Raw genomic sequence first — 56,391 nt, forward strand, 5'->3', positions numbered from 1 at the left:
AGGGGGTAATCCAGCAGGACCAGCTTGGCCCCGCGGAGGTTGTCCAGCGCCTTGAAGCGGGCCAGCAGCCGGTCACAGTCATAGTTGCCGTACAGGCAGGCCACGCAGAACCCGGTGCCGGCCACCCGGGAGCCGAAGTCGGCGATGGGATGCTGGGGGGTGCGGGCCCCTTCGCTGTGATCCCGCTCCACCACGCGGTAGAGCTCGGTGCTGCCGTTGTTCACCCGGACGGAGGAGACCTGGATGTTGGTCCAGCCCAGGCAGGTCAGCAGCCGGTGGATGCGCTCGGGGGTGGCGCTGCTGTCGTTGGAGGGCCAGTTTTCGATGAGGGGACGGGCGCCCCGGCGGTCCTGGGACGCATTGCCCCGCAGCAGGATGGAGCGCAGGGGCAGGGCCACGTCCCGCACCAGGCGGAAGTTGTCCTCAAATTCCTGCCAGAACTGCTGCAGGTAGCCGATGGCCTCGCTGGATTCAAACCGCACGTCGAAGTCGCCCCGGCGCACCCGGTTCATCCAGTCTTCGGCCACCGTGTAGTTCTGGACCTCGATGAGCTTGCCGATCTCCCCTTCCACTTCCGGGGACGCCGCAAAGAAGGCCGGGTTGTTGGCCACCAGGGCGGTGAGCTGGTCCTTGAGCTGGACCCCGTACTGGGCGGCCACCTGGTGGATCTGGGCATAGCACTGCTCCACCAGCTTGAACCAGAACCCATAGTTGCCGGTCTCCCCGCAGGTCAGGTACCAGCGGCGGACGGTCTCCTCCATGCTCATGAGGAAGGGGTCGCTCTGGATGATCTGCCCCCGGCTGAGGGCCAGGATGTAATCTTCCCGGAAGCGGCCCAGGTTCTGCTGGGCACGCAGGGCCGTCTGCTCCATATAGGGCGCCGGGTCGGCGGGCAGGGCTTCGGGCAGGTCGGCCCCGGTCATGACCAGATAGCTGCGGATCAGCTCGGCGGAACCGTAGTCGTTGTTCTTGGGGTCGGCGGAATAGATGTCCACCAGCCGCTCTTCCAGGGCGGGGTGGTCGGTCTCGCAGTGGCAGCGGATGCGGGCCAGGACGTTGTACCCGCCCAGGGCGCAGAAGGTGGCCCGGGTGTCGGGGAGGTAGTCCTCGTCCAGCAGCAGGCAGTCGCTGCGCAGGAAGTCCACATACAGATACCGGCGGGCGTCCTCGCTCCAGCTGCCCTCCAGCCGGTCATACAGGTCCCGGGCGGTGGTTTCCAGCAGGTAGAGGCCGCAGTCCTGTTCCGCGCCGGCGCCCCGGCGCAGGCGGTCGCAGTCCGCCCCCAGGGTGCGCAGCCGCTCCATGAGCTGGCCCCGGATGCGGCGGTATTCCGCCCGGGCGGGGCTTTCCGCCGGCTGGGCGGTGACCCCCTGGCTGCTCAGGTCGTACCAGTCACAGATGACCGCAAGGATGTTCTGCAGGCTGCTGCGCAGGTTGTTGCGCCGGTTGCCCTGCAGGCGGGCAGCCCGGTGCTTGATGTCCATGTTCTCCCCGGCCCGGTTCCAGCATTCGTTGATGTAGGCGTCGATGCTCTCGGCGGAGATGGAGGCGGCGGTCAGGGGTTTGCCGGCGGTGATCCACCGGTCCCGGAAGTCATCCCGGCAGGCGGCCATGGCTTCGGTGTCGTCCTCAATGATCTGCTTGAGCAGCACGGCGGGCATGCCGTCCCGGGCAAAGGCGATCTTTTTGGTCTCCACGTTGCGGGCAAAGCTGGCGTCCTCCCGCGGGGGGGTGAGCACAAACTGCTGGTAGAGGTTGCGGGCCCGGTGCAGGGTCTGTTCCAGCTTCTTCTTCTGGCCGTTCATGTCCAGGTTGTGGTAGTCGGCCAGACCGTCCACCGCACAGTTGGTCCATTTGTTGAACTGGCACAGCAGCTCATAGATCTCATTCAGGCTGGGGATCTCGTTGAAGGCGTCGATGCTGTCGTGCAGGGAGCCGATGTTGTAGCCGTAGACGCTGCCGTTGGTGAACGCCGCCCGCAGGCAGGCCGCCGCCATGCAGTAATTGTTCAGCACGGGGTAGTCGCTGTCGCCGCCGGCCAGCAGTTCCAGCAGGTGGCCCACGCTGTAATCGCAGTCAAAGGCGGGGTTGTCCGCCGCCAGACTGACCACCCGGTAGACCGGCAGCAGGGCTTCGGGGTTCAGTTCCGCCCCGGCTTTCAGGTAGGCCAGCATCCGGGGCAGGCGGTATTCCCCCTTGAGACCCAGGGCATAGTCGATGACCTGCTGGCGGCTCAGGTTCAGCTTGGCCCAGCCGTCCGGGTCGGTGTAGGGGGCGGGTTCCGGCTCCTCCGGCTCTTCCGCCGCTTCCTCCTCCATCTCTTCCGCCGTCTGCTCCGGTTCCTCCTCCGGACGGTCCGTTTCCTCCGCCTGGGCAGCGGGGAGTTCCTCCACCACCGGGACCTCCTCGGCCTTGACGGCATGCTTTTCCTCCAGGGCCTTGACCTGGACCATGATGGCGGTGTAGACCTCCTGGGTCACGCAGTCCTCATGCAGCTGGGGCAGCAGCGCCCGGACGCTTTCGGGGTCGTCCTCAGCGCAGGCGTGCTGCAGCAGGTTGACCACGCACTCCCCGTTCACCGAGCGCTGCAGGTTCATGTTGCCCCGCAGCTCCCCGTGACTGGTCACGAACTGCCGGAACTGGCGGCTCTTGTGGGCCAGCCGTTCCAGCCAGGGAAGTTCGCCGGTGGTGTCGTACTGCTTTTTCAGGATGCTCATTTCCCGCTGCAGGATGGTGGGATAGGATTTGGATTCATTGCACCGCTTTTCCGCATCCTCCAGGGTGGACAGAGCCTGCCCGATCTCCCCCAGATTGCGCCAGACCTGGGCCAGGGAAGCGTAGGCCTGCCAGGTCTGGGGCATGTCGTCCCGGTGGACGCGGCACAGCTCCGCCGCCCGCTGCAGCGGTTCGGTCAGACCGGTGGCGTTGTACTGGGTCAGCGCCGTGGTCAGCGCCAGGTCCAGGGCTTCGGGCCGGGCCCGGGTGTTCAGGGCCTTCTCCACCCAGTACCAGGTCCGCTCAAAGCGTTTCCTGTCATTGCTTTCGGCCAGGGCGTTCCGGGCCAGGTCCGGGGCACCGGGCTGCACCGCCACCGCCTGCCCGCCCCGCAGCCGGAAGCAGACGCTGATGAACTTGCCGCCCATGTCGGCGCACTGCTGGGTGCGGATCCTGCTTTTCAGGGTGATGTTGATGATGTCCTCATAGGAGAAGGTCACCGTGCCCTGGTCGTACTCGATGGTGCCCCGTTCCCCCACCCAGCTCAGCCGGATGATGGTGCCGCAGAGCAGGTCCTGCTGTTCCTGGGGGATCAGGGGTTCCTCCTCTTCCTCGGGGGGTGTCTCGGGTTCGGCGGCCTGCTTTTCGGCGTCGGCCAGTTCCCCGCTGCGCCGGCGCAGGCAGTCCAGCACGCCGGAACCGGGATAATGGCTTTCCAGCAGCCGCACCGCATAGCTCAGGGCGCTGCCCTTGGGCAGCGGCACCCCGGCCACCGCCGCCAGATGGGCCGCCAGTTCGTCCAGATACCCGGCAGGCAGGTCCCCGGCGTGTTCGGACAGCCAGACCACCACCTGCAGGTCTCCGGCGGCCACACAGGCTTCGTCCAGCAGGGTGAACAGCTGGTTCAGCTCCTCGCCCCGGGCGCCGGCGCAGATGCCCATGGCCGCGTAGGCGCCGGCTTCCTCATACCGGTTGGCGTTCCGGGCGCTGAAGGCGGCTTCCCGATAGGCCCGCCCCCGGGCAAAGACCTCCTCCGGGTCCTCCCCGGTGCGGCGTATCAGACAGCCGCAGAAAAGGGCGGTGCGGTACTCACCGGCCACGGCGGGGTTTTCCTGCAGGATGCCCCGGATCTGCATGGCCGCCCGACGGGTCTTGTAGGCGTCGTTGTTGCGCATGCCGAACAGCAGGCTGTTGTACTGCCCCACCAGCAGGGATTTGGTGGACTTGGGCAGGGCGTCAAAGGCCTGTTTCAGTTCGTCGTCCCGCAGCTGGGGCCATTCCAGGGACGTCTGATAAAAAGGCCGGAAATCCCGCACCGGGGCCGGCTGACTGTCCGCCGGTTTTTCCACGGCCGGCGGCGCCGGCGGGGCCGGGGTCTCGGCCGCGGGGGCCGCGGGGGCTGCGGGGGCTGCGCCTGCTTCCGTCTGCCGGAAGAACAGCACTTCCCCATAAGACAGGCAGATCACTTCGCCGTCGTCCGCGGTCAGTTCCAGTCCTTCTTCATGATCGGTATCTGTGATGATGCCGGTAAGTCTTCGTTCTCTGTCGCCATCGTTGAATTTCAGTTCCACCCGTGTGCCGGGTTCCAGTTTGGCCAACTTCTTTTCCATGAGTTTTGACATGGTGATTTCCGTCCTTTCTATTTTGATTTTCAGGCCGTCCGGCGGCCCGTTCCGGCGATCAGTGGTATTCCACCAGGCGGATCTCCGCCTCAGGTTCCTGGAAATTTTCCAGCGTGCCGTACAGCACGCCGTCCTCCTCCCGCAGGGGCAGCACCAGGCAGCCCCCGTCCCGGGTGTACACCTCCGCCCGGGCCTGCAGGCCCGGGTGCTGCTGCAGGCTCAGCTGCACCGTCAGGGTATGCCGGCGGGTGTCGTAGGCGATCATATCCTCCTCGGTCTCGGTGCCGTCCACCCGCACCACGGGGTCCGGGCCGGCCGCACCGCGGGCACCGGCCGGGACCGGCGCTGCGGGAATGAAAAAGCCGATGCGCGCCGCGGCATCCTCCACCCGGCGGAAGGCGGCCCGCAGCCCTTCCCCGGTCCGGTCCAGGTGCAGCTCCACCGCTGCCAGGACCGGGGACGGCTCCCCCGTGCCCACCAGATCAAAGAGCTGAGCCAGCACGGCATACCGCCGGTAGCAATATTCGCAGCTGCGGATATGGTCCAGATATTCTTCATCCTGCGGGGTCGCTTGCTCCCCGCGCATGGCCCGACGGGTCAGGTCATACAGCGTTTTGTCGTTGATATGGCTCATCGATTGTCTCCTTTGTCAAGAAACTTTTTGGCGGAGGTAGGCAGATTCAGGCAGCAGTAATCCGACAGCGCCTCGTTCTTCATGATCCGCTTGTAGGCGCCGGACAGCATCTGGGGATGGACCGACCCGCACCAGGTACGGACCTGCTCCAGGGTATACAGCCGGCCGTACGGCACCTCCGCCAGCCGGCAGGATACACCGTCCAGCTGCACGGTCTTGTTCAGATTCCGCCGGAACGCCCACCCCCAGCGCACCGGCATCCGGAAATACCAGGAAAATTCCTGCTGGCTTTCCTCGCACAGGGTTCCCAGTGTCTTGTCCTTCATATGGGCCATGGCCCAGACGGCGGAACAGGAATCGGAGGGCTGGGGGAATTTCAGCTGGCCTTCCCGCACCGGCGGGCGGACCTGTGCCCGCCCCCGGTCCCGGGGGTCCCAGCGCTGGGCGGCGGGCAGGCCGAATTCGGGGTCGAACCGGCCGGTCAGCTGGTACAGGATGCGGCCGTAACACAGGGCCAGCCCCTTGCCCGCCATCCCCCTGTAGCTCAGCAGGGCCCGGACGTAACACAGCAGGACCTGGTCGTGGCATTGCAGTTCCAGCCTGTGTTCCAGTTCGTTCAGGATGTTGTCCTCATCGCTCTGAAAAAGGCCCTCGTCCAGCTGAAAGCCGGACTCATCCCGGATGTAGGGGTCCGCCAGACGGATCTTCTGGACCGGGTCGCCCCGCTTTTTTTCCTCCCCGGGCGCCGGTTCCCCGGGGGCGTTGTAGTCGCTGCGGCGCCGGGGGCCCATCTCGTATTTGCTGCCGGGATGAAGCAGCTTGAGATAGTCGGAGGCCTGGTTGCGGCACAGCCGGGTGGCCAGCCCCGCATAATGACAGACCGGGATCTGTTTTTTCCTGTGGACGCACAGGTCGGCCATGATCTTGAGAAAGGCGTCCTGGAAGACGGTCACGGTTTCGGTGGGAAGTTCACTGGGCCACAGGCCCCCTTTTGTAAGCCTTGCCTTGATCTTTTTCCTGCAGTAGGCATAGGTGGCACGGTACAGTTTTTCCACCGCCTCTTCCTTGGCCGGTGTGTCCCACCATTGCCGCGGGGTGCAGGCCTTTCCGGGGGGCAGAAGCCGGATGTATTCCAGATACACCTGCTGCAGTCTGTCCGCCGGGGTGCCCGGTTCGGGCGGGCGTCTTTCCCGCTCCTTTTTCAGGTCTTCCTTTTCCCCTTCCTCCAGGTCCTCCTCTGCCGGGAGGTCCATGCTCTCTTTTTCATAAAAATCCTGGGTATTGGCCGGCTTTGGCCGCTCTTCCGCGGCCGATGAAACTGATCGGCGCATATGATCTGCACGCTCCTTTTTTCACGGAATTCCGGGCTGTCTGTGCGCACAGCCCCGCGCGCCGGCGGGGCCATTTCCCCGCCGTTACTCATAGGGAACGACTCCCGGAGAAAATGTTGAAGTGAAAAAACGGATTTTTTTGAAATTTTTTCCGGGGCGGCTCAGCGGCAGCGGTGGCAGACAAATCCGCCCCAGTAATGTTCATCGGCAAAGGGGCGGAAGCTGTCCGCCCGTTCCAGGCGCAGGTCCAGCACCGCCCGCATGGCGGCGGAGGTTTCGGGGTCCCGGCGCAGGGCGTCCCACCCGGCCTGTTTCAGCTGGGCCACGGTGGCCTGTGCCAGGGAGGCCTTGGCTTCCCGCAGGGCGTCGGGCACCGGGCGGTCCTGCTGCAGCAGCCGGTAAAACCGGCGCATGAGTTCGGCGGCGGCAAAGTCGTCCGCCTCCCACAGGGAGGTCACCACATACCCCACCCCCGCGGCCGCAAAGGCGGACACCAGCCCCTGCACGCTGCCCGCGGTGTTTGCCTCCCCCATTCCGGTGAAGCAGGCGGACAGCACCGCCAGCCCGGTGCCGTGCAGGTCCATACGGCTGATCTCGTCGGCGGTCAGGATGCCGTTGCCGCAGCGCTCGTCCTCCCGCCCGGTATCCAGAAAGGTCTGGGCTCCGGCCAGATAGATGCGGGCGCTGAACAGGGCGTTGCTCTCCCCGGTCTGGTCGAAATCCCCGTGGGCGGCGATGTGCAGGATGCCGTACCGACCCGCCTGCCGCAGCAGTTCCTGTTTGGTGGCCCGGTCCCCGGTCAGGCAGCGGCCGCCGGTGCACCGGGCCACCATGCGGGCTTCCAGCCCGCTGAAGGGCAGCGGCTGCAGGGACTGGCCATGGCGGAGGGTATCCGCCCCGGGAAAGCGGTCCCGGCTGCCCGCCCGGTAGTCCGGGTCCCCCACCACAAACGCCCCGTCCTGGGGGGCGGCCGCGGTGGCAAAGAGGATGTCCCGGCCGCAGATCAGTTCGGTCACGGTGAACCGCTTGTCCAGGGTATGGGCCCCGTCCGGCCCCAGCAGGCCGTAGGGAATGTTGCGCAGCAGCTCTTCGGGCGCGATGTACAGGGCACGGACCCCCGCCAGCAGGTCCTCCACCGGAGCGATCAGGGTGCGGTAGAGGGTGCTGCGCAGGGCATTCTTCCGGGCCCGGGCTTTCCGGTCGGCACCGCCGGCGTCCCGGCAGCAGGCGCGGAAATCCCCGCACAGCTGCTGCAGGCTGTCCATATCCGCCCCGGGCAGGGTGCGCCGGTACAGGCGGACGGTCCCTTCCTGCTGCCGCAGCAGGTATACATCCAGCCATTGTTCCCCCGTGCCGTCCTCCTGGCCCAGGAAATTCTGCCGGGTGGTCTCGAAGGCCCAGTAGTATTCCACCAGGGCACTGCCTTCGGGCAGTTTTTCTGCCAGGGCCCGGGGGGTGATGGGGGTGAAGTGCCGGATATCCGGCATGGCGCTTTCGATCCGGGCCGAAAGGCGGGCCACCTCCCGCTCCGTCTCCTCCAGAGAGGGCCCGCCCGGGTCCTCCATGGCATACAGGGCGGTCTGCCGGTTCTGCAGCCGGCGCAGCCGGTCCAGGGCACGGCGGGTCTCCTCGTCCCCCAGGCCCATGAGGATGCGGTTGCGCTCCCGTCCGGCCAGGGCGGCCAGGGCCTTGCCCCGCAGCACCAGCCCGAACATCTGCTCTTCGCTGCGCACGGGGCGCAGGATGCAGTAGGCGTTGGCGAACACCGCCCGGGCATTGACCAGGGACACGGTGAGGGCGGTATCGTCCAGGGTACAGACGTTGTTTTTCCATTGCCGGTCCAGCTCTTCCAGCTGGGCAACGGCACCGGGGACGGCCGCCCCGGGCCCGCCGTACTGCCTGCGGATCAGGTTGATGACGATATGGCAGGAGGACCGGATGCGGTCCTGCAGCAGGGTGTCCCGGAGCAGGGCTTCGCAGGGGTCGGCCAGACGGGCACATTCCGGGTCGTTCTGCATCCACAGGAACAGCATCAGCTGGTACAGCAGCACCGTGTACGCGGGGCGGTAGAGGGGGTCGTCCCGCAGCCGGTCCAGGGAGGTGCGCACCAGCAGCACCGCGTCCGGCAGGTCCTGCGGCCGCAGCATCCCGTTGCTGCACAGCATTTCCAGCATGGCGCTGTAGGGGACCAGTTCCAGCTTTCCTCCCGACGGCGGGGCCGACGGGTCCTGCCGCAGGGCCGCGGCCCTGCGCTTCACCCGCTGCCGCAGCTGTTCCGCTTTCTCCTCCCCCAGCTCGTCCACGATCTGCCGGCAGGAATAGCAGACCATCACCGCCTGCTGGTAGATCTCCTCGCTGCGGGGATCCCCCGCTTCTTCCATCTGTCGGATCAGCCGGTCCAGGCGGTCCAGGCCTTCGGCCACATGCCCCTGCACACAGTACAGGTATCCGGCGTTGTAATCCAGGGTGGCGTCATCCACATGGGCGACGCCGTCCATGCCCGGGGCGAAGGGGACTTCCCGGGCGCGCAGGGTGTCTTCCAGCGCCCGGTTGTAGCTGCCCCGGGCGCAGTCCAGCACCCCCGCCAGGGTGTAGGCGTACCGACGGCGGTAGTAGCTCTGCCCGGGGTCGCCGTCAAAGGCCTCGCAGGCGGCGCGGTACCGGTCCAGCAGCCCGTCCAGACCGTCGCACACCCCCATGCGGGGCAGCCGGCCCAGCACCCCGAACACCACCGGACCCAGAAGCTGCAGCTGCTGCCCGTAAGGCAGATCCCCGTACCCGTGGCCCAGCATTTTTTCCAGAAATTCCACCAGGAACCGCACGCCCGCCCCGTCCCAGTCCCGGCGGCGGATCACCAGCCGCACATACCAGAAGTAGGCCCGGGGCACGCAGGTCAGCAGATGCCCGGGGCCCAGCGCCCCTTCCCGCAGCGCCATGCACTGCCGGAAGGCTTCCTGGGCTTCCTCATACCGTTGCGTATTGTGCAGGGCGATGCCGTACATCCAGAAGAAATCACTTTTTCCCAGGGTGTCCGGCCGGCGCTGCACCCCGGGCAGGGCCGCATCCCCGCAGGCGGCGGCCAGGGCGGAGCCTCCCTGGTCGATGCAGTCCAGCAGCACCTGGACATACAGGTTCCAGGCGGTCTCCTCCCCGAAGGTCCGGCACGCATCCGCCAGACACATCTGCATCACCCGGCAGCCCTCCTGCTGCAGTCCGTAGGCGGCACAGCCCCCGGCCATGGCCCGGAGCAGTTCCCACTGGTTCATCAGCGCCCGCTCGTCCTCCTCATCGGAGTCCTCCCAGGTCTGCAGGAGTTCCAGTTCCCGGGCGGGGATGCAGTCCAGCAGGATGTCCCACTGCCGGTCGGTGTCGGCACAGCTTTGCAGCAGCAGCCCCGCCCCCAGAAGGTGGTCCTGTTCCGGCCAGGGGACCTCCACCGCCTGCCCCGCGCTGCGGAAGACCTCCGCCACGCAGCGGGTCAGGGATTCCCGGGAGGCGGACGCCGGCTGGGCGCAGAGCAGCAGCTCCGCCCGCACCTGCAGCAGGCACAGTGCCAGCAGGGCACCGCCGCCCCGGATCTCCTGCGCCCGGTCGGCGCCGGTATGGGCGTCCTCCGGCCCGATCACCAGGCGGGCCAGCCGGTCCACCGCCTCCTCCCGCAGCCGTTCCCGCAGCTTTTCCGCCGCGGCCCGCAGGGCATCCCGCTCTTCCCGCAGATGCCGTTCTTCCATCCTCCTCACCCCCGCCTTTTCGAGATATATTCTCATGATACTACAAAAATATGGCAGGAACAAGGCGTGTTTTTCGGTCGTTTTGCCGAAATTTGCTTTTCTTTTGCGCCGGCGGCCCGGGCCACTTCAAATTTTTTGCCCTGCCTCGTCCAATATGACACAAAGGAGGGAGAACCCATGACGAACTGTTCGATGCCCCCTCTGTGGGAAGAGAAGGACGCGGTCTTTCTGGTGACCGGCATGACCGAGAACGAACGCTTTGTGCGGGACCTGGCCGGCACGCCGGCCATCCGCCGGTATACCGTTTCCGAGGATATGGACAACCTGGTGTATTACAAACTGGCGTACACGCCCCCTTATGAAAGCTTTGAGGGGCTGCGCCGGCTGTACCTGCTGCTGATGGACGCCGCCGGCCTGCAGGCCCAGTACCGGGGGGTGCTGGCGCTGGATCTGAGCGAGTGGCTGGACCACCCCCGGGAGGACTACCTGCACATCGCCTTCAAGTACCTGCACGACCACCGCCGGGACTGGAAGCTGCTGTTTGTGGCGGGGGCGGCGGACACCGGACAGCTGCAGCCCCTTGTGCAGACCGCCGCCCTGTACCTGCGCCCCCAGCTGTGGCAGCTCTGCCTGTTCCGGGACCTGCCGGTGCTGGAACACTACATTGCCGCCCGCCTGTCCATCACCCCGGAAGCCTGCACCGCGCTGACCGGTCTGTGCAGCCGGCTGACCCCGCTGCACAGCTGCGCCGTGCTGGAACAGGTACTGCAGGAACTGCAGGACCTGGCGGGGGAACGGGTGACCCGCCGCATCCTGCAGCGCTATCTGAAGGAGGAGACCAGTCTGGTGGCCATTCTCAACGGCGGTCCGATAGAGGCCGCCGTACCCGGAAACAAGGAGGAAGAAAACCATGCCCCCATTTGATATCCGCTACGATTACGAATCCGACTGGCGGCCGTATGTGTTCCCGGAGCCTTCGGCCCGACTGGCCACCATGAACGAGATCCGGCGGGACTACCCGCCGGTGGAACTTTCCCACAAACCGCTGAAAGCCGGCGGCATGCCGGTGTGGAGCGACGGCAGCACCGTCTGCCTGAACACCCGGGACGAGATGACCCTGGGGGTGGGCTTTACCGGCGCCGGCAAGAGCCGCCGGGGGGTGGGCCCCACCATCGCCATGCTGGCCAAGGGCGGGGAGAACATCGTGGCCATTGATGTGAAAGGGGAGCTGACCACCGGCTCCCTGGCCCGCTACATCCGGGGCGTCCTGGACGAAAACGACTACAAGACGGTATTTTTTGACCTGCGCGGTTTCCGGGGAGACGGGTTCAATCCCCTGCTGCTGCCCTACCGGATGTACCGGGAGGGCAAGCCGGGGGAAGCCCTGCGCCTGCTGCATGAACAGTTCAACAACCTGTCCCATGTGTACAACGGCTCCACCGCCGACCCGTTCTGGACGCTGGAAGGGGTGCTGTGCCTGATGGGGTTCTGCTGCGGCATGTTCGCCTGCATTGATGACCCCGACTGCATCCACATGCTCTCCCTGGCCATGCTGCTCAACGACGAAGGCTGCAACGCCATGCACACCATCCGGGAGCGGTGCCGTCTGCCGGACATCGTCTCCTCCACCCTGGATTCCATCCTGTCCATGCCCGAGCGCACCCGCATGTCGGTCATTGCCACCGCCTACAGCATGCTGCAGCCCTTTGTGGTCAATGACCAGCTGATGCGGATGACCAGCTGCACCACCTTCGATTTTGCGGAGCTGGCAAAGCGCAAATGCGCCGTGTTCATCATCGTGCCCGACGAGGTGGACAGCTACGACCCCTTTGTGGGCATCCTGCTGGACCAGCTGTCCAGCACCCTGGTGGGGCTGGCCTACCGCTGCGGGGGCAGCCTGCCCATCCGCACCAACTTTGTGTGTGACGAATTCACCCAGTATTTCATCCAGAACATGAGCCGCAACATCAGCGCCCACCGTTCCCGCAACATCCGGTGGTACATCTGGTGCCAGGGGCTGGAACAGCTCAAGACGGCCTATCCCAAGGACGCCCCCGTCATCCTGGAAAACTGCGCCAACCTGTATTTCATGAACAGCCCCGAGCTGAGCCTGCTGCAATATCTGTCCGAGCGGTCCGGCCAGGTCATGGGCACCGCCGGCAGCGTGCGGCCCCTGCTGCGGGTGCAGGACCTGCAGACCCTGAAAAAGACCGCCGAATACACCGAGACCTATTTCAGCGCCCCGGGGGTGCAGTTCGTGGGGCGGCTGCCGGACATCAGCCGGTATGCCTGCCTGCAGTTTCCCCCCAAGACCTACACCATCCCCTGCCACCTGTCCGACCGGAAGGTGCCTACCATGGATATCAAACACATGCTGCGCCGTCCCGACTCCATCTTTTTGTGAGCGCCGGACTGCCCCAGCCAGAAAGGAGACCGTTCCATGATCCAGATTCCCATTGCCGACCGCCAGGGGCTGCGCTCCGGCGATCTGGTCAGCTGTTTTGCCTGCCGTTACCGCACGGTGCTGCTGTGCGGCGAGATCACCGAGGCCCTGGCCTGCGACGTGGTGCTGCAGATCGAATACCTCTCTCTGGAAAGCACGGCGGACATCCTGCTGTACATCCAGAGCCCCGGGGGCAGCGTGAGCGCGGGGCTGGCCATCTATGACGCCATGCAGCGCTCCCGCTGCGACATTGCCACCGTCTGCCTGGGCACGGCGTCCAGCATGGCGGCGGTGCTGGTGGCCGCCGGCACCCCGGGCAAGCGCTACTGCACCCCCCACGGGGAACTGATGATCCACCAGGTGCTGGGCGGCATGCAGGGACAGGCCAGCGACATCGAGATCGCCGCCGCCCACCTGCGCAGCCGCCGGGACCTGCTGGACACCATTCTGGCCCGGGCCTGCGGCAAGCCGGCGGCCCGGGTCCACCAGGACTGCGACCGCGACCACTTCATGACCGCGGAGGAGGCCATCCGCTACGGTCTGGTGGACCATCTGTACCAGGCACCCCTGCAGGCCTGATTCCGGACCGGACAGCAGACAGGGACCGGCAATTGCCGGTCCCTGTTTTTTCTGCCGCCTGTCAGGCGGCGCTCTCCTGGGTCATGTACATATGGAGCTTCATGACATACCACTGTACCCGCTCTTCGGCGTAATCCCGGGCGTCGCTTTCACAGGCCTGGGTGTAGTAGGCCTCGAAGTCCTCCTCCCCGCTCTCGTAGTCCCGGAACTCCTTCTCATACTGTTCCACCGACCGGAAGACCTGCAGGCTGCGGGACTGTTCCGGGGCAGCGGTGTACAGATCCAGCAGCCGGTACTGGTAGGCATGGTACGCCTCATGGCAGATCGCTTCCAGCATGTAGCCCCCCGAACGGGTCTCCAGGTCATCCGCACTGATGGTGATGGTCAGGGACCTGTCATTGTAGGAGGCAATGACATCCCCCTCCACCCGGGCCACCCGGGCCGTCAGGGCATAGGGCAGGCCCAGGGAGGATTGTTCCAGGTCGATCACCGTCTGCAGCACATCCAGCTTCTGCTGCAGCGTCAGGGTCTGCCAGGTATCCTCTTCCAGCTGCACCAGGGTCGGCATGCAGTCCTCCACCTGCTGCTGGACGGCCTGGGTGTCCTCCGGGGCACCGGCCGCCAGCGGTCCGCTGAACAGCGTGGGCACAAGGCAGGCAAGCATCATCCCGCCCAGGCCCATCGCCAGGGTCCGGTGCACCGCCGACAGGGATTGCCGGTGCCGGAATTCCCGGATCCGGCAGTGGCGGGCATAGGTGTCCGCCCGCACGGGCTGGCTCTGGATCAGGAAGATACACACCATGATCAGGAGGGCGGTCCCGATGAGGAACAGATAAATGAGCACCGGGTGCATCTGCCGGTAGGAAAGGACGGTGTACAGACCGAAGGCGATGGCCAGGTCCCCCTGGACGCCGCCGAAGCTGGTGCGGCGCTCCCGCCGCCACCAGATGCCCCAGGCACTGCAGCCCACCACCAGCGCCCACAGGATACGCAGGCACTGGATCTCCCCCATCCCGTCGATGCTGCGGAAGAGCAGCACCCGGTAACAGAGCATCCAGAGAAGCGCCCAGAATCCATGTCCCACCAGGACAGCGGCGCTGACGGTTCGGTAATTTTCGCGCATGATCCTCTTCCTTTCCTTCCCCGGTCCGGACTGTCGGGAAACCCTTCTTTTCTCTTATGACGACAGTGCCGGTCAAAGTTGCAGTGCCGGAAGGCCCTTTTTTCCGTTTTTTTCGGGCCGGGGACTGGCATTCCGGCACGGGAACTCGTGATGGTATCTGACAGCCCTGTTCCCCGCGTTCCCGCACCGCCTGCGGGGGAAGGCTTTTGGGGCGGGCGCGCAGCCGCCGGCGCCGTCAGGCTTCGGCGGTTTTTACAATTGCGGCGCGTCTGATTTGGACACGATCACAAAATTTTTCCCGGATGCTTGACATTTCCGGCGGGGTCTGGTATACTCCGGGCAATTCAACGAACTGAATCGCTGAAGCAAACCGATGACGCAGAGAAGTACGCAGGGAGCCGTTTTCCCAAGAGAGCCGCGGGCGGTGGGATCGCGGTGTGAACGGCCCTGCCGAATGGACTGCCGAGGGCGGGCCCAACGGGGTGACCCCAGTAGGTACCGACGGATTTCCACCGTTACAGGGAACGGTGTGTGTTGGCACGCCGAAAGAGCGGGCGGGTTTTTCCCCGTCAATTTGGGTGGCACCGCAGAAGCGCAAAAGGCTTTTGTCCCAAAGGGTATTTTTTACACATGCCCTGTGGGACAAGAGCCTTTTCTCTTTTCCCCCGGGGCCCACGGAAAGGAGGCCCACCATGGCCGCAGAAAAAATCCCTTACAAGATCTACCTGTCCGAAGAAGAAATGCCCCGCACCTGGTACAACGTCCGGGCGGACATGAAGAACAAGCCGGCGCCCCTGCTGAACCCGGCCACCGGCCAGCCCATGGGGTACGAGGACCTGCGCCCGGTGTTCTGCGACGAGCTCATCCGCCAGGAACTGGACAACGACACCCGGGAAATTCCCATTCCGGATGAAATCCGGGATTTCTACAAAATGTATAGACCCTCTCCCCTGGTGCGGGCCTACTGTCTGGAGAAAAAGCTGGGCACCCCCGCCAAGATCTACTACAAGTTCGAGGGCAACAACACCTCCGGCAGCCACAAGCTGAACAGCGCCATCGCCCAGGCCTACTACGCCAAGCAGCAGGGCCTGAAGGGGGTCACCACCGAGACCGGTGCCGGCCAGTGGGGCACCGCCCTGTCCATGGCCTGCGCCTATCTGGGTCTGGACTGCCAGGTGTATATGGTCAAGTGTTCCTATGAGCAGAAGCCCTTCCGCCGGGAGGTCATGCGGGTGTACGGGGCCTCGGTGACCCCCTCCCCCTCCGATACCACCCAGGTGGGCCGCCGCATTCTGGCGGAGCACCCGGGCACCACCGGCTCCCTGGGCTGCGCCATCAGCGAGGCGGTGGAGAAAGCCACCACCACCCCCGGCTACCGGTATGTGCTGGGCAGCGTGCTCAACCAGGTGCTGCTGCACCAGAGCGTCATCGGGCTGGAATCCAAGGCCGCCCTGGACAAATACGGGGTGGTGCCGGACATCATCATCGGCTGCGCCGGGGGCGGCAGCAACCTGGGCGGGCTGATCTCCCCCTTCATGGGCCAGAAACTGCGGGGCGAGCGGGATTACCGCTTCATCGCGGTGGAACCGGCCTCCTGCCCCAGCTTCACCCGGGGCAGATTCGCCTACGATTTCTGCGACACCGGCATGGTCTGCCCCCTGGCCAAGATGTACACCCTGGGCAGCAACTTCATCCCCTCGGCCAACCACGCGGGCGGACTGCGGTACCACGGCATGAGCTCGGTGCTGTCCCAGCTGTACCACGACGGGCTGATGGAGGCGGTGGCCGTGGAGCAGACCAAGGTCTTTGAGGCGGCGGAGGAGTTCGCCCGGGTGGAGGGCCTCCTGCCTGCCCCGGAGAGCAGCCACGCCATCCGGGTGGCCATAGACGAGGCCCTGCGCTGCAAGGAGACCGGGGAGGAAAAGACCATCCTCTTCGGGCTGACCGGCACCGGCTACTTCGACATGGTGGCCTATGAGAAGTTCCACGACGGGCTGATGACCGACACCATCCCCACCGACGAAGAACTGGAAGCCAGCTTTGCCCGTCTGCCCCAGGTTCCCGGCCAATAACCGGAGCCTGTCCCTATTATTATATCTGTTTTCCGGGCCGGTCGCCACGAAAATACAACTTTTTTCTTTTCTCCTGTTTTTCTATCCAAAAGGCCCCCGCCTCCGGCAATCCGATGCCGGGAGCGGGGGCCTTGCTGCTATATATTATATAAATAGGTAGGGAACTCACTGCACCGCGTCGGTGCCGTAGACCTCGATCTGGGTCAGTGCCGGGAAGGGGGAAGGGTCGTCCGCCTTGATCAGGTCGCCCAGCCGCAGCCAGGTGATGCCCTTGCGGGCGATGTTCAGCCGGTGGGGTTCGCTGCTCTTTTCCAGGGACACCACTTCCCGGGTGCCGTCGGAGAAGCGCAGGGTCACCTGCTGCCACCAGTTGTCGTGGGGGAAGTCCGCCCGGGTGTACAGCACGATGGTGTCAAAATCCACCGGACGGCCGAAATCCAGGGTCAGTTCGGCGTCGTCCTGCATGTTGATGCCCCAGGAGGAGTACGGCCACCGGCCGTGGGAATCCACCGCCAGCAGACCGTCGATGGCGTTGCGGGCCGCAAACACGGCCTCGCCCCGGGTCTCCACATTGGCGCTGGCGTGGGGGTAGCAGCCGGCCACATCATGCTGGTCGGCGGGGTTGCAGGCCAGGTTGCGGTAGCCCAGCTCCCAGGCCGCGGCCGGACGCAGGGTCAGGTAATGGCGCTCGCCGGTGAAGGCCTTGGGGTTGTGGGCATCCTTTTTTTCCTCAAACAGGACAGGATACCGCAGGGTGGTGCCGGTGATGTACACCCGGGATTCCTCGATGCAGTCATCCACCCGCACCACATAGTGGCCCGGTGCCGCCACTTCAAACGTGATCACATCACCGACGGCATATTCCCCTTTCCAAGCCAGCACGACCTGCTGCGCTCCGCTTTGCTCTGCTTTGCAGACCCCGTCTGCACTGGTGATACAGATCCGATTCTTCATCTACTTTCTCCCTCAACATATAACAGTTTATCGCAGGCGAATCCGGCGGCACTGGTCCCCGCTGCGGTACAGCGCAACGGCACGGCCGTAGAAGGGTTCGTCATGGCAGGTGAATACCTTGGCGCCGCGGTAGTTTTCCCGGTTGCGAAGCACCAGGGTCCAGCAGGCGCCGTCGGCGGTATGGACATCCCAGGCGGTGATGAACTCCGGCAGGATGGTCTCCTCACTGCCGGCGCGCAGCACCCGGGCCCGGGTGACGGTCAGGCCGCGGGCGGCCAGCACCGTCTCGCCCACCCAGCGGTCCTGCATGTCCAGGGTGCGGGTGAGCAGAGGAGCCTGACACAGCTCGTTGTACTTGGGCGAATAGACGCCGGTGCCGCAGGACAGGGGGATGTCGCTGCACAGTTCCAGCACCACGCCGCCGTTTTCCAGGGTGAAGCGGGTGTCCTGTCCGGTCACCTGCACTTCCGGATGCAGGTGGAAAAACTCCTGCACCTGGTGGCTGCCCCGGCAGGTGATGTCCTGCACCGACAGCCAGACGCCGCAGTCCAGCGCAAAGACCCGCCGCACCACATGGTAGGGGGTGCCGTCCCGCAGCGTGCCCCAGAAGGGCAGCTCGGCGTAATGGACGCCCTCCTTTTCGGCATAGTAGTTGGCGCCGGTCTCGGCGTAGTCGGCATAGCTCCAGGAGGCATCCGGGTCACCGCCGGACTGGCCGTCGATGACGCACAGGTTGTGGGCCGCCGGCGCCTTGAGCTGGCAGCGCAGGGGGTCGTCCTCCCGGTAGGTGTAGCGGCCGGTGTCCACCAGGAAGGGCTTGCCGCCGCAGTATACCGTCAGGTGGGTCTGGTCGGCATGGCCGTGGCTGCTGCCCAGGGGGCTGTTTTTCAGGGCGGTGAAGTTGGCCTTGTCCGTCCAGTCGCTGCGGAACGCCAGATTGCCGCTGCGGGGGCAGGGCCAGCTGCGCCGGCGGGGCTCCTCCGGGCTGCACTGCTCAAAGGCGCGGATGCCGGACATGCCCAGCAGCCATGCGCTCTCCATGTCCAGGGTGTCCCCCGCCGCCCAGCGGTAGATGCCGCCGTCGGCAAACAGGGCCGCCGCCCGGGCCAGCACGTCCCGCACGTCGGTCACGTCGCTGTCGCACTGGGGCATCTGGTACAGGGCGGGGTCGGCGGTGTACAGCACCTGCCGGCTCATCACCCGGATGACGCTGAGCAGCCAGCCCGGGGCTTCCAGGTCCAGACCCTGGCCGGGGCCCGCCTGGGTTTCCGGCAGGGTGCTGCCGGCGGGGGCTTCCACCGCACGGCGCGCCAGGTCGGACAAAGGCCGCCCCGCCTGCTGCGCCGCCCGGATGAGCACCAGCATCTTCACGCAGGCGTTGAGCACCTCCACATGGTACATGGGGGACTGCTCCCAGTGGGTGCCGTCCTCCAGCACCTGGAGCTGCAGCTGGGTGAACAGATGGTCCCAGGACCAGCTTTCCAGCTCGGCGGGGACACAGTCGGCGCCGAACCAGGCCGCCGCCGCACAGATGGCGGTGGTCTGCAGCACGCCCCAGTTGCTCAGGGTGTAGCGGGTGATGTAGCGGGCTTTCAGGTTGGCGAACTGCTCCGCCAGACTGGCCAGCACCGTGTTGGCCTGGGCGTCGGTGAGGGCGTCCTCCGCCAGCAGGAAGGGCAGCAGCCGGCACCAGTTCAGGCAGCGGATGCCGGTGTCGATGGTGCGGGTGGCAATGTTGCCTTCCAGGGTGATGGGGTTGGAGGCGATCCAGTTGAGCAGATCCCCGGTGAGCTTGTCCCGGTATTGGACCTTCCCGGTCAGGACCCAGGCCTGCCACAGCTTGGGCAGGTAGTCATGCCGGTTGAGCATGTACACCCATTCGGGGTCCCCGTTGGGGCTTTCGGTCCAGGTGCCGGCGGGCAGGGTGTAGGGGGTGCTGCAGGGTTCCATATCCCAGCGGTCGGTATAGGTAAAGGTGTTCTGCACCAGCGCGTCGGCCTGTTTCAGCAGGTCGGCCGCTTCCGGGGCACAGTGGGCCCGGACATAGGCGCCGGTGTTCTGCGCCTGGTAGTGCTCCGCAAATCGGCGGGCGTCCCGGCGCAGGCAGTGCAACGCGGAATCGGTCATGGCAGTTTCCTCCCATAAAAAAACGGCAGGGATGCCGGTGAGACATCCCTGCCGGTAAACGGTGCGGATTTCGGATCAGCGGCCGGACTGTTTCACCGCAGCATGATGGGGAAATCAGGCAACGATGTGCAGCACGGACAGCACGATGCCCAGCGCAATGGTCAGCAGGACCAGCTTGATGGTGGTCCACTTCTTCACCTTGATGAGGTAGAAGACCAGGCCCAGGAAGGCGCAGGGCAGCAGGTTGGGGGCGATGGCGTCCAGCATGGACTGCAGGGAAACGATCTGCTGTTCTTCCGTGCCGGGGACCGACGCCGCATACTGGATGGGCGTTGTGATCTTGACAAAGTTGAACGCCAGACCGGAAATGACCGTGACGCCGATCATGCTGGCCACGTTGGAGATCTTTTCGATCTCGCTGGTCATCTTGCCGATGATGCTGGTGCCCAGGTTGTAGCCCAGCAGGCCGCACAGGATCTTGACGATGAGCAGAACGATGTTCATGCCCAGCAGGTACAGGATGGGTCCGAGCAGCAGGCCGTCATAGGCCAGGGAAGCGCCGATGGTGCCCAGCAGGGGCGCCAGGACGAACTGGGACAGGGAGTCGCCGATACCGGCCAGAGGGCCCATCATGGCCATCTTGATGTTCCGGATCTCGCTGCTGGGAGTGCCGTTTTCCAGCATGACCAGGTGCAGGCTGGTGACAAAGGGCACAAAGTGCATGTTGGTGTTGTAGAATTCGATGTTCTCCTTCAGGACAGCCTGCAGGGCGTCATCGTCATCCTTGTACATCTTGCGCAGGGCGGGGTACAGCATGTTGGCGTAGCCCAGGCCCTGGTAGTTGCCGTAGTTAAAGCCGTTCTGCAGGAAATAGGACCGCAGGGACGTCTTGATAAAATCGGCTTTTGTCAATGCGTTAGATACCATCTTCGAACACGACCTCCTCATCTTCGGCAGCAGCGGCGGCAGCCTTGTTCTGGTTGAAGAAGACCAGCAGGGCAACAGCGGTACCGGTGATCGCCACGGCCATGGTGCCCAGGCCCATGTAGGAGACCAGCACATAGCCCAGCAGGACGAACGGAATCAGTTCCTTCTTGGCCATAACGTTCAGGATCATGGCGAAGCCGACGGCGGGCAGCATCTTGCCGGCCACGGTCAGGCCGGTGCTGAGCCAGCCAGGGATCAGGTTGATGACGGCTTCCAGGCCGGTGGCGCTCAGGGCGGCGACCAGGCCGATGATGCAGCCCACGATGAAGAAGACCCACACGGTGGTGTTGGCCGCAATCCGGAAACCGCGGAAGTTCTTCTTGTCCAGGGCACGGGTGGCAAAGCCGCTCAGGGTGGTGGCAAAGGTGTAGGTGGCAGTCAGAACGAACTGGAACCCGACCGCAAACGGGATGGACAGGGCCAGGGCGGTCTCCACCGGAACACCGGCGGTGATGGCCATGATGGCGCCCACGATGCCGGGGCCCATATGGTTCGGGGGGATGGAACCTCCCTGAGAAACGCCGTAGCCCATGAAGGCCAGCTCACCCACAGCGCCCATGGCCAGACCGGTCACAGGGTCGCCCAGGATGATGCCCACGCCCGTTGCCATGACCAGGCAGCGGTTGGTGTAGATGCCCAGCAGCATACCGGCCAGACAGACGCCGGTCCACAGGGCAATCAACACTGCTTGTAACATTGTGATTTGCACAGAAAACTCCTCCTTACAGATTTATCAGATGTAATCGTTCAGGTTGACCTGAGCGACACCATCATCACCGGTAGCAGTGGCCTTGGTGTTGAAGGTAACACCGTACTTGTCCCGCAGTTCCCGCAGGGCGGCCTTGTCCTCGGGTCCCAGCGCGATGAACTTGCTGACCTCTTCCTTGCCGGGTGCGTGGTGGATGTTGCCGACATTGATCTCCTTGACGGGGACACCGCCGGCCACCAGACGCAGGGCGTCGGCGGGGCTCTTGCAGACGATGAAGATGGTCTGCTTGGGAGAAGCCTTGTTGATCAGCTCGCAGGTCTTCTGCACAGAGAAGAAGCGCATGGCGATGGTGCGGGGCACGACCGCCTTCATCAGCTGCTGCTGGATGGGATCGGCGCTGGCGGCGTCGTTGGCCACGATGACCGTGTTCACGCCGAGAGCCTTGATCCAGACCTGACCCTGGCCGTGGATGAGGCGTTCATCAATACGGAAAGCAACGATATTGGGCATGATTCTGTCCTCCTTATGAAATTTGATCCAATCCGGTACCGGTCTTTACCAGTACAGATTCCAATCCTTGTAGAAACGGACCAGGGCTTCCATGTAGTAGTAGTCGCCCCAGATGTTGCCCTCGTCCACACCCTTGCCGCTGTGCCAGGAGTAGACCCCGTGGTACAGCACCGGGCTGCCGGGTTTGGCCTCGGTGCCCTGGTAGTTCTGCATCAGGCTGCGCAGGATGCGGTGGCAGGCATATTTGTAGGTGTTCTTTTCGGGGTCGGTCTCCGGCAGGTACTTGCCCATCTCCAGCATGCCGCACACGGCGATGGCCGCGGCGGAGGAGTCACGGGACTGCCCGGAACCGTCGCCGAAAATCAGGTCCCAGTAGCACACATCGTCTTCCGGCAGGCGGTTGAGGAAGTAGTTGGTCATGCCCTCAAACAGATTGACGGAGGCGGGGTTGTGGTTCTGGATGTAGTTCAGGGGAATGCCGTAGATGCCCCAGGCCTGCCCGCGGGCCCAGGCGGAATCATCGCTGTAGCCCTGGCGGGTGGCGCCCCGCAGGGGAGCGCCGGTCTTGGCGTCGAAGTAGTAGGTGTGGAAGGCGGAGGCATCGTCCCGGATGACGTGGTTGGCGGCCGTCTCGTAATGGCGGTCGGCGGCGTCGGCGTACTTGCGGTCACCGGTGACTTCGGTGGCCCAGTACAGCAGGGGGATGTTCATGAAGCAGTCGATGATCAGGCGGTAGTTGTCCTGGGCACCCACAGCGCCCCAGGCCTGGATGAAGCCATCCCGGGCGTTGTAGCGTTCCATGAGCTTGTCCGCCGCCAGGATGCCGGCCCGCCGGCCCTTTTCGGAACCGGTGAGCTTGTAGCCCGCCACGCAGGAGGGCGAATACAGGAAGCCCAGGTCGTGGTGATCCAGCTCGATGCGGTTTTCCACCCGGTGCAGGAAGGAATCGATGTTCTTCTCGGCCAGGGCGCGGAACTCTTCGTCCCCGGTGTACTCATAGCACAGCCAGAGCAGGCCGGTCCAGAAGCCGTCGGTCCATTCGATGTTTTCGATGATGGGATACTGCAGGCCCTTGGTGGCGGACCAGGGGAACTTGGTGCCGAAGTACTTCATGTTTTCCCGGGTCTGGGCCACCACGAAGTCCATGGCTTTTTCCACTTCCGCCTTGGTCAGCAGCGGGGTGGACAGGTATTTGTCCCGCTTGGCGATGGGTTCCACATGAATGGTTTTGATCATTTCGGACCCTCCTCTTGGTCTTACAGGCCGCCCTCGAAATCCGGTTCTTCGGAATCATCGGACTGGGCATCCCAGTCCATGAAGCCTTCCACGCCGGTCTGCAGCACGTCGGCGGCCAGCTCGGCCAGACCCATGCTGTCGGAGGAGAAGGCCGCTTCCATCAGCGCGGGCATGTTGGCGCCGGCCACCACCCGCACGTCCTTGCCGGTCTGGGTCATCTTCAGTTCCACCGCGGTGCGGAAGGGGGTGCCGCCGGCCAGGTCGGCCATGATCAGGACTTCCTTGTCGGGGATGGACGCCAGCAGGGCGCTCATCTTCTCCTTCAGTTCCTCGGGGCTCATGCCCTCCTCAAAGTCCAGGGCATAGACGTTTTCCGGTGCGCCGGCCACCAGCCGGGTGGCGCTCAGGGCGCCCGTGGCGTAGTTGCCGTGACCGATAATCAGGATGCTGACCATACGATTTTCCTCCTTGCGGTTTGCCTGCTTGTTGCGTTTGCGTTGTACTCAAGTATAAGGCCTAAATGCCGGCGCATGAATAGCTTATCCGACACAGTTTATTCACAAAACGGATTTTTCTGGCCGAAATTTTTCCGGACTTCCGACAGTTGTTGGGCAATATGGCAAAAAAATGCGGGCAAAAATCGTGAAAAGCGCCCTGCGGCGAATCTACGTCACAGGGCGCTTTTTTGTTTTTGCCCGTTGTGCGATTGTGTGGATCAGGTCTCAGTTTTCCAGTTCGGTGCGGTCCTTCACGTTGGCATACACCTCGGTCTTGTCCTTCACAAATTGGGTAGGAGAGCAGCCGTAGAACTTCTTGAACACCCGGGAGAAATACAGGGCGTTGTCAAAGCCGCACATCTGTGCGATCTCGGCCACGGTGTAGCCGGCGGTCCACAGGGTCAGCATCCGTTCGGCGCTCTTCATCCGCATGTCGGTGAGGTATTCCAGGGGCGAAACCCCCACTTCCTTCTTGAAAAGTTTGCGCAGATAGTCGTAGTGGAAGGGCATGGAGTGAATGAATTCATCCAGCTGGTAATCGGTGCGGGTGTAGTTTTCCTGGATGCTGGCACGGATCTGGGCCACCGGGCCGGAAAACTCCACATTGCTGCGGAAGACCACGATGTAGCTGGCGATCAGGTCCCCCAGGGAGGCCAGCACCAGTTCGTGCTTTTTCTTGTCCGACATGTGGTACAGCCGCACCTGGGCGAACGCATTGGCCAGACCGTTGTCCTCGTCCGCCACCCGGAAGGGGGTGTGATAGGGGAAGGAGGGGGATTCCAGCATGATGTAGATGTTGGCAAAGCCTTCCACGCCGGAATTGGCGTGAGGCACCTTGGGCGGAATGACCACCGTCTCCCCTGCTTTGTAATGGATGGGCGGCTGGTTCTCAAACCGGAAGGCGCCTTCCCCTTCGGTGCAGTAGACCACCTCCCAGTGTTCATGCTTGTGCATGCGCACGTTGTAGATCTTGGGGTGTTCCCCCACAAATACGATTCTGTTCATGGTATTCCTCGCTGTTCAGTTCCGGTGCGCGGGGGGCGCACCGTCCCATGCCGCGGCGCCCTCAGGCGTTCGCGCCGGAAGCGAGACGCTTTTTTTCGGCCTCGTTGTAAAGCTGGGTGTAGGAGGGCTGCCAGGGCACCTGGCAGTTCTGCCCCCACGCCTTGGACCCGAAGACCCGGAAGTTGGGCACGTTGGTGGCACAGTGCTTCTGGGCGAAGTCGATGAGCAGCACCGCCTTGCGCACCCGCAGCAGCATCTGGGTGGCGGTGAGGGCGTAGATGTAGTAATTGGCGTCCTTGAACTCCCGTTCCATCCCCAGAGGCATGGCGCAGTAGATCTCCGCGTGGGCGGCATCGGTGGCATAGCAGCAGATGCCGCCGCCGATCTTTTCCAGGGTGATGCCGTGGTCCCCGCACTCAAATTCAAATTTGTTCTTGAACAGGTTGAACTTGACCTTGCTCGCTTCTCCGACCTGCATGCATTTTCTTCCTTTCTGTTCCGGTCCCGGTTTCACTCATCTTTTTTTATCATATCATAAAACCATTTATTATGCCAATCCCCCAAAATTTCGCGTTATTACGCAGTTCAGCACAGACTCAGCTCCACCTGACCCGCCGCGGGCACCTCCAGGCGCACCACCCACAGGCCGGGGCGGCGCTCTTCGGCCCGGGCGCCGGGAAGGCTGCAGACGAGCTGTTTTTCCCCGGGCTGCAGCGTCACCAGCAGGGCCATGGGACCCGGCCGGGTGCAGTCCAGCCGGACCTGGAGGGAGGCGCAGTCCTCCCCCCAGATGGCATCGTCCACAAAGGTGTCGAAGCCGGGGGTCAGGGTGCCGGGGCGGCAGCAGGAGGCATACCACTGCACCACCGGTGCGGACAGCCCGCCGAACTGGTGCCAGCCCGCCCCCCGGCCGCAGTCCACCATGAAATGCTCAAAGCAATGGTAGGTGCGGGCGCACTCGGTCTGCCACAGGTCCAGGGCGGTGCGGGCGATGCGCAGGGCAAAGTCCGGGTCCCCGGCATCCAGGGCCGCCTTGAAGAAGATCCACTGGTAGGGCATCCACACCGAGCCGTTCCAGTAGCCGTCCTCCCGGGCATAGGGGGCGGACCGGTCCACGGCGGTCAGGCCGCAGGCGGTCCACAGATGGTCGGGGCTTTTCACCTTTTCCCACAGGCGGCGGGCCCGGTCCGGGGGACAGGCCCCCGCAAAGAGGGGCGAGGCCCCGTCAAAGCCCATGTTGAAGTTGGTCCCGTCCTTGTACCGGAGGAACGCTTCCGGCCGTTTGTGCTCATCGTGGAGGACATAGCTGTAGTATCCGGCCTCCTCGTCCCAGGCGACCCGGTTCAGGCAGTCGGTCAGGCGGGCGGCGTCCGCCTCGTACCGGGCGACAGCCTCCCGCAGGCCCATGACCCGGGCCGCATAGGCCAGGATGCGGGCACACCGCACCGCAAAGGCGGTGGTGATCACCGGGGTGCAGCAGCTCTGCAGTCCCCGCAGGCCCACCTGCTTCTGGGCGGGGTAGTCATCCCAGCCGCCGGAGTTGTAGAAATAATCCCAGGGACGCAGCAGGCCGCTTTCCATCCCGCCGGTGGTGGAGCCGCCGGCACGGCCGATGAAAAACTCATAGGCATGCCGCATTTTCTGGTACAAGGCCAGGGCATCGGCCCGGGATTCGGGGCGGTTGAGCAGCTCCGCAAAGAGCAGGAACTGGGTGGGCAGCAGGGTGCCGTGGTGGAGGAAGGCGGCCTCCTCATCATGGGGGTCGGTGAGGTAGGCCCGCAGGCAGTCCAGCCCCCGGGGCAGCGACAGGGCGGCCAACCCCATGCCGATGAAGCCGGAATCCCAGGTATACAGGCTGTCCCACCAGCGGCCGGGGGTGTTGTGCCGGATATACTGCCGCCGGGTGTACACCGGGTAGACCACGTTGGTGCACAGCACCCCCTGCATGAGCTGCTGGCCTAAAGCGAAGTCCTTGCCGTGGGGCAGGGCGGCGGCGGGGGCCATGGCCCGCTGCCCTTCCTCCCACCGGGCCTGCAGTCCGGCCCGGTCGGCCAGCAGCTGGCGGCAGGTCTCCTCGGCCTGCCGGCCGGCGGGCGCCCAGGCCGCCGCCCCCCAGATCACCCGGGTCTGCCCGGGCTGCAGGGGGATGGGACGCATGAACACGTCGGTGAAATGCCCTTTACCGTTGCCGGTGAGAAGGTCGTGCACATGGTCCTGGGCGGTGTCCCGCAGAAAGACGTCCAGTTCATCGTTTTCGATCTGCCGCACCTGGGTGTTTTCGTAGTCCCAGCCCACGGCATAGGTCCCGGCCAGATGGGGATACCGCAGGGTCAGCAGGGATTCCCCGCCGTGGCCCAGGCGGAGGGGACGGTACCCCTCCCCCCGCTGCAGCAGAAAGACCTGGTCCGCCTCCTCTTCCTCGCACAGGACCAGGCAGTCCAGCTTCACCTCCCCCATGCCCAGACCATACAGGGTCAGCGCAAAGGGACCGGCTTCCAGCTCGGTCCGCAGCGGGAAGCGCACCACCCAGGGTTCGGTGCAGGGCGGCAGGACGATCTCCTGGCCCGGTCCCAGATTGAACCGGCCGCTCTCCTTGCCCGTGTTCAGGTACCGCACCAGCAGGCAGGGATGGAACAGGGGCCGGGGCAGATCGAACCGGTAGCGCACCGCGTCCTCAATGCCCCGCCGGGTGCTGCGGCCGAACTGGTCCTTGCCGCATTCACTGCCGAACCCCATGCCCAGGCCGTACCCGGACAGGAACCCGGGAACGGCTTCCTCCCCCCGGCGCAGCCCGTCCCAGCCCAGGCCGTCGGAGGGGCGGGGCTGGCGGAACTGCAGCTGCTCATAGTCGTTGGCCATGACCAGCACCGCGCTGTCCGGCAGGCGAATGTCCGCCCCGGGGATGGTCCATGCCTGCCCCGAGGGGGTGGGGTCGTGGGCGCTGGCCGCATAGTGCAGCACCAGGTCCTGGGGGTCGGGGGAATCGTTGTGCAGTTCCGCCCGGATCAGGCAGGCCTGCTCCCCCGCCGTCAGGAAGGAGATGTCCGCATAGACCTTGTCCTTCCATTCCAGTTCATGGCGGATGGTGTAGCAGGAAAGGTCCGGCGCCGCCTGCCACACATGCCAGGGGCCTTCAAACCGGACGTTGGGCACCTCCACCCGGCGGCGGAACAGCCCCGGGAACACCACCAGATCAAACCGGGTGCCGTCGTGGACGGCGGGCACATGGCTGATGCCGCTGTACTGCTTGGTGTAGGGGCCCCAGTCCGGCAGATGCAGGTCGTGGGATTCAAATTTCATCAGGATTCACCTCACGGTGTATTTTTTCCCCATTATAGCACGGCTGTACAGAGGAGGACATCCGGGCGAACCGCCCAAGAGACGGCCGGATTTTTTATGCGTTCTGCGCATAGCGGCGGGCGGCTTTTTCCGGTATGATAGAGAAAAGTGTTGGAGACAAAGAGAGCAGCACGCCCCCGTCCCAGGGACCGTGCCGCTCTTTTTTTTTCCCTATTCCGCAAAAAAACGGAGGATTGGTATGAATCGGACCGCAAAGCGCGCCGCCGCGGCGCTGGGCATCCTTCTGGGGCTGGCGGTGCTGGCCCTGCTGGGGTATGTGGGGTATCTGCAGGGGCAGTATTACCGCATCCCGGACAAGACCGAGCTGGAGGTGACCGGTCCCCGCACCGAGCTGCTGGCCACCGGCACCCCCTACACCGCCGTGAGCTGCAACCTGGGCTTCGGCGCCTACGGGCCGGACTACTCCTTCTTCATGGACACGGGGGAGATGGACGACGGCACCCCCACCCGGGGGGTGCACGGTCGGGCGGAAAGCCGGGAAGCGGTGCTCACCAACATGGGCACTGCCCTGGACACCCTGACCGCCCTGGACCCGGACCTGCTGCTGTTGCAGGAGGTGGACGAGAACGCCCACCGCAGTTTCCGGGTGAACCAGCGGCAGATGACGGGGGAGGCTTTTCCCGGCCACAGCCAGGTGTGGGGCGAAAACTTCCACAGCACCTTCCTGTTCTACCCCTTCACCGACCCCCACGGGGACGCCAAGGCCGGACTGCAGACCCTGTCCCGCTACCGGGTGGACCGGGCGGTGCGGCGCAGCTATCCCATTGATGAGAGCTTCTTTCTGAAATTCACCGACCTGGACCGCTGCTTCACCCTGTCCTACCTGCCGGTGGAGGGCACCCACCGCCAGCTGGTGGTGGTGCACAGCCACATGTCCGCCTACGACGAGGGGGGCACCGTGCGGGCCCGCCAGCTGGAACTGCTGCGTCAGGTGCTGACCGAGGAATACCAGAAGGGCAACTACGTCATTGTGGGGGGCGATTTCAACCACGCCCTCTACGGCACCGCCCATGCCTTTGAGAGCCGGCAGACCTTCCCCGGCTGGGTGCAGACCCTGGACGACACCGACCTGCCGGAACACTTTGCCTTTGTGGCCGCGGACAACGGCTTCACCGTGCCCACCTGCCGGGGGGCCGACATCCCCTACACCCCCGGGGTGAACTACACCACCGTGGTGGACGGGTTCCTGGTGTCCGACAATGTGACCGCCCGGGCGGAAAACATCGACAGCCAGTTCGCCTTCAGCGACCACAACCCGGTGCTGCTGACCTTCTCCCTGGCGGCCTGAGTGCCGGAATTTGCAGAAAGTTCAGAATTTTCCTCTGTTTTCCCGGGGGCTTGTGTGATACAATTGGTTTGTATAACAAAGCAAACCAGTATGAATTGTCACAGGAGACCCTGCATGAAACTGATTCTCAGCGACCATCCCCTCCCCTTGCCCGACCTGGGACCGGAGGTGCGGTTTGTGGACCTTTCGGCCCTGCGCATCGCCCCCTGCACCGGCTGCTTCGGCTGCTGGACCCGCACCCCGGGCCGGTGCGTCATCCGGGACGACGCCACCGCCGTCTATCCCCTCATTGCCCGGAGCGAAGCGGTTTTCTACATCAGCCGGCTGTGCTACGGCGGGTATGACACCCCCATGAAAACCATGCTGGAGCGGGCCATTCCGGTGCAGCAGGCCTTCATCCGGCTGCTGCACGGGGAGACCCACCACGTCCAGCGCTCGGTGGCCATGAAGCAGGCCACCATCCTGGGCTACGGGGACATTTCCCCCGCCGAGCAGGAGATTTTCCGCCGGCTGGTGGGGCGCAACGCCGCCAACATGAACTTTGCCGGGTACCGGGTGCTCTTTGCCCGGGAGGCGGACCTGGAACAAACGGTACAGCGGGAGGTGACGGCATGGCTGGCATCCTGATCCTCAACGGCAGCCCCCGGGCGCCCCGCTCCAACTCCCGCCGGTACGCCGAACTCTTTGCCAAGGCCAGCCCGGTGCCCACCGAGACGGTGAACATCACCCGCACCAACCACGGCGAACTGTGCGCCAAAGCCGCCCGATACCACGATGTCCTGCTGGTTTTTCCCCTGTATGCCGACGGCATTCCGGTGAGTCTGCTCAACTTCCTGAAAAGCTGGCAGGACCGCCTGCCCCCCAAAAAGCCCCGCATTTCGGTGCTCATCAACTGCGGGTTTTATGAGCCGGAACAGAACGACGTGGCCGTGGCCATGATCGAGCAGTTCTGCCGCCGCACCGGCTGTACCCTGGGGGCGGTGCTGAAGATCGGCAGCGGGGAGGCCATCCTGGACACCCCCTTTGTCTTTCTGGTCCGCCGCCGCATCCGGGCACTGGCTGCCGCCGTGACCGCCGGACGGCCCCGGGTGCTGCAGGTGACCATGCCCATCCCCAAGCGGCTGTTCGTGGCCGCCTCCGCCGTGTACTGGGAAAACTACGGCAGGCGCAGCGGCATCAGCAAACGGCAGATGCAGTCCATGGACATTGAACCCCAACCTCCTGTGACCTGAAACCCGTCTCCCTTCTTTCCGTACAAGGCGTCCGCCCGACTGCAGCCCGGGCGGACGCCTTGTTCATGATTTGTTCACATTTCTCAAACAAAAGCCAAACGCGGCAGAGATACAATGGCTGCCGGGATGGGAAAATCCCGGTTTTGGAGGTATAATCAAAGGCAGAAAAGGAGGGCGCGGGGATGTTTCATATTCTGGTGCTGGAAGATGACGCCAAGCTGAACCGGGCGGTGTGCACCTGCCTGAACGACAGCGGTTTTGCGGCCAGGGGCTGCCTGGACGCCAACGCCGCCTACGACGAGCTGTACAACACCCTGTACGATCTCATCATCTCGGACATCATGCTGCCGGAGGTGGACGGCTTTGCCTTTGCGGAGAACGTGCGCCGGGTGAACAAGACCATCCCCATCCTGTTCATGTCCGCCCGGGACGACCTGCCCGCCAAGCAGCGGGGGTTCCGCCTGGGCATCGACGATTACATGGTCAAGCCCATTGAGCTGGACGAGCTGGTGCTGCGGGTGCGGGCGCTGCTGCGCAGGGCCCGCATCCAGGCGGACCGTAAACTGACGGTGGGGAATCTGGTGCTGGACGCCGACGCCATGACCGCCGCCGTGGACGGGACCGAGGTCCCGGTGACCACCCGGGAGTTCAACATCCTGTACAAGCTGCTGTCCTACCCCAACAAGACCTTCACCCGGGCCCAGCTCATGGACGAGTTCTGGGGGGTGGAGTCGGACACCGGGCTGCGGGCGGTGGACGTGTACATCACCAAACTGCGGGACAAATTTGCCCTGTGCACCGGCTTTGAGATCCGCACGGTGCGGGGCCTGGGCTACAAGGCGGTGCTGGGATGAGAAAGACCTATGCCGACAATCGGGTGAAGCAGCCGCTGTTTCCCCTGTCTGTCTTTGCCCTCTTCTTTGTGCTGTTTGCCCTGCTGACCACCGCCCAGATGATGATGATCGGCCAGGTCATCGACTACCGCAGCCTGCCCCCGGCCAACACGGCGGCGGTGCTGGTGTTCTGGGTGCTGGCGTCCCTGGCCTGCACCCTGGTCACCGGGCTGGTGGTGCGCCGGCGGTACCAGCGGCCGGTGGAGGAACTGTCCGAGGCCGCCCGCCGGGTGGCCGGGGGGGATTTTTCGGTGTATCTGCCGCCCCGGCACCCCGCCGGCCGCATGACCCATCTGGACGCCCTGACCGAGGATTTCAACACCATGGTGGGGGAGCTGGGCAGCATCGAGACCCTCAAGACCGACTTTTTCTCCAACGTCTCCCACGAGATCAAGACCCCTTTGACGGTGATCCAGACCAACGCCGAGCTGCTGCGCCGGGAGAGCCTGTCCGAGCAGGAGCGCCGGGAATGCACCGACACCATCCTGCAGGCCACCCGGCGGCTTTCCAGCCTGATCACCAACATGCTCAAGCTGAACAAGCTGGAAAAACAGGTCATCCAGCCGCTGCCCAGGCCCTACGATGTCTGCGCCCAGCTGTGCGCCTGCGCGGTGCAGTTTGAGGATGTGTGGGAGAAAAAGCAGATCGACTTTGAGGCCGAGCTGGAGGACCGGGTCATCCTGTGCGCCGACGAGGGGCTGCTGGAACTGGTGTGGACCAACCTGCTGTCCAACGCCATGAAGTTCACCCCCGCCGGGGGGCGGGTGGTGCTGCGGCAGACCTCCGGGGAGGGGGAGCTCACCGTGACGGTGGCGGACACCGGCTGCGGCATGGACGAGGCCACCCGCCGGCGCATCTTTGACAAGTTCTACCAGGGGGACACCTCCCACGCCACCGAGGGCAACGGCCTGGGTCTGGCCCTGGTGCGGCGGGTCCTGGAACTTTCGGACGGGAGCATCGGGGTGCAGAGCACCCCCGGGCAGGGCAGCACCTTCACCGTGCGCCTGCCTCTTTCGCCCCGGAAGGAGGCGGCGCCATGACCGGGATCCCCTATATCGGATACGAATACCGGGAACTGACCCTGCCGGAGGAGCGGGCCTCCTTTGTGCTGGACGGGTACGAAAGCTTCGGCTGGGTGCCGGACCCCAACCGCCCCGCCCGGGTGCGGGGGCACCGGGTGACGCTGTACCTGAAGCGGGACCGCAAGATCCTGAACAAGATGGAACTGACCCGGCTGCAGCGCCACTTTGAGGCCTGTCTGGCCCAGGCGGACCGGCTGGAAAAAGCCCCCGGGCAGGCGGCGTCCCTGTGGGCGCTGCTCACCGCCCTGCTGGGCACCGCCTTCATGGCGGGGGCGGTGTTTGCGGTCACCCATCAGCCGCCCCTCTACAGCCTGATGGTCCTGCTGGCGGTGCCCGGGTTCGCGGGGTGGATCCTGCCCCTGTTCGTGCACCGGCAGGTGCTGCGCCGCCGCACCGAAAAGACCCGTTCCCTGCTGGATGCCCAGTACGACCAGATCTACCAGCTGTGTGAAAAAGGCCACGCCCTGCTGTGACAAAATCCCGGCGCCTCCCCAGGAGGCGCCGGGATTTTTCTTTGCTTGCGCGCCGGAGCGCATTTTTAACAAAAGACAAACAAAACCCAAACAAACCCCAAGCAAAACCAGCCTATACTGATGCCGTCATCCGGGGAAGGTCCCCGGCCAACACAGACAGGAGGTTTTGACCATGAGCGGATACAGACTGAAACCCGGCCCCCTGGGCCGCACCCTGATCCGGGCGTACCGTGCGGCGGAGCGCCGGTTCACCCGCACCTTTCTGGAACCGGACGGTTCCCTGAAGACCGGGCCCCTGGGTCCGGCGGTGACCGGGGCGTACCGGAAGGTGGAGCGCGGGGCGGTGCGGGGATACAAGGCTGTGGAGACCGCCTTTGTCAGCACCTTTCTGGAGCGGGACGACGACCGCAAAGCGTGAACGGCAGGAGGTACGTATGAAAAAGAAGGATTTTGTTTCGCTGATTCTGAGCACGGTGGGGGGCATCCTGTTTGCCCTGGGGGTCTGCATGGCCCTGCTGCCCGACTGGGGCATGATGCCCCAGGGCATTGCCATCGGGCTGGTGGGGGCAGCGGTGCTGCTGGCCATGGTGCTGGTGCGCCGCAAAATGGACGGCAAACCCGCCATCGTCTTCAGCGCCCGGACCATCGGCATCACCCTGCTGGGGGTGGCCGGGGCCATGGTGCTGGGCGTGGGCATGTGCATGTGCATGATCTGGGAGATGATGGCCCCCGGCATCGCCGTGGGCATTGTGGGGCTGGTGCTGCTGCTCTGCCTGATCCCCGCCATCCGGGGGCTGGAATAACCCGGCCCTTTCCCGGCAAAAGCCCCGCGCCCCGGCCTGAACAGGCCGGGGCGCGGGGCTTTTGCTTATACCGGGAACCCGGTGGGACGCAGGATGGTGAAATCGGTGTCATGCAGCTCGGTGCACAGCCAGCTTTCCCCGGGATGCAGGGTGGGGATGGGAATGGTCCTGTCCCCCTTGCGGATCACATACCCCTGCACCGTGTAGGAGGGGATGGTATTGCGGCAGACCAGCTTCACCCCCGCGGGGCCGGGGCGGACCAGCAGGGGGGCACATTCCTCCCGCACCGCCTGATAGGAGCCCTTGGGCTGTCCCCACAGGTCGGTGGAGCCGTGGATCCGGCGGCGCATCCGGCCGCTGCCGTCCTCCCCCATCTGGGTGCGGTAGTCGTTGAGGCAGAAATAGATGGTGCCCACAATGTTGGGGATGCCCCGGTACTGGTTCATCTTTTCCCGGAAAATATCCTCCCGGCGCTCGTCGCCCCCCGCAAAGGCCGGTTCACACAGGCCGAACTCGGCGGGAATGATGGCCCGGCCGGGGTTCTTTTCCAGGATCTTCCGCCACTCTTCCTTCGGGTTCAGGTCCCCGTGCCAGGTGCCGATATAATCGTTGATCATCAGGATGTCCCCGTACACGGTGCCGTCCCGGGCGGGGTTGGCGTAGATGGTGTTGGTGACGTAGTTCACGAACCGGCTGGGATCCTCCTCCCGGGTGCGCACCACCGCCTGCTGGATGTAGCAGCGGGTCATGGGCGCCTGCGCGTCCAGCTCATTGCCCACGCCCCAGGCAATGATGCTGGGATGGTTGCTGTGGGCCCGGATCATCTCCTCCACCTGCATGGCGGAGGTGACCATCTGCCGCGGTGTGGCCACCGGGGGTTCCTTGCCCCAGAAGGGCACCTCCTCCTGCACCAGGATGCCGTGGCGGTCGCACCAGTCATACACCCGGTCGTCCTGCTGCCAGTGGAAGCGGGTGAGCACACAGTTGGATTTCTTGAGCAGGGTGAGCATCTTTTCCAGCTGTTCCACCGGTTCCGCCAGCCCGTAGCCGGGGTCGGAACCGGGCATCCACTCGGTACCGCACAGGCGCACCTGCTCCCCGTTGAGGTAGAGCCGGGGCCCCTGCAGCCGCAGCTGCCGGAAACCGAACACGGTGGTGGTGCCGTCCAGGCAGACCCCGTCCCGGTACAGTTCCAGGGACAGGGTGTAGAGGTTGGGCGCGTCAAAATGCCAGAACCGGATCTGCTGCCAGGTCCGCACGGGCAGGGCAAAGTCCCCCGCCTCACAGGCCAGCTCCCCTTCCTCCACCGTGGCGCCGGGTTCTTCCGGCGTGCCGGCGGTGACCTTCCACACCAGGGTCAGGGGGACGTCGTCCTCGCCGTCGATGCGCCCCGAAGCCGTAAAGCCGGCGGTGCCCCCATCCACCCGCGCCCCCAGGGCGGGAATGAAGGGGTTGGCCGTCACCCGGCAGGCGGCAAGGATATGGCTGCCGCTGCCCCAGAGCTCCACCGGGCGGATCAGGCCGCCGTCGTTGGGCCAGTCAAAACTGCTTCCGCAGGGCAGGGCTTTGGCGGAGAAGCTGTTGTTGGCCGTGACCCGCAGCTCGTTTTCTCCCGCCGGGTCCCACGCCGGGGTCAGTTCCACCGTGAAGGGGGTGTAGGCGGACATGCTGTGCAGGTCCAGCACCTGCCCGTTCAGCCAGACACAGGCGTCCCGGCTGACAGCGCCGAACCGCACAAAATGCCGGGTGCCCGGGCAGGGCGGCAGGATGCAGCGGTAGCAGGCGGTGCCGTACAGTTCTTCGGTCCCGGGTTCGATGTTCCAGGTGTGGGGCAGGGTCACCTGGCGGGCATGGTCCCAGTCCGGCTGGCGCTGGGTGCTGAACTGCCACCGGGTCAGCGAAAGATAGGTGCGCATGGGGACATCCTCCTCAAAAAATGATTGTTCCGGTCGTCTGTTCCAGTATAGACGGTGCCGGGGGGCAAAGACCATGGGCACAATTGCAAAGGATGGACAAAATTCCATTTTTCAGGCATCGTCCTCCGGCGCCCGCGGCCCCGCCGGCTTCCTGGCGCCCCGGTAGGCGGGTCTGGTTGCCATGTTTTCCATACCAGTATCCTACCACGCCGCGGCGGATCCGTCCATGGGGTCTTTCCCTGTCCGGCGCGCCTTGTATCCTTCGACAGGATTCGGTATAATAGGAAACAACTTCCGTTTCCGCCGCCAATCCATTGACCCAAACAAGAGGAGGTCTGCCATGTATCCCCTGCTGCTGGACGGCGTCAAACTGGGCACCTATGAGAACGATGAGGGTGAGGATGACGGGTTCTTTGCGGAAAATGCCCGCGGAGAGACCTTTGACATCGGGGACCAGATCTACGACCTGCTGCTCATAGCCGACGGCTGCCATGATTTCTACAAGCAGGGGCTTCCCCGCCGGGAAGTCACCCGCATCATCCGGGATCTGAAAAAGTGCCGGCTGATCTCCACCAGCCATCTGCAGCTGGGATTTCCCTTCGGGCGGCTGGTCCTGTTTGTGGTGGGTGACCGGTCCCGGGCATTCCGGGGCCCCTGCACCGCCTTCAACCAGCTGCTGCCCTACCTGTGCCTGTTTCTGTCCGCGGCCGGGGCTTTCAGCCTGGGACATGCCTTCTCCCGGTTCAGCCTGCGCTATCCCCCCATCCCCTATCTGCTGATGATCCTGGTCTCCATATTCCTGCATGAGCTGGGGCATTTCTGCGCCGCCATCGCCTACCGGTGCAAGGTGGCGGATGTGGGCATCCTGCTGGTGGGCATCCTGCCCGTGGGAGCCTATGTCTCCCAGAGCGAGATCCACCACCGCGCCCGCCGCACCCAGATCGCGCTGGCGGGCATCGAGATGAACCTGTGCATTGCCGGACTGTGCGCCCTTTTGTCCCGCCTGCCCGGTGATGCGGGCTGGACCTTTGCCACCGCCTGCGTGTGGAATCTGTTTCTGGCGGTGAGCAACCTGCTGCCCACCTCCGGGCTGGACGGCGACACCGCCCTTTCCTCCCTGCTGGGCATTCCCTCTTTCAGCGACTTTGCCCTCAGCGCCCTGCGCAACCCCAGATCCCGCCGCATGCTGCTCCACGGCGGGGCGGAAGGGCTGTTCTGGCTGGGGGTCTGCCTGTTCCAGATCCTGTGCCGGCTGCTGCTGGTCCTGACCTTCGTGGGGTGCCTGCTTCTGGGCCTGTACATGGGCTGAGGTTCCCCTTTCCCTTCCCGTTCCGGCGGGGAGGGCTTTTTTATGGGCGGATTCGACAGCGGGGGCCGGAATGTGGTATACTGGACTTTACACCATTTTTTCAAACCCTTCACTGAGGAGATGACCCCATGCTGTTTCACAACCACACCGATTCCCGCGGGACCGGACAGGTGGATTTTTCCAAGGGGGACGTGCGGCAAAACGTGCTGGCCGTGGCGGCGCCCATGCTGGTGGCCCAGGTGCTGAACCTTCTGTACAACATTGTGGACCGCATCTACATCGGCAAGCTGCCCGGGGAGGGCACCCTGGCCCTGGCGGGGCTGGGGCTGTGCTTTCCGGTCATCACCCTGGTCACCGCCTTTGCCAACCTCTTCGGGGTGGGCGGGTCGCCTTTGTGCTCCATCGCCCGGGGGGAAGGAGACCAGGACCGGGCCCGGAAGATCATGTCCAACGCCTACTTCATGCTGGTGGTCTGCGGGCTGGGGCTGACCGTGCTGGGCATCCTCTTCCACAAGCCCATCCTGTATCTGCTGGGGGCCAGCGACGCCACCTACCCCTATGCGGCCTCCTACCTGGTCATCTACCTGCTGGGCACCGTCTTTGTGATGACTTCCCTGGGGCTCAACCCTTACATCAACTGCCAGGGCTTTGCCAGAACCGGCATGCTCACCGTGCTGCTGGGGGCGGCGGTGAACATCGCCCTGGACCCCGTTTTGATCTTCGCCTGCGGGCTGGGGGTGCAGGGGGCGGCCATCGCCACCATCCTTTCCCAGGGGCTTTCGGCTCTGTGGGTGCTGCGGTTCCTCACCGGCCCCAAGACCGAGCTGAAACTGCAGTTCCGGGGCTTTACCCCCGACTGGGGATGCATCCGCCGCATTGCGGTGCTGGGCACTTCCAGCTTTGTCATGTCCTTCACCGACAGTCTGGTGCAGGTGGTCTGCAACGCCACCCTGCGCACCTTCGGGGGCGACCTGTACATCAGCGTCATGACGGTCATCAACTCGGTGCGGCAGATCGCCCAGACCCCGGTCATGGCCCTGTCCGACGGCGCTTCCCCCATCATCAGCTACAACTACGGCGCCCGCAGCGTGCCCCGGGTGCGCAAAGCCATCCGGTTCATGACCCAGCTGGGCTTCGCCTACACCCTGCTCATCTGGGGGTGCATCAGCCTGTTTCCCTCCCTCTTCATCATGATCTTCAACCACGACCCCGACCTGCTGGCCGCCGCCGTGCCCTCCTTGCACATCTACTTCTTCGGGTTCGTCATGATGGCCTTCCAGTTCTCCGGCCAGAGCGTCTTCAAATCGCTGAACAAGGCCAGGATGGCCGTCTTTTTCTCCCTGCTGCGCAAGGCCATCATCGTGGTGCCCCTGACCCTGCTCCTGCCCCATCTGGCGGGGCTGGGGGTCAACGGGGTCTTTCTGGCCGAGCCCATCTCCAACGTCATCGGCGGGCTGGCCTGCTACCTGACCATGCGCCGCACCGTCATGCCCGAACTGTCCGCCATGGAGGCGGCACAGGCGGCCAAAACCTGATGCTATATACGCTATATACAAAAAACACCCCGGACCTGATGGGTCCGGGGCATTTTTTATGCGGGGCGTTTTGCGTACATCCGGCGCTGTTCCTGTAAGACCAGCACCAGGGAGAGGACGGTGGCCTGACGGAAGGTCTGCATGACCCGCTTGTAGTTGCCGCAGCCGTAGTTGTTGCCCAGGATGGGCTGGATGCCCTGGCTGATGCCGCTGGCGGGCATGATGACGAAGGTCATGATGCTGGAAATGACCGCATACACACTGATGGCGATGTCCCCGCCGTAGCGGCCCAGCTGGCTGTTGTACACCAGGCTGATGAAGCCCATGGCCATCTGGGCCACCCAGAAGGCGAACCCGCAGGAGAGGATGTTGCCGCTCAGCCGCTTCTGGAGGCGGAAGATGTCCGGGGAGACTTTGACCAGGGTATGGCCCCCAGCACCAGAAAGGTCCCGAAGGCGGCGGAGAGGCACTGGCCGATGACGGTGGCCAGGGCGGCCCCCGCCACCCCCCAGTGAAAGAGGATGATGAAGACCGCGTCCAGCACAATATTGGTCAGCGCCCCGATGCCGGTGACGCCGAAGAGCCGGAGCAGCGGGTCGGTGAAGAGGAGCAGAAAGGCGGACAGGAGCAGTTCAAAGGCACAGACCAGCACAAAGGCGTTGCCGAAGGCCCGGTTCATCCGCCTGGTCTCTCCCTGGCCGGAAAAAAGGCTGAAACAGGTGGAGCCGCCGGCGCTGCACATGAGCCCGAAGGCCATCATCATGTAGGACAGGGGAAAACACACCGACAGCCCCGCCAGGGCAGAGGTGCCCACCCAGTTGCCCACAAAGATCCGGTCCACAATGTTGTAGACGGCGGTGATGAGCAGGGAGATGGCCGCAGGGATGGAAAAGCGCAGGATCATGGGGAACAGCGGCCCGTTCCGGTAATCCACCTGGGTAGTTTGCATGGGTGCCTCCTGAGTATATTAGTTTCCTAAGTATATAGACCGGGAAAAGGCCGCCGGCGGGCGTTGTGCCCCACCGGCAGCCCTTGGGTTCAGGGAATGTTTTTGAGCATCTGTTCCATGACCCGCAGAAAGGTCTCCAGGTCGTCGGGGTCGATGCCTTTGGTCAGTTGGGCTTCCAGGGTGCGGATGTCCTCCATGACCGCGGCCTTGTAGGCCAGCCCCTTGGAGCAGACCACGATGCGCTTGCGGCGGGCGTCCCCGGGCAGGGATTCCCGCCGGATGAGCCCGTCCTGCTCCATCTTCTGCAGCAGCTGGGTGGCGGAGGAGGGACGCAGGGAGTATTCCTCCTCCACGTCCTTCTGGAACACGTCCCCTTTCTGGGCCAGCAGAAAGTGGAGCACCTTGCCCTGGGCACCGCTCATCTGCCCTTTGGTGGAAAAGGATTCCATCTGGCGGCGCAGCTTGTTGGACAGCTTGCTCACATACCGCGCGGCGTGCCGGTCGTGTTCCATGGCGCTCCCTCCCGATACTTAGTTACCTAAGAATAGGCCATTTTCCCCCGCCTGTCAAGGGGGGTCAGGTGTTTTGGATGGCCACCTTGATGACCTTGTCCCGCCGGTGCTCAAAGAGATCATAGGCTTTGTCGATCTCCTGCAGGGGGAAGGTGTGGGTGATGAGGGGGGTGGTGTCGATTTTGCCCGCGGCGATGAGGTCCAGGGTCTCCTGACAATGGCAGCCGTCCACCCCGCCGGTCTTGAAGATCAGGTTCTTGCCGTACATGTCCGGCAAAGGCAGGGTCTGGGGGCGGTCGTACATGGCCACGATGGTGACCACCGCGTTGGGGCGGGCACACGCCCAGGCCAGACGGAAGGTGTCCTCGGTGCCCGCCACTTCCAGCACCGCGTCGGCGCCGCCGTGGTCACTGTTGGCCCGCACAAATTCCGGCAGCCCCTCCGGCGGCACGGCCAGCACCTGGGGGTAATGGGTGCGCACAAAGGCCAGCCGGTCGGGGTCCTTCTCACAGACGATGATCCGGCCGGGTTCTTTCAGCTGCACGCACTGCAGGGTGCACAGGCCGGTGGGGCCGGCGCCTAAAATCAGCACCGTGTCCCCCTTATGAATTTCCCCGATGTCCGCCGCCCAGTAGCCGGTGGCCAGCAGATCCCCCACAAAGAGGGCCTGGGCGTCGGTGACCGCATCCGGAATCCGGGTCAGGCCGGTGTCGGCGTGGGGCACCCGCACATACTCCGCCTGCCCGCCGTCGATGCGGCAGCCCAGGGCCCAGCCCCCGTCCGGGTCGGTGCAGTTGTTCACCCAGCCGTGGCGGCAGAAGAAACAGTCCCCGCAGTAGGTCTCCACATTCACCGCCACCCGGTCCCCGGGGCGGACATTGGCAACGGCGGGACCGGTTTCCTCCACCACCCCCACCAGCTCGTGGCCCACCGTGATCCCCGGCACCGCCCGGGGCACCGCCCCGTGCTTGATGTGCAGGTCACTGGTGCAGATGCTGGACAGCGTCACCCGGACGATGGCATCCTTGGGCCCCTGCAGGGTGGGGCGGGGCTTGTCCCGCAGTTCAAAATGCCCTTGTTCCACATAGGTATAGGCCAGCATGGTATCCTCTCCTTCCGGAAAACAGCGTTTTTCTTTGAGTGTACCACGGCGGACCGGCGGGGGCAATGCCCAAAAATGACCGCCGTTTTTTGTGAAAATTGTAAACAAATTTCAAACAAACGGGCCCCGCCCTTGCAGGCGGGCCGGGGCCGGACTATAATACAACACGCGTTAATAGTTAACTATAGATAAATAAAAAGGAGGATGTCCATGGATTCCACCGAAACCACCATGGCCCGGGAGCTGTTCCACCAGATCATGCAGACCAAGCGCAGCCTGCACGCAGGCATGACCGACATCCTGGCCGACGCTCCCCGCTGCCACTTTGACATGCTGCACCGGCTGTACAGCGCCATCCAGCACAGCGGGCGGGAGGGAGCGGTGCCGGTGTCCGAGCTGAACTGCCGGATGTACGATTCCCCCCAGGCGGTGTCCCGGGCGCTGCGCATCCTGGAACAGGACGGCCTGATCCGCCGGGAACCAGACCCCGATGACCGCCGCAAGACCACCGTCCGCCTGACCCAGGCGGGGCTGCAGGCCCACGAGCGCTGTGAGCGGGCGGTGACCGACTACGCCTACGCCATTGCACGGCGGATGGACCCGGAGACCCTGCGCAGCTTCACCCGCAACTGGGCCCGGTTCCAGGAGGCCGTGCAGGCGGAAAACGAGGCCCGTCGGGCCCAACGAAAGGAGTAACCTATACAAAAGATCTTTCGGCTGCTGGCCAGCCGCTGGAAAACCTGCCTGGTCATCTTTGCCCTGTTGCTGCTGCAGGCCTGGTGCGATCTGAGCCTGCCCGGGTACACATCGGACATTGTGGACGTGGGCATCCAGATGGGCGGCATCGAGAGCACCGTGCCCCACACGGTGCGGGCCGACACCCTGCAGGCCCTGGAATGGCTCATGCCCCAGGAGGACGCCGCACAGGCGGAGGCGGCCTTCTCCCCCGCTGACGAAAACGGCCTGCGCACCCTGACCGCCGGGGCGGACCGGGCGGCGCTGGAGGAGCTCTTCTCCACCCCGGACATGGTGCTCTACGCCATGGCCGCGGGCCAGGGCCAGGAGCCGGCCCCCGGCCTGGACGGGGCGGTGCAGACGGTCAATGCCCTGCCCGCCCAGCTGCAGGCCGCAGCGGCCCAGCTCCGGCAGGCCGCCGCGGCGGAGCGGGTGTTTGAGTTCCTGGCCGAGCCGGAGGAGGACCAGCACGCCGCCGGCACCCCCGCCGACCCCACCCTCATCAACGGGCAGGTCACCTTTGACCATGTGCGCTTCGGCTACACCCCCGACAAGACCATCATCCGGGATTTCTCCTGCACGGTGCAGCCCGGGCAGAAGGTGGCCATCGTGGGCCCCACCGGCGCGGGCAAGACCACCATCGTCAAGCTGCTCATGCGGTTCTATGACGTGGATGCCGGCCGCATCCTTCTGAACGGCCACGATGCGCGGGAATTCGACCGTTCCCCCATGCGGGAGGGCTTCGGCATGGTGCTGCAGGACACCTGGCTGTTCCAGGGCACCATCATGGAGAACATCCGCTACGGCCGTCTGGACGCCACCGATGAGGAGGTCATCGCCGCGGCCAGAGCCGCCAAGGCGGACCATTTCATCCGCACCCTGCCGGGTGGGTACAACATGGTCATCAACGAGGAAGCCAGCAACGTGAGCCAGGGCCAGAAGCAGCTGCTGACCATCGCCCGGGCCATCCTGGCGGACAACCGCATCCTCATCCTGGACGAAGCCACCAGCTCGGTGGATACCCGCACCGAGGAGCAGATCCAGACCGCCATGGACAATCTCATGCGCGGGCGCACCAGCTTCGTCATCGCCCACCGCCTGTCCACCATCAAGGACAGCGACCTGATCCTGGTCATGCGGGACGGCGACATTGTGGAGCAGGGCACCCACGACCAGCTGCTGGAGGCGGGCGGCTTCTACGCCGACCTGTACAATAGTCAGTTCGAGGACGTGAGCGTGTAACGCCCCCTTCTCACCGCAAAAACCCCCGTCTGCTTGGGCAGACGGGGGTTTTCTTGCTTTTTCGCGGTCAGGTCCGGGCGTTGCGGATGCAGGTCAGGGCGTTGAGGCTGCGGGGGTAGCCGATGTAGGGCAGGCAGTTCAGCACCACCCTGGTGAGGAATTCTTCGTCGTTGCCCAGGTTCATGTTGCCTTTGGCGTGGGCGGTGAGCTGGGGTTCGCAGCCGCCCTGGGCGGCCAGGAAGCAGAAGGTGATGAGCTCCCGCTGGCGCAGGTCCAGCCCGGTGCGGGTGTAGTAGTCCCCGAAGCAGTTGGCCCCCAGCCACCGGTTGATGGTGCCCTGGCGCCATGCATCCCGCATCCCGTCCCCGAAGATGGTCACCTGGGCATCCACCCCCTTTTCCAGCCGGGTTTCGGGGGTGGTGGTGGACTGGGACGGCAGGGGCAGGGCCACGCCCCGGGCGGTGAGCACCTGATTCACGGCGTCCACAAAGGGCAGCACCCGGCCAAGACCCAGGTAGTCCACCCCCTGGTAGACCAGTTCCTTGGCCATGACCGGGGTCAGTCCGGCATCCAGGGCTTCGGGCAGGACCAGTTTGAACAGCTCCACCCCCTGGCAGCCCACCAGAGTGGCCAGCACGGCCAGGCTCCGGGTGACGGGGTCCAGGGTGCAGTCCGGGTCCCCGGGCACCTCATGGCGGGCAAAGGCTTCGGCCAGGGCGGCAAATTCCGGGTCGGTACGGCGGTAGTCCATACAAAACACTTCTTTCCTTGAGGATTACCTGTATTGTACCGCCGCCGGAGCGGAAATGTCCACTGCCTGGTTGGTATGGACGCCATGCCCCCCGGGCATGGCAGATGCTACAGGACCGCCTCCTGGAAATACATGCTGTATTCTTCCGAAAAGATCTTGCCCCCCAGACGGCGCACGCCGCCGTACAGGTGGTGGGTGAGCAGCGGCTCGATGGCGCTTTCGTCCTTGGCGTCGATGATCTCCATCATGCGGGTGTGGTCCTTGATCACATCCGGCACGTTTTTGGCCCCCACCATATCCAGGCGGATGAACCGGGAGTAGTCCGCCTGGGGGTCGGTGAGCTGCTGCCACAGGAACATCTTGTCGGTGGCGCGGAACCACAGTTCGTGCATGTCCAGGTCCTTTTTCAGGAAATCGTTCAGGTCAAAGGCCTCCGGGTCGTCCAGCTCCGCCACCGGCGATGCGGGTGACACGGCTGACACCGCCGCCACCGCCGAGACCACCGGCGAAGACCCCTACGCCGACCTGGGCAACTTCACCATGGTGGTGGGCCACGCCCAGCCCGAAGGCAACCCCCGCTACACTTCCATGGAGAAGTTTGCGGAAGATGTGGCTGCCGCCACCAACGGCCATGTGACCGTGCAGGTGTACGGCAACGGCCAGCTGGGCACCGAGAAGGAGATGCTGGAACAGGTCGTGGCAGGCACCATCCAGGGCATGCGCGGCGGCCAGTTCGACTTCAGCCCCCGCCTGCTGATGTTCACCCTGCCCTTCCTGACCCAGACCCGCGCCCAGATCACCGCCCTGCTGACCAGCGACCTGGCCAAGAGCGTGTGTGAGGAAGCAGAAGCCGAGACCGGCACCGTCATCATCAATCTGTGTGACGCCGGCGGCTACCGCCAGTTCTCCAACTCCAAGCATCCCATCACCAAGCCCGAGGATCTGCAGGGCCTGAAGATGCGCACCAACGGCATGAAGACCATCGACCTGACCTTCCAGACCCTGGGCGCTACCACCACCACCATCGCCTACTCCGACCTGTACATGGGCCTGAAGACCGGCGTGGCCGACGGCCAGGAAAACCCCTGGGTCAACGTGCAGGGCATGAAATTCTATGAAGTGCAGCAGTACTTCACCGAAGTGAACTACCAGTTCCATCCCGATCCGTTCTATGTCAACGCCACCTGGTGGAACAGCCTGCCCGAAGAGTTCCAGACCATCCTCACCGACTGCGCCACCGACATGGGCACCTACAACGACCAGCTCATCGACGAGACCTCCCAGGCCGCCCGTGACGAGATCGAGGCCTCCGGCGCCGAGATCTACGTGCCCACCGCGGAAGAGCTGGAAGCCTTCAAGGAAGCTGTCCAGCCTGTGTACGACCAGTGCGTGGCCGAGGGCATCTGCACCGAGGAAGAAATCGCCGAAATGCAGGAGATCGTGGCCAACGCCGGCTGAGTGCACCCTTACCCACATCATGAGCCAAACCGCGGGCGGTCCGGCAGGTACGCGGACCGCCCGCCTTTTTTAACAAAAAACCAGGAAAGGGGCTGATCACCATCGACGCACTGAAAAAGATCGGCAAGAAGGTGTTTGACATCTACTTCACCATCGGCGTCATTGCCATGGGCCTGCTGGCCGTGCTGGTCATCTTTGCCGTTATTGCCCGGTATTTCTTCTCCCTGAGCTGGAAACAGCTGGCGGAGTTCAACACCACCCTGTTTGCCTTCACCACCTTCTGGGGCATGGGGGTCAACGTCATCAAGGACGAACACGTCATCATCGACATCCTGTACGACCGGGTGCCGCCCGCCGCCAAGCGGTGGCTGGCCATCCTGAACCACATCATCGTGCTGATCGTGGATGTGGTCTTCACCTGGCAGGGCTTCAGCTATGTGGCCATGGCCGGCAAGCAGATCAGCCAGGGCATGGAGATCCCCATGACCTACATGTACGGCATCATGCCGGTGTCCGGCGTGATCTGCGCCGTGTGCGTGGTCATCAAGATCGGCATGCTGCTCACCGCCGACATTTCCTACTTCGCGCCCAAGAACAAGGTTCTGAGCGCCGACGACCCCGCCTGAGCGAAAGGAGGCACGACCTATGGCAATGTTGATTCTGCTGGTGCTGCTGATCATCTTTGCAGCACTCGGCGTGCCGCTGGCCTTCGCCATCGGCGCATCCTGCGTGACCTACATCACCACCAACGCCCCCACCTTCCTGGGCATGCTGCCCCAGCGTGTGTGGAACGGCGCCTACAGCGAACTGATGATCGCCATGCCCCTGTTCATGCTGGCCGGTGAACTGATGAACACCGGCGGCATCACCCAGCGCATCATCGACTTCTGCATGGAGATCCTGCGTCCCGTGCGCGGCGGTCTGGGCGAAGTGAACATCGTGGCGTCCATGATCTTCGGCGGCATCTCCGGTTCCTCGGTGGCCGACACCTCGGCCCTGGGTTCCATCCTGATCCCCGCCATGGAGAAGGAAGGCTATCCTTCCGACGCCTCCGCCGGCATCACGGTGGCTTCCTCCACCATGGGCATGATCATCCCCCCGTCCACCCCCATGATCGTCTATTCCATGATCTCCGGCGGCTCGGTGGGCGCCCTGTTCATGGCCGGCGCCGTACCCGGCATCCTCATCGGCCTGACCCAGCTGGTGCTGGTCTACATCATCAGCGCCAAAAAGGGCTGGCATCCCCAGCGTGAACCCTTCAACGGCAAGCGCTGCGCCCACGCCATCCTGTCCGGCATCCCCGCCCTGATCATGCCGCTGTTCATCATCATCTGCGTGTCCTTCGGCATCTGCACCGCCTCCGAAAGCGCCGGTGTGGCCGTTCTGTACGCCCTGCTGGTCGGCTTCTTCGTCTACCGGGAACTGACCTGGAAGGCCGTGTGGGAAGCCCTGAAGAAGACCTTCATCTCCTCTTCCTCCATCATGCTGATCATCGGCTTCACCACCATCTTCACCTGGGTGCTGACCATGCAGAACGTGCCCCAGACGGTGGGCGCCTTCTTCATGTCCCTGAACATGCCCACCTGGGCCATCGCCCTACTGTTCTGCGTGATGATCCTGCTCATCGGCACCTTCATCGACGTGAGCCCCGCCATCCTGCTGCTCACCCCCATCCTGCTGCCGGTCATGCAGAGCTACGGCATCTCCACCCTGCAGTTCGGTGCCATGATGATCACCGGTCTGGCCATCGGTCTGGTGACCCCGCCCGTGGGCATGTGCCTGAACGCCTGCAACAAGATCAACCGCATGCCCATTGTGGACATCTTCAAGGGTGCTGCCCCGTACGTCGTGTGCAACGTGATCGTCCTGCTGGCCATCAGCCTGTGGGCGCCGCTGACCACCTGGCTGCCCACCCTGCTGGGCTACAGCCTGAACTGATTTTTGTGGGGAGGTTTCTTCCATGACTCTGAAAGAAAAAATGAAGCGGGGACCGGTATTCGGCATGGCCTGCTTTACCGGCACCACCTGCGTGATCGAAAACATCGCCATGTCCGGGCTGGATTTCATCTACCTGGACCTGGAACACACCAACTACATGCTGGACGAAGCCTTTGAAAAGCAGATCATGGCCGCCAAGCTCCACGACATCGCGGTGCTGGTGCGCATGGCGGACGAGAACGAGGTGGCCATCCGCAAGGTGCTGGAATGGGGCGCCGACGGCGTGGTGATCCCCCACTGCAAGACCGCCGAGATGACCCGCAAGGCGGTGGAAGGCGCCAAGTTCACCCCCCTGGGCCGCCGTGGCGGCGAGACCAACGTGCGGGCCGCCGGGTTCGGCTACCACAACTTTGACTGGAACGCCTACATTGAACAGCAGAACCGGGATACCCTGGTCATCCCCATGGACGAGGATTACGAGTTCACCGACAACATCGACGAGATCCTGGCGGTGCCGGGGATCGACGCGGTGAACTTCGGGCCCATCGACTACGCCGTGTCCCGCCAGCTGAAGATCGGCTACTCCATGGGCGAGGAAGTCCACGACGCCTTCCAGGTCCTGGTGGAGAAGTGCAAGGCCAAGGGCCTGGGCGTGCTGGGCCCGGTGGTGCCCCCCACCAAGGAGAACATCGACAAGGCCATTGCCGACGGCTACACCATGATCATTCTGGGCAATGACATGTGGCATTTCCAGAAATCCCTGAAAGAACTGGTCAGCGACGCGGTGGAACCCGTGCGGGCCGAACATTCCTGATACCAGCAATTCTTCCCATATTGCAATACGCCCCGGCGGGGACCACAGAGAAGTTCTTGCCGGGGCGTATTGTTTTTTATTTTTTATACGGAACGTATTTTACAGGTCTTTCCCGCACAGCTGCCAGAAGGCCACCGCTCCGGCCGCCGCCACGTTGAGGGAATCCACCCCCGGCCGCATGGGGATGCGCACGGTGTAGCGGCACCGGGCGATGGTGTCCGGGGCCAGACCGTCCCCCTCGGTGCCCAGCACCATGGCCAGCCTGGGTTCGGCCGCAAGGCGGGGGTCGTCGATGCGCAGGGAGTGTTCGTTCAGCGCCAGGGCCGCCGTGGCAAAGCCCCATTCTTCCAGGCTGGCCAGCCCCTTTTCCGGCCAGTCCTCCTTCGTTTCGCCCAGGCGGGCCCAGGGCACCGCGAACACGGTGCCCATGCTCACCCGCACCGCCCGACGGCACAGCGGGTCACAGCAGGAGGGGCTGAGCAGCACCCCGTCCACCCCCATGGCCGCCGCCGAGCGGAACACCGCCCCCACGTTGGTGGAATCCACGATGTTCTCCAGCACCGCCACCCGGCGGGCATCCCGGCAGATCTCCTCCGCCCTGCGGGGGGCCGGACGGGCCATGGCACACAGCACCCCCCGGGTGAGGGTGTAGCCGGTGAGGGAGGCCAGCAGCGCCCGGTCCCCGGTGTACACCGGGACTTCCGGGCAGCGGGCCAGCACCGGGGCGGCGGGGCCGGTGATCTGGCGGCGCTCCATGAGGAAGGCCAGGGGCTCGCATCCGGCGTCCAGAGCACTGCCGATGACCTTGGGGCTTTCGGCAACGAACAGGCCGTGTTCCCGCTCGGTGCTGCTGCGCAGCTGGGCCTCGGTGAGGCGGGCAAAGGGGGCCAGTTCCGGCAGGTTCAGGTCGTGAATTTCGATGATGGGCGGCATGGGGGAAAACTCCTTTCGGCACAACGCAAAAACCGTCCGGTGGGGCACACCGGACGGTCTGATGATAAACCTTTGGGGAAAGGGCTGTCAACCCGCCTTACACCCGGGTGCAGAGGGTGCGCAGGGTGCCGGCCACGGTGAATTCGCCGCTGTCGGCGGTGATGAAGACGCTGTCGCCCTTCTTCACCGGCAGGGTCTGGCCGCCGCAGGTCACGGTGCCTTCGCCTTCCACGATGAGCAGGGAGACAAAGCTCTCGGCGCCCGCGGTCCCGGTAAAGCCGTTCTCCTTCACGTCCACCGTGAAGTAGGGGCACTGGGCCATATGGCCGCCGAAGTCATGTTCCGTGGGGGGCTCACACTTGGTCACGGCCAGGGCCTGGGGGATGTGCAGCGCCCGGGGCTTGCCGTCGGCGCCCACCCGGCCGTAGTCATAGACCCGGTAGGTGACGTTGGAGTTCTGCTGGATCTCCGCAATGACGATGCCCTGGCAGATGGCATGCAGGGTGCCGGAGGGGATGAAGAAGACATCCCCCTTGTGCACCGGGGCGGCGTTGAGCACTTCGGTGAGGGTGTTGTCCTTGATGCGGCGCTCGAATTCTTCCTTGCTGATCTCATGGTCGAAACCATAGTACAGGAAGGCACCGGGCTCGCAGTCCAGGATGTACCACACTTCGGTCTTGCCGTACTGGTGCTCATGTTCCAGGGCGTACTCGTCGGAGGGGTGCACCTGGATGGACAGGTTGCCCTTGGCGTCGATGAATTTGGTCAGGACGGGGAACTGCTCGAACTTCTGGCAGTCGGTACCCAGGATGTCCTTACCCTTTTCCTCGATATACTGGGCCAGGGTCTTGCCGTCGTCCTCCCCGCCCACAATGTAGGAGGGGCCGTCGGGATGGCAGGAGAGCATCCAGGCTTCGGCCAGGGGGTTCAGGTCGCTTTCGATGCCGAAATCGGTGCGCAGGCGGGACCCGCCCCACAGATAATCCTTGCAGCTGGGTCTGAGTTTGAACATAGCCATGATGGATTTCATCCTTTCATCATTTCGGCCGCAGCGGCGGCCAGTTTTTCGTTGACCGCGTCAGCTTCGGCCTCGCTCTTGCCGACGGCGGAGAGGTAAACCTTGATCTTGGGCTCAGTGCCGGAGGGACGGACCATGAACTTGTGGCCGCCGGCCAGACGGTATTCCAGCACATCGGCCATGGGCAGCCCGTTGTGGCCGCCGGGAACGTTGTAGTCCACCGCTTCTTCCACCCGGCAGCCGGCGATTTCCGCCGGGGCCTGGGCCCGCAGGCCGGCCATGAGCTGCTGCATGGTGTGCATGCCGCTCTCCCCTTCAAAGGTGAAGGAGGACAGGGCATTGCGGTAGTAGCCGAATTCCTTGTACAGCGCCTCGATGGCATCCAGCAGGGTCATGCCCTGCTGGGCGTACCAGGCGGCGGCCTCGCAGACCAGCAGGGTGGCGTTCACCGCGTCCTTGTCCCGCACGTGGGGGCCGGACAGGTAGCCGTAGCTTTCCTCAAAGCCGAAGATGTACCGGTCCACCCGGCCTTCGGCTTCCAGCTTGCCGATCTGCTCCCCGATGAACTTGAAGCCGGTGAGGGTGCGGCGCAGCTCCACCCCGTACTTTTTGGCCACCGGGGTGGCCATGTCGGTGGAGACGATGGTGGTCACCGCCACCGGGTCCGCGGGCATGGTGCCCCGGGCGATGCGGGTGCGGCAGATGTAATCCAGCAGGATGATGCCCATCTCGTTGCCGGTGATGAGCCGGTAGCCGCCCTTGCCGTCGGGCACGGCGGTGCCGCAGCGGTCACAGTCGGGGTCGGTGCCCAGCAGCAGGTCCGGGTGGACGGTGTCGCACAGTTCCAGGCCCTTTTCCATGGCTTCCCGGATCTCCGGGTTGGGGTAGGGGCAGGTGGGGAAATCCCCGTCCGGCTTTTCCTGTTCGGGGACCACCGTCATGTGGGTGACCCCCAGCTTGGCCAGCAGCTTGCGCACGCATTCCAGGCCGGAGCCGTTGAGGGGGGTATAGACCAGTTTCAGGTCGGCGGTGCCGGCGCCGTCCCCCACCCGCTGGGCGTAGACGGCGTCCACAAAGGCATCCAGGCAGTCGTCCCCGATGGTGACGATGCGGCCGTCGGCCAGGGCGGCGTCATAGTCGGCCAGCTTCACGCCTGCAAAGATATCCACCGCCTCGATGGCGGCCAGGATCTTTTCGGCGGCTTCCAGGGTGATCTGGCAGCCGTCGGCGCCATAGACCTTGTAGCCGTTGTACTTGGCGGGGTTATGGCTGGCGGTGACGCAGACGCCCGCCCCGCAGCCCAGGTACCGCACCGCCCAGGACAGGGCGGGGGTGGGTTCCAGCCGGGGGTACAGATAGGCGGTGATGCCGTTGGCCGCCAGCACCCGGGCGGTCTCCCGGGCAAAGAGGTCGCCCTTATGGCGGCTGTCATGGGCGATGGCCACCTTTTTGGGCAGGGTGGTGGAATTGAGGTAATCGGCCAGGCCCTGGGTGGCCTTGCGCACGGTGTAGATGTTCATGCGGTTGGTGCCCGCGCCGATCACCCCGCGCAGGCCGCCGGTGCCGAAGGCCAGGTCGCGGTAAAAGCGGTCACTGACGGCTTCGGGGTCCTGGGCGATGCTGCGCAGCTCCTCGGCCAGATCGTCAGGCAGACCGGGCTGGGCCAGCCATGCCTGATAGCGGGTTTCGATGGTATTCATACTGTCACACTCCCGTTGTTGATCAGAAAAAATCTCATGGTGCGGACGGCCCGCCGCCCGAGATACAGCGGCCCATTCCGGAACAGAAGGCTGTTCCTCCCAATTATAGCACAGAACAGCAGAAATGTGTGCCACAATCTTATGGGAATGTGAATTTTTTTCAGGCATTGCGCCGGTTTTTCTCAGAGCACCCCCAGGCCCCGGGCCACGATGGTGATGAAGTCCTGCACATTGGTCACGATGGTGGTGGCGGACAGGCTTCCCCGGTCCAGCAGCTTGTTGACCACGAACTCGTCGGCGTCCACCGTGTACAGGAACACCGGGCGGACGGTGCCGTCGGCCAGCACCCGGTAGGAGGGGGTCATGTTCCCCGCCGCGATGGTGTGCAGCATGGTGGCCAGACAGATGACGGTGGTGGCCTTGCGGATGAGCCCCCGCATGGCGCTCTGGCCGGCGTAGGCGTCCCCCACCACCTCCGGCAGGGGACCATCGTCCCGGATGGAGCCGGTGAGCACGAAGGGCACCTGCTGCTTCACGCAGGCATACATGATGCCGTTGTCGATGCGGTGCTCCCGGATGAAGGCGGGGATGGACCCGCAGCGGCGCACCTCGTTGATCACGTCCAGGTGGTTGTAATGCCCGCCGGGGCGGCATTCCTGGGTGTAGATGTCCTGGCCCAGGGCGGTGTGGAAGGCGGCCCCTTCCAGGTCGTGGGTGGCCAGGGCGTTGCCCGCCAGCAGGCCGTGGGCGTAGCCCTGCTCGATCATGGCCTGCATGGCCGCCCGGGCGTCGGCGTCAAAGGAGAAAGCCGGACCCATGACCCAGACGATGTTGCCGTGCTCCCGCTCATACCGCAGCAGCGCCATGAGCCGGTCATAGTCCCGGGCGTAGGCGGTCTCCCGGCTGCGGCCCTGGCGGAAGGCGAACCGGTCCCCCTCCCCCGCTCCGCCGCCGGTGAAGCCGGTGGTGTGCAGGTAGATGCCCTCCTCCCCGTTTTCGGTGCGGCCCAGGGCCACCAGGTCCCCCTGGCGCAGGTTGCGGTTCTCCACCACCGCCAGACTGCCGTCCGGGCGCAGCACCACGCTGGAATCCATCCGGCTTTCGGGGACCAGGGTCCAGCGGCCGCCGATTTTGAAGTATTCCGGGTACATGGAGGTGCTGTGGAACCCCGCCGGCGCCACCCCGTCGGCCTCGGCGGGCTGCCAGCGGGCGTCAGGGGCCTGGGCCAGGGCGGGAACGGAAAAGTCCGGCGCCCGGTACACCGGCATGGAAAAGGAACGATTCATAGGCCATTCTCCCCTCGGTTGGTTTTCTTTACTGTATCACGCCGGACAGGGCTTGTCGATACGGGAAATGAACTTTTTGTTACAAAGTTGTAAAAATCACAGAACACTGCCAAATCGGGGATGCCAGCCGCGTTTTTGTGGGCAAGAGACAAAAATTTCCAACCTCCGAGGAGGGTGATTGATATGAAGATCCTGCTTACGTCCGACTGGTACATCCCCGCCGTCAACGGGGTCGTCACCTCTCTGCTGGCTTTGCGCCGCCAGCTCACCCGCCAGGGCCATGAAGTGCGGGTGCTGACCCTGTCCGGCGATCTGCACAGCCATGTGCGGGAGGGCGTCTATGCCCTGGGGTCGGTGGATGCGGGGATGATCTATCCCGGCGCCCGCCTGCGTGCCCCCGAAGGGGACGCCCTGATCCGGGAGCTCATCGCCTGGGGGCCGGACGTGGTCCACTCCCAGTGCGAGTTCAGCACCTTTGCCCCCGCACGGCGGATTGCCCGGGCCTGCGGAGCGCCGCTGGTGCACACCTACCACACGGTATACGAGGATTACACCCATTACTTCTCCCCCAGCCGCCGATGGGGCAAGGCCCTGGTGCGGGGCTTCACCCGGAGCATCGCCGCCCGGTGCGACGCCCTGCTGGCCCCCACCGACAAGGTGCGGAACCTGCTGCTGGGCTACGACGTGCCCTGCCCGGTGTACACCCTGCCCACCGGCATCGACCTGGACCGGTTCCAGGTGGACCGGCGGGAAGGGCTGTGGCTGCGGGACAGACTGGGCATCCCCCAGAACCGGCCGGTGCTGCTCTACCTGGGCCGTCTGGCCCGGGAGAAAAACCTGGACGACCTGCTGGAGGTGGCGGCGGCGGTGCCCCAGGCCACTTTGCTGGTGGCCGGGGACGGCCCCGACGGGCCCCGCTTCCGGGAGGAGGCGGCGCGCCGGGGGCTGGATGTGGTGTTCGGCGGAATGGTGGACCCCAAGGAGGTGCCGGTGTGGTACGCGGCGGCAGACCTTTTCCTCAGCGCCTCCACCAGCGAGACCCAGGGGCTGACCTATCTGGAAGCGCTGGCGGCGGGGCTGCCGGTGATCTGTCGGGCGGACCCCTGCCTGAAAGGGGTGCTGACAAACGGCGGCAACGGCTACGGCTGTGCGGACGCCGCCGGGATGGCCGCCCGGGTGCGGGCGCTGCTGGCGGACCCGGACGAACTGGATGCCATGCACCGTCGGGCCCGGGTTTCGGCCCTGGCTTTTTCTGAAGAAAATTTTGCCCGTCGGGCGTCGGCGCTGTACCGGGAGCAGATTCTGCTCCACCGCGCCGCCCCGGCTCTGGAAAGGAGCGCTGTATGGACCGCGTGAGAAAAGATCCTTTTTTGTTTTTGAAAGGCTGCCGGGACTGGCTGGTGGAGACCCTGCGCAACCCCTTTCAGCTGATCTCCCTGCTGGGGCTTGCCTTCTGTCTGGTGGCGGGGGTGTGGATGTGGCGCAACGGGCTGCTCACCTCCCGGGAAGCCCTGCAGCGTTTTCTGGACCCCTTCGGTCCCTGGGCAGCGGTGCTCTTCGTGGCCTTCCAGGCCATCCAGGTGGTGGTGCCGATTTTACCCGGCGGGCTGGGATGTCTGGCCGGGGTGGTGCTCTTCGGGCCCTGGCAGGGGTTCCTTTATAATTATATCGGCATCTGTGCCGGGTCGCTGGCGGCCTTTGCCATCGCCCGCAGCTGCGGCCGGCCCCTGCTCTACCGGATGTTCCCCCAGGCCCTCATCGACAAATACGACCGCTGGACCACCGAGGGCGGCCGCTTTGCCCGGTGGCTGGCCTTCCTCATCTTCATCCCGGTGGCCCCGGACGATTATCTCTGCTTCCTGGCCGGGACCACCACCATGCGGTTCCGGGTGTTTGCGGCCATCATCTTTCTGGGCAAGCCCGCGGCCATCGCGGCCTACAGCCTGGGCCTGACCCTGGTGTTCCAGCGCGTGCTGGGGCTCTGGGCATAATGTAAGGAGGGTTCCTACCTATGCGCGTACATCTGTATACCGGTTCCCTGGAAACGGTCCGCCGCAGCGGGGTGGGTCAGGCGGTGGCCCACCAGCGGGCCATGCTGCAAAGCGCCGGGGTGGAAGTGACCGAAAGCTGGCAGGGCCATGCCGACGCGGTGCACATCAACACCGTGCTGCCGGACGCCCCCCTGGCCGCCCTGCGGGCCCGGGCCCGGGGGGAGAAGGTGGTCTACTACGGCCACTCCACCATGCAGGATTTCCGGGATTCCTTTGTGGGGTCCAACCTGCTGGCGCCGCTGTTCAAACGGTGGCTCTGCCTGTGCTACGGGCTGGGAGACATCGTCCTCACCCCCACCCCCTACGCCAGGGGGATCTTGCAGACCTACGGCCTGCCCTGTCCGGTGCGGGCCATGTCCAACGGGGTGGACACCGCCTTCTTTGCCCCGGACAAGGCCCGGGGCGCGGCCTTCCGGGAAAAGTACGGCCTGTCTGACAGCCAGAAGGTGGTGGTCAGTGCGGGACATTTCATGCAGCGCAAGGGGATTTTTGAGTTCATCCGGCTGGCCGAAGCGCTGCCCGACGTACAGTTTTACTGGTTCGGCTACACCCAGCCTGCCCTGGTGCCCGCCCCGGTGCGCCATGCCATGGAACACGCCCCGGGCAACCTGCATTTTCCCGGTTTTGTGAGTCAGGCCGAGCTGCGGGACGCCTACTGCGGGGCGGACCTTTTCTGCTTCTGCAGCCACGAGGAGACCGAAGGCATTGTGGTGCTGGAGGCCCTGGCCTGCGGGGTGCCGGTGCTTTTGCGGGACATTCCGGTATATGAAGGCTGGCTCACCGACGGGGTGAACGTCTACAAGGCCGGGGACGACGCCGGATTTGCGGCCAAAGCCGCGGGCATCCTGGACGGTTCCCTGCCCGATGTGACCGCCGCCGGACGGGCGGTGGCCGAAGCCCGCAGCCTGCCCCGGATGGGGCAGGCCCTGTGCGGGGTCTACAAGGACCTGTGCCCCGCCTGATTGACACAAACTTTACTTGCTACAAGGCCCTCCCCCGTGGTATGCTGGAAGCAAACCCGCAAAGGAGGGCCTTTCAAATGTCCATCACCCTGGAACAGGTCAAGCACAACGAGGAAGTGAACACCTACATCCGCAAGGCGGACGAGAGTCTGCGGGCCCTGGGCTTCACCGAGCACAGCTTTGCCCATGTGGGGCGGGTGTCGGCCCTGGCCAGCCAGATCCTGCGCACCCTGGGCTACGACGCCCGCACCGCCGAGCTGGCGGCCATTGCGGGGTGGCTGCACGACATCGGCAACGTGGTCAACCGCATCGACCACGCCCAGAGCGGGGCGGTGATGGCCTTCCGCATCCTGGACAAGATGGGCTTTCCCCCGGAGGAGACGGCCACCATCATCACGGCCATCGGCAACCACGACGAGGGCACGGCTTTCCCGGTGAACGCGGTGGCCGCCGCCCTGATCCTGGCGGACAAGACGGATGTGCGGGCCAACCGGGTGCGCAACATCGACCCCGCCACCTACGACATCCACGACCGGGTGAATTCCTCGGTGCGGGAGTCCCGGGTCACCCTGGAAAACGGGGAGCTCCGCCTGACCCTGACCATCGACACCAACATGTGCGCGGTGATGGATTATTTCGAGATCTTCCTCGACCGGATGATTTTGTGCCGCAAGGCCGCCGAGGCCCTGGGGCAGAAGTTCGCGCTGGTCATCAACGGACAGAGAATTCTGTGAGTATTTTTGCAAGGACGGGGTTAGGGCCCGTCCTTTTTTG

49 protein-coding genes and 1 pseudogene are annotated in these 56,391 nt (G+C 64.5%); 24 read left to right on the forward strand and 26 right to left on the reverse strand.

Annotated elements, in window-relative coordinates:
- The 4 genes from Q0K17_RS00845 to Q0K17_RS00860 form a co-directional block, all read right to left on the reverse strand.
- On the reverse strand, window positions 1-4,325 hold a 4,325-nt coding region (locus Q0K17_RS00845; RefSeq protein WP_294538682.1), incomplete at its 3' end, for a hypothetical protein.
- A 70-nt stretch (window positions 4,326-4,395) separates the two neighbouring features.
- Window positions 4,396-4,971 (reverse strand): hypothetical protein, encoded by a 576-nt coding sequence (locus Q0K17_RS00850; protein WP_294538684.1) that lies wholly within the window; start codon window positions 4,969-4,971, stop codon window positions 4,396-4,398.
- A complete protein-coding gene (locus tag Q0K17_RS00855; protein ID WP_294538685.1) occupies window positions 4,968-6,224 on the reverse strand; it encodes a hypothetical protein in 1,257 nt (418 codons plus the stop codon). Before Q0K17_RS00855 ends, Q0K17_RS00850 begins: the two co-directional genes overlap by 4 nt.
- A gap of 239 nt (window positions 6,225-6,463) precedes the next feature.
- The gene (locus Q0K17_RS00860) at window positions 6,464-10,033 is read right to left on the reverse strand and encodes a CHAT domain-containing protein (RefSeq protein ID WP_294538687.1); all 3,570 of its coding nucleotides are present in this window, start codon (window positions 10,031-10,033) and stop codon (window positions 6,464-6,466) included.
- Window positions 10,034-10,210: 177 nt separating this feature from the next.
- Between Q0K17_RS00860 and Q0K17_RS00865 the strand changes: the two genes are divergently transcribed.
- Genes Q0K17_RS00865 through Q0K17_RS00875 form a run of 3 tightly spaced genes read left to right on the forward strand, consistent with a single transcriptional unit; the run spans window position 10,211 to window position 13,055 of the window.
- Window positions 10,211-10,957 (forward strand): hypothetical protein, encoded by a 747-nt coding sequence (locus tag Q0K17_RS00865; protein ID WP_294538689.1) that lies wholly within the window; start codon window positions 10,211-10,213, stop codon window positions 10,955-10,957.
- The gene (locus Q0K17_RS00870) at window positions 10,944-12,437 is read left to right on the forward strand and encodes a type IV secretory system conjugative DNA transfer family protein (protein WP_294538691.1); all 1,494 of its coding nucleotides are present in this window, start codon (window positions 10,944-10,946) and stop codon (window positions 12,435-12,437) included. Before Q0K17_RS00865 ends, Q0K17_RS00870 begins: the two co-directional genes overlap by 14 nt.
- Window positions 12,438-12,473: 36 nt before the next feature.
- Window positions 12,474-13,055, forward strand: a complete 582-nt coding sequence (locus tag Q0K17_RS00875) for an ATP-dependent Clp protease proteolytic subunit (protein WP_294538693.1) — start codon at window positions 12,474-12,476, stop codon at window positions 13,053-13,055.
- Window positions 13,056-13,116: 61 nt separating this feature from the next.
- Here the strand turns inward: Q0K17_RS00875 and Q0K17_RS00880 are convergent, their stop codons facing one another.
- Window positions 13,117-14,178, reverse strand: a complete 1,062-nt coding sequence (locus tag Q0K17_RS00880; RefSeq protein ID WP_294538695.1) for a hypothetical protein — start codon at window positions 14,176-14,178, stop codon at window positions 13,117-13,119.
- 692 nt (window positions 14,179-14,870) lie between these two features.
- Here Q0K17_RS00880 and Q0K17_RS00885 point away from each other — a divergent pair.
- Window positions 14,871-16,250 carry a TrpB-like pyridoxal phosphate-dependent enzyme gene (locus Q0K17_RS00885; RefSeq protein ID WP_294538697.1) on the forward strand — a complete coding sequence of 460 codons (1,380 nt, stop codon included), beginning with the start codon at window positions 14,871-14,873 and terminating at the stop codon, window positions 16,248-16,250.
- A 165-nt stretch (window positions 16,251-16,415) separates the two neighbouring features.
- On the opposite strand, the gene Q0K17_RS00890 is transcribed toward Q0K17_RS00885, so the two are convergent.
- The 10 genes from Q0K17_RS00890 to Q0K17_RS00935 all read right to left on the reverse strand — a co-directional run bounded on the left by Q0K17_RS00890 (window position 16,416) and on the right by Q0K17_RS00935 (window position 27,575).
- Window positions 16,416-17,204 carry a carbohydrate-binding protein gene (locus Q0K17_RS00890; protein WP_294538699.1) on the reverse strand — a complete coding sequence of 263 codons (789 nt, stop codon included), beginning with the start codon at window positions 17,202-17,204 and terminating at the stop codon, window positions 16,416-16,418.
- 27 nt (window positions 17,205-17,231) lie between these two features.
- Window positions 17,232-19,331, reverse strand: coding sequence for an alginate lyase family protein (locus tag Q0K17_RS00895; protein WP_294538701.1), 2,100 nt, complete (start codon window positions 19,329-19,331; stop codon window positions 17,232-17,234).
- Window positions 19,332-19,445: 114 nt separating this feature from the next.
- The gene (locus Q0K17_RS00900; RefSeq protein WP_294538703.1) at window positions 19,446-20,258 is read right to left on the reverse strand and encodes a PTS system mannose/fructose/sorbose family transporter subunit IID; all 813 of its coding nucleotides are present in this window, start codon (window positions 20,256-20,258) and stop codon (window positions 19,446-19,448) included.
- Entirely contained in the window at window positions 20,248-21,015 is a 768-nt protein-coding gene (locus Q0K17_RS00905) for a PTS sugar transporter subunit IIC (protein WP_294538705.1), read from the reverse strand. The genes Q0K17_RS00900 and Q0K17_RS00905 overlap by 11 nt, the downstream gene beginning before the upstream one ends.
- A 36-nt stretch (window positions 21,016-21,051) precedes the next feature.
- The gene (locus Q0K17_RS00910; RefSeq protein ID WP_294538708.1) at window positions 21,052-21,537 is read right to left on the reverse strand and encodes a PTS sugar transporter subunit IIB; all 486 of its coding nucleotides are present in this window, start codon (window positions 21,535-21,537) and stop codon (window positions 21,052-21,054) included.
- 45 nt (window positions 21,538-21,582) lie between these two features.
- On the reverse strand, window positions 21,583-22,773 hold the full coding sequence (locus tag Q0K17_RS00915) for a glycoside hydrolase family 88 protein (protein ID WP_294538710.1): 1,191 nt from the start codon (window positions 22,771-22,773) through the stop codon (window positions 21,583-21,585).
- A 20-nt stretch (window positions 22,774-22,793) separates the two neighbouring features.
- Window positions 22,794-23,228, reverse strand: coding sequence for a PTS sugar transporter subunit IIA (locus tag Q0K17_RS00920; RefSeq protein ID WP_294538712.1), 435 nt, complete (start codon window positions 23,226-23,228; stop codon window positions 22,794-22,796).
- Between the two features lie 267 nt (window positions 23,229-23,495).
- Window positions 23,496-24,275, reverse strand: coding sequence for an AraC family transcriptional regulator (locus Q0K17_RS00925; RefSeq protein WP_294538714.1), 780 nt, complete (start codon window positions 24,273-24,275; stop codon window positions 23,496-23,498).
- A 61-nt stretch (window positions 24,276-24,336) separates the two neighbouring features.
- Entirely contained in the window at window positions 24,337-24,753 is a 417-nt protein-coding gene (locus Q0K17_RS00930; RefSeq protein ID WP_294538717.1) for a hypothetical protein, read from the reverse strand.
- Between the two features lie 107 nt (window positions 24,754-24,860).
- A complete protein-coding gene (locus Q0K17_RS00935) occupies window positions 24,861-27,575 on the reverse strand; it encodes a trehalase family glycosidase (protein ID WP_294538720.1) in 2,715 nt (904 codons plus the stop codon).
- 238 nt (window positions 27,576-27,813) lie between these two features.
- Between Q0K17_RS00935 and Q0K17_RS00940 the strand changes: the two genes are divergently transcribed.
- The 8 genes from Q0K17_RS00940 to Q0K17_RS00975 all read left to right on the forward strand — a co-directional run bounded on the left by Q0K17_RS00940 (window position 27,814) and on the right by Q0K17_RS00975 (window position 33,406).
- Entirely contained in the window at window positions 27,814-28,923 is a 1,110-nt protein-coding gene (locus tag Q0K17_RS00940) for an endonuclease/exonuclease/phosphatase family protein (RefSeq protein WP_294538723.1), read from the forward strand.
- A gap of 114 nt (window positions 28,924-29,037) precedes the next feature.
- On the forward strand, window positions 29,038-29,550 hold the full coding sequence (locus tag Q0K17_RS00945) for a flavodoxin family protein (RefSeq protein WP_294538726.1): 513 nt from the start codon (window positions 29,038-29,040) through the stop codon (window positions 29,548-29,550).
- Window positions 29,535-30,155: a hypothetical protein gene (locus tag Q0K17_RS00950; protein ID WP_294538730.1), complete on the forward strand. Its 621-nt coding sequence runs from the start codon at window positions 29,535-29,537 to the stop codon at window positions 30,153-30,155. The genes Q0K17_RS00945 and Q0K17_RS00950 overlap by 16 nt, the downstream gene beginning before the upstream one ends.
- A 182-nt stretch (window positions 30,156-30,337) precedes the next feature.
- On the forward strand, window positions 30,338-31,009 hold the full coding sequence (locus tag Q0K17_RS00955; protein ID WP_294538733.1) for a response regulator transcription factor: 672 nt from the start codon (window positions 30,338-30,340) through the stop codon (window positions 31,007-31,009).
- The gene (locus tag Q0K17_RS00960) at window positions 31,006-32,088 is read left to right on the forward strand and encodes a HAMP domain-containing sensor histidine kinase (protein WP_294538735.1); all 1,083 of its coding nucleotides are present in this window, start codon (window positions 31,006-31,008) and stop codon (window positions 32,086-32,088) included. The genes Q0K17_RS00955 and Q0K17_RS00960 overlap by 4 nt, the downstream gene beginning before the upstream one ends.
- Window positions 32,085-32,603, forward strand: a complete 519-nt coding sequence (locus Q0K17_RS00965) for a hypothetical protein (protein ID WP_294538738.1) — start codon at window positions 32,085-32,087, stop codon at window positions 32,601-32,603. Before Q0K17_RS00960 ends, Q0K17_RS00965 begins: the two co-directional genes overlap by 4 nt.
- A 172-nt stretch (window positions 32,604-32,775) precedes the next feature.
- Entirely contained in the window at window positions 32,776-33,021 is a 246-nt protein-coding gene (locus Q0K17_RS00970; RefSeq protein ID WP_294538741.1) for a hypothetical protein, read from the forward strand.
- Between the two features lie 16 nt (window positions 33,022-33,037).
- Complete coding sequence (locus Q0K17_RS00975) at window positions 33,038-33,406, forward strand: hypothetical protein (RefSeq protein ID WP_294538744.1); 369 nt, start codon at window positions 33,038-33,040, stop codon at window positions 33,404-33,406.
- 65 nt (window positions 33,407-33,471) lie between these two features.
- On the opposite strand, the gene Q0K17_RS00980 is transcribed toward Q0K17_RS00975, so the two are convergent.
- Window positions 33,472-35,322 carry a glycoside hydrolase family 2 TIM barrel-domain containing protein gene (locus tag Q0K17_RS00980; RefSeq protein WP_294538747.1) on the reverse strand — a complete coding sequence of 617 codons (1,851 nt, stop codon included), beginning with the start codon at window positions 35,320-35,322 and terminating at the stop codon, window positions 33,472-33,474.
- Window positions 35,323-35,662: 340 nt separating this feature from the next.
- Between Q0K17_RS00980 and Q0K17_RS00985 the strand changes: the two genes are divergently transcribed.
- Complete coding sequence (locus Q0K17_RS00985) at window positions 35,663-36,631, forward strand: M50 family metallopeptidase (protein ID WP_294538750.1); 969 nt, start codon at window positions 35,663-35,665, stop codon at window positions 36,629-36,631.
- Between the two features lie 128 nt (window positions 36,632-36,759).
- Complete coding sequence (locus tag Q0K17_RS00990; protein WP_294538753.1) at window positions 36,760-38,166, forward strand: MATE family efflux transporter; 1,407 nt, start codon at window positions 36,760-36,762, stop codon at window positions 38,164-38,166.
- A gap of 56 nt (window positions 38,167-38,222) precedes the next feature.
- Here the strand turns inward: Q0K17_RS00990 and Q0K17_RS00995 are convergent, their stop codons facing one another.
- The 4 genes from Q0K17_RS00995 to Q0K17_RS01010 all read right to left on the reverse strand — a co-directional run bounded on the left by Q0K17_RS00995 (window position 38,223) and on the right by Q0K17_RS01010 (window position 40,729).
- Window positions 38,223-38,492: an MATE family efflux transporter gene (locus Q0K17_RS00995; RefSeq protein WP_294538756.1), complete on the reverse strand. Its 270-nt coding sequence runs from the start codon at window positions 38,490-38,492 to the stop codon at window positions 38,223-38,225.
- Between the two features lie 50 nt (window positions 38,493-38,542).
- Entirely contained in the window at window positions 38,543-39,115 is a 573-nt protein-coding gene (locus Q0K17_RS01000) for an MATE family efflux transporter (protein WP_294538760.1), read from the reverse strand.
- Window positions 39,116-39,204: 89 nt separating this feature from the next.
- Entirely contained in the window at window positions 39,205-39,627 is a 423-nt protein-coding gene (locus Q0K17_RS01005) for a MarR family winged helix-turn-helix transcriptional regulator (protein WP_294538763.1), read from the reverse strand.
- Between the two features lie 64 nt (window positions 39,628-39,691).
- Complete coding sequence (locus tag Q0K17_RS01010; protein ID WP_294538766.1) at window positions 39,692-40,729, reverse strand: alcohol dehydrogenase; 1,038 nt, start codon at window positions 40,727-40,729, stop codon at window positions 39,692-39,694.
- Between the two features lie 210 nt (window positions 40,730-40,939).
- Between Q0K17_RS01010 and Q0K17_RS01015 the strand changes: the two genes are divergently transcribed.
- Window positions 40,940-41,425 (forward strand): MarR family transcriptional regulator, encoded by a 486-nt coding sequence (locus tag Q0K17_RS01015; protein WP_294538768.1) that lies wholly within the window; start codon window positions 40,940-40,942, stop codon window positions 41,423-41,425.
- Between the two features lie 453 nt (window positions 41,426-41,878).
- Window positions 41,879-42,706, forward strand: a pseudogene (locus tag Q0K17_RS01020) (ATP-binding cassette domain-containing protein); the annotation flags it as partial.
- 67 nt (window positions 42,707-42,773) lie between these two features.
- On the opposite strand, the gene Q0K17_RS01025 reads toward Q0K17_RS01020, so the two are convergent.
- On the reverse strand, window positions 42,774-43,457 hold the full coding sequence (locus Q0K17_RS01025; protein ID WP_294538770.1) for a carboxymuconolactone decarboxylase family protein: 684 nt from the start codon (window positions 43,455-43,457) through the stop codon (window positions 42,774-42,776).
- Between the two features lie 107 nt (window positions 43,458-43,564).
- The gene (locus Q0K17_RS01030; protein ID WP_294538772.1) at window positions 43,565-43,849 is read right to left on the reverse strand and encodes an FCD domain-containing protein; all 285 of its coding nucleotides are present in this window, start codon (window positions 43,847-43,849) and stop codon (window positions 43,565-43,567) included.
- On the opposite strand from Q0K17_RS01030, the gene Q0K17_RS01035 reads away from it, so the two are divergent.
- From Q0K17_RS01035 to Q0K17_RS01050, 4 genes are all read left to right on the forward strand, one after another.
- Window positions 43,848-44,915, forward strand: a complete 1,068-nt coding sequence (locus tag Q0K17_RS01035; protein ID WP_294538775.1) for a TRAP transporter substrate-binding protein — start codon at window positions 43,848-43,850, stop codon at window positions 44,913-44,915. The two genes, Q0K17_RS01030 and Q0K17_RS01035, sit on opposite strands and share 2 nt — an antisense overlap.
- A gap of 131 nt (window positions 44,916-45,046) precedes the next feature.
- The gene (locus Q0K17_RS01040) at window positions 45,047-45,541 is read left to right on the forward strand and encodes a TRAP transporter small permease subunit (RefSeq protein WP_294538778.1); all 495 of its coding nucleotides are present in this window, start codon (window positions 45,047-45,049) and stop codon (window positions 45,539-45,541) included.
- Window positions 45,542-45,560: 19 nt separating this feature from the next.
- A complete protein-coding gene (locus Q0K17_RS01045; RefSeq protein WP_294538781.1) occupies window positions 45,561-46,853 on the forward strand; it encodes a TRAP transporter large permease in 1,293 nt (430 codons plus the stop codon).
- Window positions 46,854-46,875: 22 nt separating this feature from the next.
- On the forward strand, window positions 46,876-47,667 hold the full coding sequence (locus Q0K17_RS01050; RefSeq protein WP_294538784.1) for an aldolase/citrate lyase family protein: 792 nt from the start codon (window positions 46,876-46,878) through the stop codon (window positions 47,665-47,667).
- A gap of 99 nt (window positions 47,668-47,766) precedes the next feature.
- Here Q0K17_RS01050 and Q0K17_RS01055 read toward each other — a convergent pair whose 3' ends face one another.
- From Q0K17_RS01055 to Q0K17_RS01070, 4 genes are all read right to left on the reverse strand, one after another.
- Window positions 47,767-48,600: an RNA methyltransferase gene (locus tag Q0K17_RS01055; protein ID WP_294538787.1), complete on the reverse strand. Its 834-nt coding sequence runs from the start codon at window positions 48,598-48,600 to the stop codon at window positions 47,767-47,769.
- Window positions 48,601-48,697: 97 nt separating this feature from the next.
- Window positions 48,698-49,618, reverse strand: a complete 921-nt coding sequence (locus tag Q0K17_RS01060; protein WP_294538790.1) for a type I phosphomannose isomerase catalytic subunit — start codon at window positions 49,616-49,618, stop codon at window positions 48,698-48,700.
- A gap of 8 nt (window positions 49,619-49,626) precedes the next feature.
- A complete protein-coding gene (locus Q0K17_RS01065; protein ID WP_294538793.1) occupies window positions 49,627-51,318 on the reverse strand; it encodes a phospho-sugar mutase in 1,692 nt (563 codons plus the stop codon).
- A 182-nt stretch (window positions 51,319-51,500) separates the two neighbouring features.
- On the reverse strand, window positions 51,501-52,604 hold the full coding sequence (locus Q0K17_RS01070) for a hypothetical protein (RefSeq protein WP_294538796.1): 1,104 nt from the start codon (window positions 52,602-52,604) through the stop codon (window positions 51,501-51,503).
- 183 nt (window positions 52,605-52,787) lie between these two features.
- On the opposite strand from Q0K17_RS01070, the gene Q0K17_RS01075 reads away from it, so the two are divergent.
- The 4 genes from Q0K17_RS01075 (at window position 52,788) to Q0K17_RS01090 (ending at window position 56,351) form a co-directional block, all read left to right on the forward strand.
- Window positions 52,788-53,960: a glycosyltransferase family 4 protein gene (locus tag Q0K17_RS01075; RefSeq protein ID WP_294538799.1), complete on the forward strand. Its 1,173-nt coding sequence runs from the start codon at window positions 52,788-52,790 to the stop codon at window positions 53,958-53,960.
- Window positions 53,948-54,595, forward strand: a complete 648-nt coding sequence (locus tag Q0K17_RS01080; protein WP_294538802.1) for a TVP38/TMEM64 family protein — start codon at window positions 53,948-53,950, stop codon at window positions 54,593-54,595. Before Q0K17_RS01075 ends, Q0K17_RS01080 begins: the two co-directional genes overlap by 13 nt.
- Before the next feature lie 20 nt (window positions 54,596-54,615).
- Window positions 54,616-55,617, forward strand: a complete 1,002-nt coding sequence (locus tag Q0K17_RS01085; protein WP_294538805.1) for a glycosyltransferase — start codon at window positions 54,616-54,618, stop codon at window positions 55,615-55,617.
- Window positions 55,618-55,694: 77 nt separating this feature from the next.
- Entirely contained in the window at window positions 55,695-56,351 is a 657-nt protein-coding gene (locus tag Q0K17_RS01090; RefSeq protein WP_294538807.1) for an HD domain-containing protein, read from the forward strand.
- Window positions 56,352-56,391 lie beyond the last annotated feature (40 nt).

It is taken from the genome of uncultured Gemmiger sp., from assembly GCA_944388105.1.
Taxonomy (GTDB): Bacteria; Bacillota; Clostridia; order Oscillospirales; family Ruminococcaceae; genus Gemmiger.

Bases quoted from the DNA above. Each gene is read 5' to 3' on its own strand.
- Q0K17_RS00875 (WP_294538693.1), top strand. From the start codon at position 12,474: ATGATCCAGATTCCCATTGCCGACCGCCAGGGGCTGCGCTCCGGCGAT.
- Q0K17_RS00900 (WP_294538703.1), bottom strand. From the start codon at position 20,258: ATGGTATCTAACGCATTGACAAAAGCCGATTTTATCAAGACGTCCCTG.
- Q0K17_RS00930 (WP_294538717.1), bottom strand. From the start codon at position 24,753: ATGCAGGTCGGAGAAGCGAGCAAGGTCAAGTTCAACCTGTTCAAGAAC.
- Q0K17_RS00905 (WP_294538705.1), bottom strand. From the start codon at position 21,015: ATGTTACAAGCAGTGTTGATTGCCCTGTGGACCGGCGTCTGTCTGGCC.
- Q0K17_RS00865 (WP_294538689.1), top strand. From the start codon at position 10,211: ATGACGAACTGTTCGATGCCCCCTCTGTGGGAAGAGAAGGACGCGGTC.
- Q0K17_RS00910 (WP_294538708.1), bottom strand. From the start codon at position 21,537: ATGCCCAATATCGTTGCTTTCCGTATTGATGAACGCCTCATCCACGGC.
- Q0K17_RS00995 (WP_294538756.1), bottom strand. From the start codon at position 38,492: ATGGGCTTCATCAGCCTGGTGTACAACAGCCAGCTGGGCCGCTACGGC.
- Q0K17_RS00895 (WP_294538701.1), bottom strand. From the start codon at position 19,331: ATGACCGATTCCGCGTTGCACTGCCTGCGCCGGGACGCCCGCCGATTT.
- Q0K17_RS00870 (WP_294538691.1), top strand. From the start codon at position 10,944: ATGCCCCCATTTGATATCCGCTACGATTACGAATCCGACTGGCGGCCG.
- Q0K17_RS00915 (WP_294538710.1), bottom strand. From the start codon at position 22,773: ATGATCAAAACCATTCATGTGGAACCCATCGCCAAGCGGGACAAATAC.
- Q0K17_RS00920 (WP_294538712.1), bottom strand. From the start codon at position 23,228: ATGGTCAGCATCCTGATTATCGGTCACGGCAACTACGCCACGGGCGCC.
- Q0K17_RS00960 (WP_294538735.1), top strand. From the start codon at position 31,006: ATGAGAAAGACCTATGCCGACAATCGGGTGAAGCAGCCGCTGTTTCCC.
- Q0K17_RS00965 (WP_294538738.1), top strand. From the start codon at position 32,085: ATGACCGGGATCCCCTATATCGGATACGAATACCGGGAACTGACCCTG.
- Q0K17_RS01005 (WP_294538763.1), bottom strand. From the start codon at position 39,627: ATGGAACACGACCGGCACGCCGCGCGGTATGTGAGCAAGCTGTCCAAC.
- Q0K17_RS01030 (WP_294538772.1), bottom strand. From the start codon at position 43,849: ATGCACGAACTGTGGTTCCGCGCCACCGACAAGATGTTCCTGTGGCAG.
- Q0K17_RS01080 (WP_294538802.1), top strand. From the start codon at position 53,948: ATGGACCGCGTGAGAAAAGATCCTTTTTTGTTTTTGAAAGGCTGCCGG.
- Q0K17_RS00855 (WP_294538685.1), bottom strand. From the start codon at position 6,224: ATGGACCTCCCGGCAGAGGAGGACCTGGAGGAAGGGGAAAAGGAAGAC.
- Q0K17_RS00980 (WP_294538747.1), bottom strand. From the start codon at position 35,322: ATGCGCACCTATCTTTCGCTGACCCGGTGGCAGTTCAGCACCCAGCGC.
- Q0K17_RS01090 (WP_294538807.1), top strand. From the start codon at position 55,695: ATGTCCATCACCCTGGAACAGGTCAAGCACAACGAGGAAGTGAACACC.
- Q0K17_RS00970 (WP_294538741.1), top strand. From the start codon at position 32,776: ATGAGCGGATACAGACTGAAACCCGGCCCCCTGGGCCGCACCCTGATC.
- Q0K17_RS01000 (WP_294538760.1), bottom strand. From the start codon at position 39,115: ATGCAAACTACCCAGGTGGATTACCGGAACGGGCCGCTGTTCCCCATG.
- Q0K17_RS00935 (WP_294538720.1), bottom strand. From the start codon at position 27,575: ATGAAATTTGAATCCCACGACCTGCATCTGCCGGACTGGGGCCCCTAC.
- Q0K17_RS01045 (WP_294538781.1), top strand. From the start codon at position 45,561: ATGGCAATGTTGATTCTGCTGGTGCTGCTGATCATCTTTGCAGCACTC.
- Q0K17_RS01015 (WP_294538768.1), top strand. From the start codon at position 40,940: ATGGATTCCACCGAAACCACCATGGCCCGGGAGCTGTTCCACCAGATC.
- Q0K17_RS00850 (WP_294538684.1), bottom strand. From the start codon at position 4,971: ATGAGCCATATCAACGACAAAACGCTGTATGACCTGACCCGTCGGGCC.
- Q0K17_RS00940 (WP_294538723.1), top strand. From the start codon at position 27,814: ATGAATCGGACCGCAAAGCGCGCCGCCGCGGCGCTGGGCATCCTTCTG.
- Q0K17_RS00885 (WP_294538697.1), top strand. From the start codon at position 14,871: ATGGCCGCAGAAAAAATCCCTTACAAGATCTACCTGTCCGAAGAAGAA.
- Q0K17_RS01010 (WP_294538766.1), bottom strand. From the start codon at position 40,729: ATGCTGGCCTATACCTATGTGGAACAAGGGCATTTTGAACTGCGGGAC.
- Q0K17_RS00985 (WP_294538750.1), top strand. From the start codon at position 35,663: ATGTATCCCCTGCTGCTGGACGGCGTCAAACTGGGCACCTATGAGAAC.
- Q0K17_RS01085 (WP_294538805.1), top strand. From the start codon at position 54,616: ATGCGCGTACATCTGTATACCGGTTCCCTGGAAACGGTCCGCCGCAGC.
- Q0K17_RS01055 (WP_294538787.1), bottom strand. From the start codon at position 48,600: ATGCCGCCCATCATCGAAATTCACGACCTGAACCTGCCGGAACTGGCC.
- Q0K17_RS01025 (WP_294538770.1), bottom strand. From the start codon at position 43,457: ATGGACTACCGCCGTACCGACCCGGAATTTGCCGCCCTGGCCGAAGCC.
- Q0K17_RS01060 (WP_294538790.1), bottom strand. From the start codon at position 49,618: ATGGCTATGTTCAAACTCAGACCCAGCTGCAAGGATTATCTGTGGGGC.
- Q0K17_RS00975 (WP_294538744.1), top strand. From the start codon at position 33,038: ATGAAAAAGAAGGATTTTGTTTCGCTGATTCTGAGCACGGTGGGGGGC.
- Q0K17_RS01070 (WP_294538796.1), bottom strand. From the start codon at position 52,604: ATGAATCGTTCCTTTTCCATGCCGGTGTACCGGGCGCCGGACTTTTCC.
- Q0K17_RS00890 (WP_294538699.1), bottom strand. From the start codon at position 17,204: ATGAAGAATCGGATCTGTATCACCAGTGCAGACGGGGTCTGCAAAGCA.
- Q0K17_RS01035 (WP_294538775.1), top strand. From the start codon at position 43,848: ATGTCCAGGTCCTTTTTCAGGAAATCGTTCAGGTCAAAGGCCTCCGGG.
- Q0K17_RS00955 (WP_294538733.1), top strand. From the start codon at position 30,338: ATGTTTCATATTCTGGTGCTGGAAGATGACGCCAAGCTGAACCGGGCG.
- Q0K17_RS01050 (WP_294538784.1), top strand. From the start codon at position 46,876: ATGACTCTGAAAGAAAAAATGAAGCGGGGACCGGTATTCGGCATGGCC.
- Q0K17_RS00990 (WP_294538753.1), top strand. From the start codon at position 36,760: ATGCTGTTTCACAACCACACCGATTCCCGCGGGACCGGACAGGTGGAT.
- Q0K17_RS00925 (WP_294538714.1), bottom strand. From the start codon at position 24,275: ATGAACAGAATCGTATTTGTGGGGGAACACCCCAAGATCTACAACGTG.
- Q0K17_RS01065 (WP_294538793.1), bottom strand. From the start codon at position 51,318: ATGAATACCATCGAAACCCGCTATCAGGCATGGCTGGCCCAGCCCGGT.
- Q0K17_RS00860 (WP_294538687.1), bottom strand. From the start codon at position 10,033: ATGGAAGAACGGCATCTGCGGGAAGAGCGGGATGCCCTGCGGGCCGCG.
- Q0K17_RS00945 (WP_294538726.1), top strand. From the start codon at position 29,038: ATGAAACTGATTCTCAGCGACCATCCCCTCCCCTTGCCCGACCTGGGA.
- Q0K17_RS00950 (WP_294538730.1), top strand. From the start codon at position 29,535: ATGGCTGGCATCCTGATCCTCAACGGCAGCCCCCGGGCGCCCCGCTCC.
- Q0K17_RS00880 (WP_294538695.1), bottom strand. From the start codon at position 14,178: ATGCGCGAAAATTACCGAACCGTCAGCGCCGCTGTCCTGGTGGGACAT.
- Q0K17_RS01075 (WP_294538799.1), top strand. From the start codon at position 52,788: ATGAAGATCCTGCTTACGTCCGACTGGTACATCCCCGCCGTCAACGGG.